Source organism: Komagataeibacter rhaeticus (assembly GCF_011611525.1).
Classification (GTDB): Bacteria; Pseudomonadota; Alphaproteobacteria; order Acetobacterales; family Acetobacteraceae; genus Komagataeibacter; species Komagataeibacter rhaeticus.
This window is the reverse complement of the sequence record NZ_CP050139.1, coordinates 3,211,160-3,268,830: the sequence shown is the minus strand read 5'-3', so window position 1 is coordinate 3,268,830 and position 57,671 is coordinate 3,211,160. Positions and strand designations below refer to the sequence as shown.

The following is a 57,671-nucleotide window of genomic DNA, read 5'->3' as shown; positions in this document are numbered from 1 at the left end:
GTCTGTCACCCGCTCCCTTCGTACGCTCGACAACTTCGAGCGTCGGGCTCCTGCCGATCAGGGCGCGAAGTTCCTGCCTGACATGACCGAGGTTCTTCGAGGGATCGAGATACTGGACAAGCTTGAAGACATCGCCCTTGCCGTCGCCCTTGGGGTCCCACCAGCCCTTGCCATCGTGATTGACAATAATGGCCTCACTATCACGGCGAAATTTCAGGTTACGTGCGGAACGCTGCGCGGTGGCCTGCCGATCCAGCCGGAACCCGGCTTTCTCCAGAACAACGGCGCAGTTTACAGCATTGCGAAGCTCATCAAGTTCTCTTTGCTGTGCTTCCGGGGAAGATGTGTAAGCCATGAGAGACACTCCTTCACGAACAGCATGGGTTGTGTTTCAGACCGCTCCGGTATTTACGGTGAGTATTTGAGATGATCGTGCGGAAACATCCGACAACCTCTGTATGGTTCGTCGAGATATTGCGTCCTGATATTCCGCGTTGAGGGTTTTTATTCTGCGTAACCTGCAAAAGAATACAGGATGCACGAATGGCTGCAGTTTACGCGCGGCAGAAAACGGCATGTGCCCGCGCCACTGCGCGCGCATTACCGGGACCATGGATGAGCGGGCACTCACGACGCCAGATACTCCCTGTGGAGTATCTGGCCTGCGCCCACATCATGCGACTGATAAAAAAATAAGGTTCACGAGCCCGTATAAAGGTCGATAGAGAAACAGGAGAGACACAGTTCATCCCCGATGTGGACGGACGACCGGCGTTCCGGTGTCGGCCGATAGACTTTCCCGATCGCCCATGCCATCAGGTCGGACAGGCCTCACAAGTATTCATGACGGGAACTGGCGCAGCAGAAACCGCACTTTCTTTTCCCTGAACAGGCACAATGCTCCGGGTCATTGACGACCCGGAACATCGCGCGGCCTAAAACGGGATTTCGTCATCCACTTCCTGCGCGTTGGAAGTTGCGGCAGGAACGGGGCGCTGTGCAGCGCTCCGCGAGGGACGCTCTTCATCAAAACGTCCATCGCCCGTGCTTCGACCATTGGCCAGCACCTTCAGGTTTCCATCAAACCGATCAATGATGATCTCGGTCACATAACGGTCCTGTCCCTGCTGATGGGTCCATTTGCGTGTCTCGAGATGGCCTTCGACATAGACCAGCGTTCCCTTCTGGCACCGACGTTCGATCACGGCCGAAAGGTGATCGTTGAAAGAGACGACACGGTGCCACTGGGTTTTTTCCCGGCGCTCGCCGCTCGCGCGATCGGTCCAGGTTTCACTTGTCGCCACGCCGAAGGATGCGATTTTGCCCTCCCCTTCCCTACGTGCGGCAAGCTCCGGATCCCGGCCCAGGTGACCGATGACGATGGCGCGATTGACTGACTGACTCATGGTCTTGTTCCTTTTTTCCTTCCTGGTCGTCTCCGGTTCCTGCCGGGTCTCTGACCTGGTGCGGTCGCGCGGAAGCGGCCTCAGGCGGCGGGCGCAACCCCTCGGGACGGCAGTGGTGCGGAAGCCGCGCATGCGGCTTCACGGTGCCGTCCCGACCGCAGGCCCGGGGGTTGCGCCCGACGACGGCCGCTTCAGACCGCAAAAACCAGGTCAGAAACCCGGCAGGGGCCGAGGTCATGCTTTTTCCCTCTGTATTTTTATTTCTGCTTTATTTTCTTATTTCGCTCATAATCGTGTCATTTATTCTTGTACAATTATGATAATCATCCTAGAATTTCCCTGTCGCTACATTGGGAGTTCATCATGGCCGTGATTACTGCGTCGGAAGGCCGCATCACCCTGAAGGCCGACTTTCATCCCGAACTGGCAATCCAGGCCCGACGTTACAGGGGACTGTTGATTTTCACTGAGAACTGACCCGGGTTTTTCATCAGGAATTGACCCAGATCTCGATGAAAATTTCCGCCCTACCCGGGTCAGTTCTCAGTGAAAATCAACACCACCGTCACCTGAATGGTTTTCAGGCCGGCCCTGACCGCGGCACGCCGGCGGCGATGCCCCGCAACGATCATCAGGCCGCCCGGGGTTTCGCGGACCAGAGGCGGGTGGATGATCCCGACGGCCTTGACGTTCAGCGCCAGCTGGCGCTCTTCCGCCTCGTTGGGCGCGGATTTCCGCGGGTTTTCGGGGTTATCGAGCAGGGTTTTCGGATCGACTTCGCGCAGTTCCATGGTTTTTACTCCGTGTTCTCAGGACGCCTTTCCTGATGCACTCCGGCGGCCAGCACCGGGCTGGCGGGGCAAGGGCGCCGCGCAGCGGCGGCACCGGACCCGCGCGCAGGCGGCGCAGACGCCGAGCACGGGGAGGCGCCACCCCTTGCGGCGCCTGGCCGGAGATGGCAGCCCTTCTCAGGCTGCCACCTCTTCTTCCTTCTCCCTGTCCTCGGTGTCGTCATGCGCCGGGTCTTCATCGGTCGCGGTCGCCGCCAGATCGTCTTCCAGCGCTTTCAGCTCAGCGCGCTTTTCATCAAGCATCGCCTGTTCCGCGAACGGCAGGCCCAGACGGGCGCGGTAGGATGGCAGGCGATGCTGCGCTTCCTCCCGCATCCGGATTGCGTCACGGAGCGCATCATCGATCCGAAGCAGCGCATGTTCGAGCCGCGAGGTCAGCCCAAGGCCCTTCGTGTCGTCCTCGACGGCGATTTCAATGCGGCCTGAGCGCGCTTCCACAAACAGCGTCACGTCGACCGCGCGCTTTTCGCCGCGCATACGACGGCCTTGCCCTGCTTCACACATGACGGCGAACCCACCGATGCGTCCGAGGTTCCAGATCCCTGCCTCACCGTTCTTCGCGGCCAGGCGGACCTGGGACAGGAGCCATGACCCGGCCTTCTCGCGCTCGCTGACGTCCCCCTTGTCCCGACGCAATACGAACGCATCCCCCTTCGTGGGCTGACGGCTGGCAATATCCGCCTCGATAAGCGGGATCTGGCGCTCCGCGCCCGCAATCTCACGCTCGGCCCGGTCGATGGCACGTTTTACGGCGAACTGGTCGTCATAATGGGCGGCCGCGAGTCTCTCGAGCCGCGCAAGATCGGCCTCCAGCCCGGCTTTGTGCATCAGCCGGGCATCGCCTGAGGCGAGCGCCTTGGCCATGGCGAACTGGTTTCCCCCTTCCCCGCCAATGTCCTCAATCCGGCGGATGGAACGGTCACCTGACATCGCAAGGCCAATAAAGCGCTGCTTGCGTTCGAGGAGCTGCCAGTTGGTCGCGTCAACGGAACCCTGCTGGGCGTAGGCGTAGAGTTCGATTTCCGCGTGCTGGTTGCCCTGCCGCTCGATGCGACCCTCGCGCTGGATGATGTCGGAGACCAGCCACGGCACGTCGAGATGGTGCAGGGCCTTGAGGCGCTGCTGGGCGTTGACGCCGGTGCCCATGGTCGCCGTCGAGCCGATCAGGATCCGCTTGCGGCCGGCATTGAGATCACCGAACAGCTTCTGCTTCGCCGCACTCTTCCTGTAGTGCTGCATGAACGCGATTTCCGCGCGCGGCACGCCCAGGCGGATCAGTTCATCGCGGATCCACGTGTAGGCGGAAAAACCGCGTGTCTCCATCGCGCTCTCTGTGCCCAGATCCGAAAAGATCATCTGCACCGCCCCCGGCAGGTCGTACGGCCGCCCGGTTTCAGGATCGCTGTAACGGCTTTCCGATGTCTCCTGCCATATCCGGAACACGTTCCCGATCATCAGGTTCAGCTTCGACGTGTCGTCATTCGCGGCGAGAGGGGCGACGAAGCGCAGGTCGATCGCGGCATGACGGGCATCCGTGATGACGGACAGGAGGATGTCATCGCCCTTCTGGGGACGCCCCTGGCGTGCTTCGATGGCGTTGATGCGGGCCGCCAGCGTCTTCTGGTAGGCCCTGAAGTTATCGTTTGTCGGCGCGACAATAATCTCGCGACGTCCGCCCCGGATTGCTGGCAGATTCACGTAATGGCGCAGGTCATCGTGCTGCACGACATCCGCGAAGTCGCGATACATCGCCATGAGGTCGGCGACGTTGACGAACTCGGTGAAGCGCGTGACCGGCTTGTAAAGCCCGCTTGGCTGCAGTTCCAGTTCGGTACGGGTCTCGCCGAAATTGGCTGCCCAGGCATCGAATTCATGCAGGTAGCGCTTCTGCAGCGCCTCAAGATCCATATAGCGGCTGACCGTCCACATTTCGGCGAGCGTATTGGTGATCGGGGAGCCGGACGCCATGATCAGCGGGCGTTCCGGATTTTTTGCCGCCAGGTAGCGTGTCTTCACGAAGAGATCCCAGGCCCGCTGCGAGCCGTACGGATCGACCCCCTTGAGGTCGGACTGGTTGGTTGCAAAACTCAGCTTCCGGAACTGCTGCGCTTCATCAACGAGGATCTGGTCGATGCCGATCTCGCCCAGATGCACGAGATCGTCCTTTCGAGCCGAAAGGCCTTCCAGCTTCGCCTGCATCTTCTCCTTCATGCTCTCGACCCGCTTGCGCGACAGGCGATCGGCCGCGTCGACGCTTTCCAGCACGTCCTCGTAAGACGCGATCTGCGCCTCGATCATCTGGCGTTCGAAATCCCCCTCCACCGGGATGAACCTGAATGCGTCATGCGTGATGATGATCGCGTCCCAGTTTCCGGTCGCGGCCCGGGCGAGGAACCGCTGGCGCTTTGCCTTCACGAAGTTCGTCTCGTCGGCGACGAGGATCCGTGCGGTCGGGTAGAGCATGAGGAATTCGCGGGCCATCTGGGCGAGGCAGTGACCGGGGACGGCGATCATCGCCTTGCTGACCAGGCCAAGCCGCTTCTGCTCCATGACGGCCGCAACCATCGAGAAGGTCTTTCCGGAGCCGACCGCGTGCGCGATATACGTGCCGCCCGCGGCGATGATCCGCCAGATGACCCGTTTCTGGTGGGGCCGCAGGCTGATCGTGGTGCTTGCGCCGGGCAGGCGCAGATGGGAGCCATCAAACGCGCGTGCCACGAGGTTGTTGTAGGTATCGTTATACAGCCTGACCAGCCTCTCGGCCCGATCGCCATCCTGCCAGACCCATGTCTCGAACGCACGCCTGATCGCCGCCAGTTTTTCCTTTGCGGCTTCCGTTTCCTGTGTGTTCAGTTCGCGGTGCTCATTGCCATCGCCATCACGCCAGACATCCCATATTTTTGGCGATGCCTGCGTCAGGGCATCTTCCAGCAGTTCGCCGGCATGTCGCCGTTCCGTTCCCCAGACTGACGTTGCCTCGGCCTTGCCCATGAATGCCCGTTTCTCCACGGTCCAGCAGGCGACCGCGGGCGCGTGATAGATGACCGTTTCGACCCCGAGCACCTCGGCGGTAAAGGCGATGATGTCTCTGACCGGCAACCACGGAGCGCCAAGGCGCGCGGTGATCTCCGACGGACGCAGATCGGCTGGCTGGACGGCTTCCAGCGCCGTGACGTTCCGGGCGTAGCGTCCATCCATCCGGGCTGCATCGCGTGCCCCTTCCAGCTTGGTCCGCACGGCGCCGGAGAGCATTTCATTGGCCGTGACCCAGACATCGCGACCGTCCACGCTCCGTACCGGATCGAGATAGACCGCATCCCCCAGTGCGGCCGCGACCTCAGCTTCGGACTGTCCCATGAGTTCCGCGATCCGCGGCATTTCCACGCCGCCTGTCTCATGCAGGCAGACGGCCAGGGCGTCATGGGCGGAATGGATCTCGGGTTCGACAGGCGCATGAATGACCCGCTCCGAGAAAATCGGTCCCATCCGGCCTTTCTGTGTCGCCTCGTCGTATTCCTCGATGGACGAGACCAGCCAGACATCGGGATCATCATAAAATGGCGTCAGGTTCGGTCGCCGCTGGGTTTCGGTTTCGGCCCCGGTTTCCGGATCGATCCTGACTGTCACGTTCATCAGATTGATCGGCCCGAACTGTCGGACAAAGCTGAAATAGGCACGCTTCAGATCACCCTGCAGGCGTCCATAGGGCAGGTTCTCCATCTGCGCCCGCAGAACCGCGCGTGCCGCATCCCGGACGGGTATCAGCGCGGTAATGACCCGGGCATGCTTCTGAAAGAGGCCGTCCTTCTGATCCCCTTTCCTGATGGCGACCGTGGCGGCCTGTCCGTCGCAGATCTGCTGCAGGACGCCTTTCGTGACGAAGTAGGAGCCTTCTTTCAGCTGGGCGCCATCGGCAGCCGTGCCGACCAGCACACCGGCTCCTGCCGGCCGGACAATGCGCTGGTCCAAGGGTTCCGGAAAGCGCACGTCCTGCCCGATCCGGCTCAGGGCCTCGGGCAACATTACATCGAGCCTGAAGCCGTCAGTCGCGTTGCACGTGTAGTCGGGACCGAACCGGGTGGTGGTCCAGCCGTGGCGACCGAGCACCTGCTCCGGATGGTCGAGGAAGTAGCGATTGACGAGGAGCGGACCGTTACCCTGGTCGCTATCCGCAAGGGGGTCGGTCTCCAGCCAGGTCTCATCGTCGACCATGTCGCCGATCATGCGCTTGCGGAACACCAGCACGTCCACCACCACGTCCGTGCCGGCATCATCGCGCATCGCCCCGGCCGGAAGCCGGACCGCCCCCACGAGGTCAGCCATCTCGGCGATGGTCCGGCGCGCGGTGCTGTCGGTCTTGTCCAGCGTATGGCGGGACGTCACGAAGACTGCAATGCCGCCGGGGCGGAGTGCTTCGATGGATCGGGCGATGAAAAAATCATGCAGGCTCAGGCCAAGCCGCCCCAGGCCTTCCGGGCCACGCACGGTGCGATTGGAAAAGGGTGGATTACCGATCGCAAGGTCATACCCGTCTGCGAGCTTCGCTGTCGTGAAATCTTCGCTGCGGATCCACTGGTTCGGATAGAGCCTGTGTGCGACCCTTGCTGTAATCGGATCATTCTCGATGCCGGTAAAGGCGATGCGTCCCTCGAGCCTTTCCGGTCGGGCCGCGATAAAGAGACCGGTCCCACAGCCGGGTTCAAGCACGGAACCGCCTCTGAAGCCCATCTGCAGCACTTTGTTCCAGAGTGCATGCACGATCAGTTCAGGGGTAAAATGCGCATATTGTGTCGCGCGCTTTAGCCCTGCCCTTTCAACGTCTGTTGTGGAGGCATGGATCGCCTCGCCAATCTCTTCCCAGCCTGGGCGGGGGCTATCGCTTCCGGATGGGAACAGGTTGTTCGCCAGTTCTCCTGCTCCAAATCCGACGAAGCGTGACAGGATGATCTGTTCGGGTGACGAAGCGTTTCGATCTGCTTCTTCGATCTCCTTGAGCAGCGCGATAGCCAGCGCATTGTCACGGGCCCGCTGTTTCCAGGTGTCAGCGAGGCCTCGGTCGGTCACCATATGAAAGTCGATCTTGGGAAGTGCCATCGCGACCGGTGTGACGGGCGAGACAGGGGATGTGCCGTCTTCGCCTTCAAGTTCGCCCCAGAAAAGGTCGTTCTGGGTATCTGCGAGAGCGGTTGATCCGAAGAGGTTGAGCTGAAACGACATGGCCGTGCTCCGTACAAACGCCGGCGCCCGGCGCTGCTTCTGCAGGCCGGGATGTTTCCGGGTCAGGTTTTCGGGATGTCAGGAACGGGCGTGCTAACCAGGTTGTGTCGCCTGATTACTCTTTCCTTCAGCTCTCATTGCAACCGGGTCGGGCAGTGCGGGGCAAGGGTGCCGCGTAGCGGCAGCACCGGACCCGCGCGCAGGCGACGCAGACGCCGAGCACGGGGAGGAGCTACCCCTTGCGGCGCGCTGGCCGATCTGGTGCAGTTTTGTCTTATTTAGACCTTTTTTTGGCCGTTCCTCTTCGGCAAACAACGGACAATCGGCTCAAAGCTCTGGCGCTCCCGACCATAGGTAATCTAACTGTGGCCCCGGACGATACGTCCTGCGCAAGCAACGCACCAAATCAACAGACAAAAGCGTTTTACGCGGTAAAATTTTTACGGCGTAAAAGATTTGGAACTCTTCTCTTGTCTTCAGAAAGCTGTCCTGTAAAAACTCCTTCTATACGGTGGCGGTCCGCGGAACTCCTGCATCGATAAGGTCCCAATGACAAAACATCCCTCTCCATCAAAACAATCCATCGTGATGCTATCATCGCCAAAGGGTGGTGTTGGAAAATCGTCGTTATCCCGGAATATACTTGTTTTAGCTGCTCAATCTGGCAGACAAGTATTAGGACTGGATATGGATAAACAGGCAACTCTAGCCACATGGGCGGAACGCAGGGAACGCGTCCGTGCGAGTATTCCGGCCGTGTCCCATATTCCTGTACATCGCGCGTCCCTTGATGACTGGCGGTCTACCCTGAAAATGGCGAGGCAATCCTCCGCCGATTTTATTGTCATCGACACGCCGCCCTCGATCGAAATCAACATGACAGCAATCTTGGGCTTGTGTGAAGATTCTGATTTTGTTCTGGTTCCATGCCAGCAAAGCCAAGACGATTTAGACAGCGTGATACCGTGGATGCGCCATTTGAAACAGAGCGGTGCGAAAGCAGCGTTCATCATTAATCGGGCGAATATTCGAACTCGTTCCTACGCGACTATCCGCTCCAAATTGCTAAATGTCGGACCCGTGTGTCCCGTAGAAATCGCCCAAGCAGAGGAAATATCACTCGCAAATGGTAAAGGGTTAGGCGTCATGGATCTAAGTCGGCCCAAAAACGCGGAAGCGTTTGGCGCACTCTGGTCATACTTGCGACAGGAGTTGGACCTGTGAGCAAAGCCAATTCGACGCGCGGCATCTCGCTGCGAGCCTTGCAGGGCCTTGATGCTGACGAAATACAGCCATCTGATGCGCGTCCTAGCGAGCTACATGAACTCACCACCGTATCTTCTGAAACCTTGGAGACAATTGCATCAGTATTTTCCGGAACGGACCTTGCGAAGGACGAGGGCCGCATCCGGATCATTCTTGATACCCAGCGCGCCGTAACATCTGCGTGGGAAAAGGCTGCGCGTTCCTTTCTGGAAATCGGCCGAGCATTAAATACGCTAGAAAATGCACTTTTTTCGAGAGAAGAAAAAAACCGTCTTAAAGCCAGTTTCGAACGCTTTTTCCCTTTCTCCGAACCGGTGGCCTCCCAGTTGCGTCGGATCGCAAGCATGGTGGATAGTGGCCGAATTAGCGAGACGTTACTACCGGGTTCATATAGTGCAGCGTATCAGCTGACTTTGCTGGGACCAGAGGAGCTTGAAGCGGCGCGCGAAAAGGGCCTAGTCGGACCCAGCGCGTCTCGTTCTGCAATCATAGCATTCCGAAAGTCAATCAAGCGGCCTGCATCTCATGTTGATTTTGCCGCGCTCGTAACAGAGGCGCGGCGCCTTAGATCCACCAGGCGCCAAATGCTGGAACAGCTTGTTGCCATCCGAAAGCGCTTACGTGAAATCGATGAACTTATCGGTGACGAGTAAAAGTTTCGAGAGAGCATTAGGAGGCCAACACCTGCATCTATTACGGGATCGGCAACGCGACCCTCTACACAAGACGATCGAAATACGGTGGGCTTGAGGAGCAGCAAGTAGGAAACTCGTGAGACGCCCGGCATTACGGCGTAGTGCTCTGACTAAGGCGGTGTCCAAACGGGATTACTCGCAACGGCGGGGACGGGCCCGTAGTCTCATCACCGTCGACCCAAGGACGTGGCGCTATGCGTCGTACCGTCCATGCGATACCGAGGTGCGCGGCCTACCGCGCCACCTTGCGTGAGCAACGATGCCAGTTTCCCTATCAGGGTCGGCACATCTTTCTGGAATGCGAAGGAGTAATCCTGATCCACAAGAAGCTGTTCCGGTTGTATCGCAAGGAAGGGTTGTCGGTCCATTAGTGTGGTGGCCAGAAATAGGAAATGGGCACCTACTCGCCGACGCCGGTGCCCGACGGTCCTAATTCGCTCTGGACAACGGATGTCGCTTCCGCGTGCTGACCGTTGAGGACGACTACACGCGAGAGTGCCTAGTACTAGTCACCTGAATCTGAAGTTCGGCTCATTGTCTTATGACAAAAGCGCTTCACCGAGGCGAGGATCTGGTCGGCTGATTTGACCCACCGATACGGCCGTGGGTTTTTGTTATGTGCATCGATAAAAGTTGTGATGTCGGCTTCGAGGTAAGCTCCCGGCGACTGACGCCTTGCTGAATACTTCTGGTCTGGTTCAGCTATGAAGCATGAGCGATTTAAGAGATAGGGACGCGGTACTACCTGCGAGTGTCGCAGGTAGTACCGCACAGAGGCTCCAAAGGAGCGGTAGAGAGACAGAAGAGCTGGACAGGCTGGTGGACGCCTCGCGGATCGAGATCGTTTCGGATCGCCGCCGCTGGCACGCCCCTGAATTTCGCGCGCGAGTGGTCATCGCGTCCTACGAGAGCCGACGCCCCATAAGGGAGGTGGCTGCACAGTATGGGATCCATCCCAGTCTGGTGTTTCGCTGGCGGCGAGAGGCTCGGGCCAAAGCGCAGGCCAAAGGCGGGACATCGTTCATACCTGTCATGGTGGCCCCGGTCCCCGAGCCGCCGCCATTGGAGCGTCGGAGAGAACAGGGAACGCTGTCCGGCCGAGCCGTCAGCCTGTGCTGGGGAATTTTCCGACAGCACATGTGGGGAATTTTGAAACAGCATTTACACAGGCCAGCGTCTCGAAGCAGCCGGCATCCATCCAACGACGAGATTGCTGATAAACCGCCGACCACGGCGGCAGATCGTTTGGCATCGCGCGCCAAGCAATCCCGTAGCGGATCACGTAGCGCAACCCGTTGAACAGGTCGCGCAAGTCATGGCGCCGCTGTTCCGCGTCTTCACGCATCAGGACCAGATACGGGACAACCAACGACCATTCTTCGTCTGATACGTCAGAGGGATACGGCTTGCGGGCTTGCGTCATTCAGCATTACTGAACCAATCGCGCACGAAAGTACATAACACCCTCTAGGTGCGTAATTGGCTGCTAACCTGCGTTTCTATAACAACAGAAAGCTTGAGTAATCTGCTATGCAAACGTCGAAATTGAGACTCTATACCACCACTTCGGCGGAAGACGAGGCGAAAGGCCTTTCGTTAAACGGTGCGGTAATCAAAAGACCAGATGGCGCTATAGCGAGGCACGTTAAACCCTTTGGTAATGTGGATATTATTTTAACCGACGATATACAGCATCTCGCACAAGCTTTGTATGTCTCAATCGGTAACTATTATCACTTGAGACATATTGTTGGCTCCGTTGCGCACGCAGTGAATTTTTTGCAGAAGAGTATTGAAGAGCGTTTGAAACAGGTAGAGCAGGTTATTGAGTCAGGGCTCGAACAGGTAGAGAAGAGAAATCTTTGTGATATCAAGTCAAAACTTAGTGCGATAATCGACATCTTAAGGGTGGTGGAAAATTTTACTCAACAGAAAGCACAAGAGATATTACTGTCTCAAATGAGCACCCTATTTATGTATATGAATTCCGTTGATAATCATTACGAAACTATATGGCAGAATTTACCTGATGATAGCACGAAGCATATTGATATTCTTCGTCAAGTATTTTTGTTTTCGACGATTAAAGCGAGATTGTATTTTCTACTTGGAAACCCGAGCCAAGCAATTTCGGTGCTTAAAAAAAGTTCAGAGAATATAACCTCTCAGGCGACACAACTGCTTCAAAGATGGACGGTGGACGTCAAGCTGACATTGCCTGATAAAAATTCAGCAGACCGCCTTTTTCAGGCTATGTTTGAAATCGATGGCATCTCTCCGTTTGACCGCCTGTATCAATCCAACCATGCGATGCCCCAAATTCCACCGACAATGGAAATTATAAAACTCCCTGTTACCGAATGCACTCAATGTGAACCAAAAAATTCAATAACACCACAAAAATAAACTTCATTTAATTAGAGGAGATATATTTAGTTTTATACTGGATTTGACAAAACTAAGTATTTTATATTGAACGATAGCGGTTATTTAATTGAAAATAATAATAAATCATGGTCCAGCCTAAGTCCATCTGATTTTCAGCTTATGCAGACAGGTCAGATCCCACCGATTTCCTCAATGATGGTAGAAAATATCCATTACTTAGCGGAAGTAGTGAATGACACGAAAGCCGCTGCAGCCGAAGCCGAATTGACCCAGCATATTGAGGCGGTCTCTTCTGTTTCTATCTCATCGCTCGCACACGGGCCTCAAGCAGAACCGGACACGATGTTATTGCTTATGGCCGAGGAGAATGCATTATTATTACCACAGTGCGAAGAGAATTGAGGTGCTTAATGCGTTTCACCTATGACGTAATTTATTCGTTAGAAAAATTCTAACACGGTTGCGGGTTGAGTATAAAAAAAGCCATCGTTTAATGGACATTTGAAATTTATTTCCAGACTGTCCGCTCTGTGGAAATCAAACCGCTATGTCACGTGTTTGGTATGAAGGCGACTGCCGTCTGTCTGCTTGTACAGTCTATCTGTATACGCCGGACTCGTTCTTTGATCTTTTCACGCGGCTTCGTGCGGAGAAACTGATCCCCTGAGATAGAACGTCAGTCCGCCGGACCCTTGGCCGCGGCTGTAATCAGATGGTGCGTGGTTCCGAATTCCATAGCGGAACGAGGGTATCGATAAATGTCCGGACAGCGGCGGCACAGGTGCTGTGCCGCTCGTGACGGGCATATAGTCCGTACTGGACAGCCAGCGGAGCGGGAAGGCCATCGGCAGTAGAAAGACACCGCATCGACGGAGGTCGGAGACATTCCGGCCCGAGAAGGGCAACACCAAGGTTATTCTCGATGGCGGCCTGAATGGCGGCACTGCTCTGGCTGGTAAAAGTGATGCGGTAGTTCTGTTGCCGTTCTGTCAGCGCATCCAGCATGCGCTTCCGCCATAGACAGGGTTCGGCATACGTGATCAGCGGAACCGTACTGTCGGGGAGCAATATGAAATCGATGCCGACGACCCACTGAAGTTCGACAGCCCAGGTCTGGAGCGGCTCATCGGACACGGCCGCCGTTGTGGTGATTGCAAGATCGACGGCGGCATCGGTCCAGAGTTGAGCAATCGCAGGACTATGATTGACGGTCACATCAAGCTGGATATCGGGAAAGCCCCGGTGAAAACGCCCCAACGCGTCGGGTAACGCGCGGACGGCGATTTCTTCGGCCAGGCCGATGTGCAGCACGCCCTGCTGGTTTGTGTGGCCGAGCCTGCCGGCAGCTTCGTCACTCAGCGCGAGGATGCGCTTTGCGTAACCCAGGAGGACCTCGCCTTCGGCTGTCGGGATGACGCCGCGTCCGGTCCTGTGAAACAGTCGTTGCCCGATCATCTCTTCCAGACGGCGCATCTGGGTGCTGACCGCCGACTGCGCACGACCGGCCTGTTCAGCGGTGCGGCTCAGACTGCCCAGTTGGCAGGCCATGACATAGGTACGAAGCAGGTCGAGATCCAGAGCGCCTGGTATCATGGAATGTGAACTCTGATATCAGTGGTATCTGACTTATCAGATAAGGGAGCGCGCGCCATGTTTCCAGTCACAGGGTAAAGACAGGATGGAAATCATGATGGATACAGAAAAACGATCTGATCATTACGATGCCTGGATCTGGAACGGACCCGGAGAGCCAGACCGGTTGCAGCGTGTGAAAAAACAGGTTGAACCGGTAGCCGCTGGTGAGATCATCGTCGCCAATACCATGGCAGCTTTCAATCCCGTGGACTGGAAAATCATCCGGCATGGGCACCCTGCCTGGAAGTCCGGTCATGTTCCCGGCGTGGATGGCGTAGGGCGGATTGTCGCGGTCGGGACTGACGTCACACTGCCTGTCGGACTGCGTGTGGCCTATCATCAAGGGCTGGGAAGGGATGGAAGTTTCGCACAGCGCACCGTGCTGAAGACGGCAAGCGTCCTGCCGGTGCCGGATGGACTGAGTGATGCGCAGGCTGTCAGTGTGCCCTGTCCCGGCCTTACGGCATGGCAGGCGATCGGGAAGGTGCCCCCATTACCGGATCGCGATGTCCTTGTGACGGGCGCAGGAGGATCGGTGTCGCTTATTCTCGCGCAACTGGCCGTCAGACGGGGCTGGCGCGTCTGGGTGACGGCAGGGCCTGCTCACCATGACCATCTGCTGGGACTGGGGATATGCGGCGCCTTCGACTACCGTGACGACACATGGCGCACAAAACTGGCTGCGGCACTTGGTCCACGGCGTCTGTTTGCGGCGTTCGATACCACCAGCGGGAGTTATACCCGTACGCTGGCTGACCTGATTGGTTATAATGGCCATCTGGTCTGTATCCAGGACCGGATCGAAACCGCACCGCTTCCGGCGTTCACGACAGCAGTGTCCCTTCATGAAGTCGCACTCAACGCCATTCATGATTACGGAACAGCGACAGACTGGCGCGACTGGCGCAGCGCGGGAACGGAGTTGCTGGAAGCCGTCCGGATCGGCGCTCTGGATTTTCAGCCCACGACCGTGACCTCCTTTGAGGATCTGCCGCGTAACCTGTCATCTTTCATGCAGGGGAAGCTAAAAGGGAAAATTCTGGTGAACATCTCCGGTGATCAGGGCTGATCCCACGGGGAGATCGGCTGAAATGTTCTGACCAGCGCATCCACGCTTGCCCGTATCCGGGGGGAGAGCGTTCGGGATTTCGGCCACAGGACATGGATATCCATATCCTGCGGCGCGCTGGAAATGGGAATGGCCCTGAGCCTTCCGACCTGCAGATCTGTCGCAACCAGCCATGTTGCAAGCCAGGCAAGGCCGCTTCCCGCTAACGCCGCGTCGCGGAGACCGTCGCCATGACTGATGATGTGACGGGGGCGGGGTGTAACCGCCTGCGTCAGGCCAGTGCCGGTATCCGTCAGATGCCAGGGCAGCAACTGGCCGTTACGGGCAAACAGAAGGCAGTCGTGCCGGGCAAGATCGTCAATGGTCTCGGGGGTTCCCCTGCGATCAAGATAGTCAGGCGATGCACACAGAACGGATTGCTGCGTGACCAGCCTGCGACCGCTCAGCGTGGCGCTGTTGCCGGGATGCCCCAGTCGGACGGCCATATCGATACCTTCTTCAACGAGATCGACATGGCGATCCGTGAAAGACAGATCGAGATCAAGTTCAGGATGCTGCTGCGCCAGTCTCAGGAGGACTGGCTGCACCCATACAGGGCAGCAACTGCCGGATCGCGTCCAGTTTCAGGCCCGCTTCGGTGAGCATCTGGATGCGCCGGACTGCGGTCTCATCGCTTTCCGAATAGTCCCGGTAGCCGGATTCCTGCCGATCGGGCGCAAGCAGGCCTTCCTGCTCGTAATAGCGCAGCATCCGGATACTCACACCCGTGCGACGGGCCAGCTCGCCGATCTTCATCATTTTCTCCTTGACCCTGACAGCACTGTCAGACCTTAGCGTGCCTGTCGCATCACCGCACGGAGAATATGCACATGCGACTTTACCGACTGAAACATACCGAAAATGGCGTCTGTCCCGTTCTGGATGAAGCGCCGGATCCTTCGCCTGTTCCGGGCGAGGTTCTGGTGAAAATACAGGCTGCCAGCGTGAATTATCGGGATCTGCTTCTTCTGGGGGATCCGGCCATGACGGAAGGCGTCCTGCAGGACTATGTCAGCGTCCCGGCCCGGTCGCTCATCGCAAAGCCTGAGTATCTCTCCTTTGCGGAGGCTGCGACATTACCGTGTGCTCGGCCTACACGGTGCAGGGGACACCGCTCGCATTAATCGGAGCCTATATCCTCGCCGGTGAACTCAGCAAGCAGCCAGCGCACGCGGTGGCGTTTGAGTCCTATGAAAGGCTGATGCGGCCCTTTGTTGCAAGCGGCCGAACGGTGCGTCCCGGTTTCATTCGCCTCGTCCATCCAAAGTCGCGTCTCGGGATCGGGGTGCTGCGGACGGTTGGGAAAACCCTGTCGAGTGCATTCGCACAGTCCATCTTTCGGCGCTTTGGCGGTAGCGACGACAAGCCTCCGAAAGGGGATCTTATCCTCCCAAAATACGAGGCGAAATCATGAATGCCCACCCTGACGATCAGAACAACCGCGATCAAGCGAACAACGGATATGCTGACTGGTAAGGCGCGCGCGAGCCCTGGCCGTAGGGCAACCGCGCTTCAAAACGATATCGCTTTGATAATTAAAGATATAGCTGGCCGATTTGGGCGGTGTTTGGCGGAGCAAGTGGGATTCGAACACTTAACACTGAATCAATCGGTTGGCGTTTAACTGCTTCATGAACAAATGTCGACTTCCGGAAATTTTCATGGGTTATGCTCTTTCACGCTTTGGCCGGAAATCGACCGGATCGCGGGCCGAAAAACTGCGCATCGGGGCGCTTCGGGGATGCAAAAGACCACGTGATTCTCTGCCCGTTTTCGTGTTCGTCGGATGCGGGAAAACTGACTCCTGAACAGCGTTCCATGTGGCGGTAGGCGTGCAAAATCCATGTAGGAAGGGTGTTGTTTTTCACTCTCGAAAGTGCGTTCATTGTGTGTCTGTTCTGTCTGTCAATCTGCACGGGTTTTGCTTTCCGGGTGCATGAACACTCGTGTCTTTGCACGTTCAATACGTGACGATTACCGCTTGGTCGGCGTGCTTCCGATGTGCGAGGTTGGGCACGTGGAAACGATGGTTCTGCGTTCTACTTCCTGCGCCGTGAGCTATATGAAGGTGCCCGGTTCCGCTGTCTTATCTGGCTCCGGGCGAGCGCAGCGCGGGAGCGCCGTAGGCCGTCCATTGGACGCCGGAGCACTGGCTGAATGCGCCCCATAAAGGGAGAACACAGGACACGCGGCGGCGTAGGCGACGCCTTCTATTCGCGATGCGGAGTATCGCGTTGTCCCGGCAAAAAAGGATTGCGTGTAAGTGGGGGTGTCCAGCTTGCGAAGGGCATCGAATCTGGAAAGCCTAGGCCGAGAAGAGGAAGAATGAGGAAGGCAAGATAAAGGCATCCGGCACTCCTGACGTCGCGGGCCGGATTTTTTTCTGTCTGCACATGGGGTTGGGAGGTTTTCGAGCGGCACTGTGGAAAAGAGGCCCGCGTGCCGTGATCGTCCAGAAATGGAGGAAAAGTGCGTCCTCCGTTGGCACCATGCATCCTGATGCAATGGTTTTTCTGGCGAGGGGGATATGACCGTGCTAATATGACCACTGTAGTCACGGGAGGCTTCGATGCAGGAAATCCAGATCAGGGACGCCAAGGCCAATCTGTCAGCGGTGATCGATCACGCCACGCAGGGAGAACCGTCGATCATTACGCGCCACGGCAAGCCTACGGCGGTCGTACTGTCTTATGAGGAATACCGCCGGTTGAGCGCCGTGCCCTCGTTCGGGCGGCTGCTGATGTCCCTTCCCGATGAGATTGAGACAGAGCGGGGCGGCGAGGGGCTACGGGACGTGGCGTTCTGACGTGTATCTGCTCGATACGAACGTCATTTCAGAGTCCGCCCCGTCGAAAAAGGTCGTCAGCCCTGAACTGCGCCACTGGATGGATGCGAACAGCGATCGTCTGTTCCTTAGCGTGATTACCGTCGCGGAGATCGTTGCCGGGATCGAGAAGGTAAAACGCGCAGGGCACGAGGCGAAAGCCGGGCGACTGGAGGAATGGCTGGCGACGCTCGTGCATCTCTACGCACGGCGGATATTGCCGGTCGATCTGCCTGTGTCGCAGGCGCTGGGAATACTGACCGATCAGGTCCGGGCGCGTGGACATGATCCACAAATGGGCGACCTGACAATCGCCGCGACGGCTCGCGTTCATGGCCTGACCGTCCTGACCCGGAACGTGTGGCACTTCCAGTTGTCTGGACTCGTGGTGGTCAATCCCTTTGAAGAACTGCCGGGCGACTCTCTCCCGTAAACGTGATCGGACCGTCTTTTCTTCGTTTGTTTTCTTTTTAAACGTCACGGCTACGCTGCGTATACTTCTAATACTACGCACGGTTTTTCTGTATGTTGCAGGAGTTCTTGCGTTAAAGTGGCCGTGGCGTTGAGGTTTGTCCTTTCCAGCGAGGAAAGGGCGCAACCATGACGCAGACGGAACCTGGCGGCATCGTCCCAGTCAACGATAACGGGCCGATCGATCCTGCCGCGAAAGCGCGCTTCGATGAACTGGTGTTCGCCGTGGCGAGCGCGCTGGGCCGTCAGATCGCTCGCGAAGAGTTCGAGCAACGGCTGAATAGGAGTGCAAACGATAATAACATTTTGTAAAATAAAACAAAAAAATTTTGAGACTTAGTATTGAAATACAATCACATACAATAATATCGTCGTATAAAGATATGTGTAAAATTTATTTTTATGGATGTAATTGAGTAAATGGCAGATACTGGAAGATTTAAGAGCCTGAATCAGAAAGCGGTTTGATTGATTTTTCGCAGAACTCTGCGGATATGGGCAATCATCAACCACGCGTGGGATGAAGAGATTGTTGCCTCGACATCCTTCGTGAGGCGACGGCAGCGTCCGAGCCATGCAAAGCTGCGCTCCACGATCCAGCGTTTGGGCAGGACGACGAAGCCTTCGGCCCGATCGCTACGCTTGACGATCTCGATCGTCCATCGGCCGAGTTCAGCCAGCGCACCACGCAACTTCTCGCCGGCATACCCGCCGTCATGACCCGGCGCAAATCCGTACGTCGTGGTCTCCCCAGTCGTTTCTTCTCGGGCATCAAAGGCGCAATCAGCGCCCACTCCGCATCGCGAAGGTCGCTTGCATACTCCAGGTCGTCCCGGCGATACTGCGCGCGGGTGATTTCAGTCCAGGCCATCTTGATCTCATCAGGTTATCGCAAACCCATGAATCATAATCCACTGAAATCACTCAACTCATTTTCGGTCAGACACTGAGTATTCCGCACACCAGGAACGAGACATCGATGTCGGTATTTGTTTCCTGCCCGACATAATTATCCTGGAATTCGTGCCGGACAATCTTATGTGTCCTGCGATGTTCCCTTACGATGCGTCCGACATGATCATGAATGGCAAGATTGAATTTATCCAGTTCGGCGCCATGCAGGTTGAACAGGGCGGCCCGCTCGTTCTTCCCGGAATCCTGGAAAACCTTGTATGCCTTGCGGCCAAGGACGCCAATGGCAACCCGCATGTCGTCCTGCGTCATCTTCCGCCGGAACATACGTTCAAACCTGCCTTCATGTTCCTTGATCATTCCTGAAAAATACGTGATATTTTCAGATGAATCCCCATGATTTTCATGTTCAAGATTGTGCCTGACAATCCGGTCGCTGCTAAAAACATGATTGAAAAAGAAAACTTCCTGAGAATCAAATGCCATTTTATCCAATCCTTTGATTGACATCATAGAGGAACAAAAACTGCATTATGATTCTGAAATCACCCGGACGGTGCGCGCCTGATATTCATGAAGCTTATATGTACAAAATACTTCATATTGTCAAGGTCACAGTCATGTATCTTGCTGATATGTTTCAGTCCGAAAACCTATCAATCCATTAAACCGCACTGAAATCAGGGTATTACCTATCCATCCGGAACCAGATCAGGATATTTCCTTATCCATCATGATGAAAAAAGATAAAATTCATGAAATTTTAATATATTGCAGGGAAACCATTTACTTTGATAAAGATTTTATTAAATATGATCATTCAGACAATGCGCGGCTCCGCAACCATCATGCAGACGAACAGGGTGCGACATGGACGAAACAAAACTGATTGAAATCACGGGGGATATCATTCGTGAATATATCAAGATCAATCAGGTGGCCCCACATGAACTGCCGGGGCTGATCCAGTCGGTCAGGGCGTCCCTGTGCGGGCCGATGACCATGCCGCCACGTACCGACATGCCGCCCGCCGCGCAGGTGCCCCCTCCGGCTGCCGGACAGGGAAGGGTGGAAGCCACTACGGTCACGGAACCCGGGCCTGTTCCCGCAGTGCCGGTTGAACGCTCGGTATTCCCTGAATACATCGTGTGCCTGGAAGATGGCAGGCACATGCGCGTCCTCAAGCGCTACATCCAGCGGATGTTCGGCATGACGGAAGATGACTACCGCAAGAAATGGAACCTGCCGGAAGATTATCCGATGGTTGCGCCTGCGTACAGCCTCCATCGCCGGTTCATTGCAAAGATGAAGGGGCTGGGCAAAAGCTATCGAAAAGCAGGCACGCCCGCGGAACAGAAGGCACAGCAAGAACGGGAGCACGCCTACAGGCAGCGGTTCCTGAAAATGGATGGTTCTGGTGAAATCGATTACGAGCGCTGGGAAAGGGAAGAACTGGGAAAGGATGGCAGCATTCTTGAACGGATGAAGTACCGCGCCCATTCGCCGGAATACCTGGATACAAGGGACGAGGAGCGGGAACAGGCCGAACAGGAATCCCTTGCGACACCTGCCGACCTGTTCGCGCAGGAACAGATGCTGAATGACCCCGCATATCTTGCCTTCATGGAAGAAAAAGGGCTGGAGCCGCGCGATTATTACGAGAACTATGACGAACTGAATGAAATGCTGGAATATGATGTCATCACGGTAAAGGAATTTGAAAACCGCCTGCAGCCAAAAGCCGAATTCCTGACACAGGCCATCCCTGAAGATGTTGCCCGGCCCGCTGCCCGGACTGCGGATGCAGCGCCTGTACCGGCAGCGCCCACCAGCACTTCCGCCCGCAGGGCGTCCATCAGCAAGCGCATGGCAAAAAAGACCGGGAACCGGAGCCGTTCGTTATCGGACTGAACGACGCCTGATGATGCATGGACAGGCTCCATTGACTGAATCCGGCGTGGAGATGCCGGAGGGCGGCATCCCGCACCGAAGGTGCCAGATCGCCCCTGAATTTATCTTGTAAGGCCATGCGGTGGTGACAAAGCATAAAACACCTTACGATATGATGCGAAGTAGATGGCATATGCCACCGCGCAGTCCATCAGGAAGACACAGCAGGGATTCTCATGGAAAAGCAGATTCACTCAATTCTGGAACAGGTGAACGGAGTACTTCCCCTTATACTGGGATATGCAGGCCAGTTCTTGCTGGCCCTGATCGTTCTTTTTGTAGGCTGGAAACTGGTCAATGCCGTAACGCGGGCCATGGGCCGGATGATGGAGGCCAGCCATATAGAGCCAACCCTGCGCGGATTCCTGCTGAGTGTGGTCGGACTGTTCCTCAAGGCGCTGCTGCTGATCAGCGTGGCCTCCATGGTCGGCATCGCGACAACGTCGTTCGTGGCGGTCCTGGGCGCTGCGGGTCTGGCGGTCGGCATGGCGTTGCAGGGCAGTCTGGCCAACTTTGCCGGCGGCGTGCTGATCCTGCTGTTCCGTCCGTTCAAGGTAGGGGATACCATTACCGCAGGCGGCAGTTCGGGAACCGTGACATCGATCGAGATGTTCCGCACCGTACTGCTGGATGCCAATAACGAGATCATTTACGTCCCTAATGGAACATTATCGAACAATATCGTGATCAACAGTTCGGAGTCAGACCGGCTTGCCGGCTCGGTCAGCCTGCTGATCGATTACAACGATGATCTGGACAGGGCACGCGCACTGCTGCTTGACCTTACGAAAGATGACGCACTGGTACTCAAGGACCCTGCGGCGTCCGTTTCCTTCCTGCCAAGGCCCGCCAATATTCAGGTTACGCTGGGATTCTGGTGCGCGCCCGGCAATGTGTCCGCGCTGGTTGCGAAATATTCCGAATCTTCAATCAAGGTGCTCCAGAAGGAAGGCTATCGTCTCGGGGTCACGGCACGGAGCGCCGCCTGACGGGAACCAGGCACCGGATAAGGGTGGATCAGGTCTGTCCTTTCCCCTGCCTGTCATCCATACGCACCAGGGCACGATCCGGCAGCGGGCGTTGCAGTTGCAGCGCCGCATCCGGGGGTGCCTGCATCCACAGATCCAGTTCATCCGGCCGGGTCAGGATGACCGGCATGGCCTGCGGATGGATGGTCCCGACTTCCCGGTTGGCCGTTGTGGTCAGGAAGCCGAACAGGTCATCCGTCGTCTCTCCATCCGCCAGCTTCCGCACGGATGTCCACCGGCACCAGATGCCGGCAAAAAAGGCCAGCGGTTCTCCGTCCTTGCGGGCAAACCAGACGGGCCGGGATTTTCCATCGGGCAGACGTTCCGGTTCGGAAAAGGCCGTGAGGGGCACCAGGCAGCGATGCGCCACGCCTTCCCAGCGCGCCCACCATGCTGAGGCGGGATTGCGGATATTGGTAACGCCCCGATCCACCCTGTGCCCCTTCAGATAGCCCGGCGGGGTCGGCATGCCCCAGCGTGCCATGACCAGTTCCCGCCCATCCGGTGCATTCCGCACGATGGGCGCCATGGTATTGGGCCAGATATCGGGCAGGGGCGCGAGATTGCCGGTACGGTCAATCATGACCCCGGCGGCTTCCCTGATCTCCTGCTGGCTGCTGGTCATTGCATAGAGGTTGCACATGCCGCCTTCCTTTCACAGAACCAGATATGGGGCCGGGGCCGGGCATAATCCAGCGGACGGCATCACGCCGCCTGGCGCCTTTCCGCTACCTCGCCGCAATCCGGACGGGGACCAATATGGCGGACAGGAGCACCCTGCCGCCGGCTGCCTTGCAAGCGGCACGTCGCTCTGTCAAGAACACGGGCACACTGCCCATCGCAGGACGGTTCATGCTCCATGCCGGAGGGCAGGGCTCCGGACCTGATACGATCATTCGCCACGAAGCCTTTCTGCCAGACAGTCGAATGCCGGCTGGTAGATCAGGGCCGGCATGCGCGCCCGCATTGCCAGGGCGTGCTCCGGCTCGGCCTCGAAGCGTCCCTGCCAGCGGATGAACGTCCGATTGCCATCCGTCACGGGAAACAGCCTGATGGCCGAACGGTAATTCCAGATTGGCAGGCGTGATTCAATGATCGAAAATGCCACCGTATGATCCGTATCGGACAGGGCAAGAAGCTGTTCGCGGATCAGGCCGGCATCGTCCATCTCAAGGCATCGGATGGCACCGACCCGATCCCCTGGATCATCACCTTCGATCCGGCAGCTTTTTACCCCTGGCAGCCACTTTCCGATGGACCCGAAATCCCGGATGAAGGCCCATACGGATGCAACCGGCACATCAAGAATGCTGCTGGCCATGACATCCATCATCGTATTTTCCCCATCGCCGCAGGAATTGATCAAAGCGACTGGCCGCCAGTCACCTCGATCCGCTGACCATTCACCCAGTGCATGTTTTCGGACAGAAGTGCCGCAACGGCAGCGCCAATATCATCCGGCAACCCGACCCGCCCCAGCGGCGTGATCTCTGCCAGGCTTGTGTTGACCGCAACGTTATCGCGCACCAGCCCGCCGCCAAAATCAGACGCAACGGCGCCGGGCGCCACGGCATTGACGGTAATACGCCGTTCGCCCAGTTCCTTGGCCATATAGAGTGAAATCACTTCGGTCGCCCCTTTCATGGCTGAATAGGGACCGTGATCAGGCAGGTAAAAACGTGTCGCCGCCGAGGTGACATTGAGAATATGCCCCCCATCACAGATCAGTGGCAGCAGGGCCACGGTCAGCAGATACGGCCCCTTGAAATGTATGGTGTACTGGTTGTCGAGTTGTTCGGGGGTTGCCGCATCAAAACGGGTGTGAATGATGTTCCCTGCATTCTGCACAACATATTTCAGGACGGACCCGGCAGGCCCGTCATCCAGAAGCATGCCGACCTGCGCCGTAAAGTCTGCAAACGAGGCATGGTCTGAAATATCCAGTTGCAGCATGCGCAGTTTTGCCCGGCCGGTGCCAAGCGCTGCCTCGGCGGCCTTCGCCTCGGCGGCATTGGCATGATATGTGCCGATCACATCAACGCCCGCCGCAATCAGGTATTTTGCGATACTGTAACCGATCCCGCGATTGGCGCCGGTAACAAGGGCTGCGTATTTCTGGTTCATGGCCGGTTTCCCCTGCGGGCATTTGTCAGGAACAGGCAGGCGGGATACGCCGGCCAGATTTAAAGAACGTTCGATACATAAATAGGCCCGCGCAATCCGTCAATGAATTACAGACCGACCGATACATATAACCTGACAGGATTTCCGCCGCTACCGGTGTCAGGACAGCCTGTCAGCCGCGGAAAACAGCCCCGGCTTCACCGCAAGGCCGTCCCACACCTGCATGAGCGTCGTAACGGCTGCATCCAGTGTCGCCGCCCCGTCACCATCCCTGGCCTCACAGGCCATTCCATGCAGAAAGGCCGTGAACAGGACAGGCAGGGTTTCGGTAGTGGGCAACGCAGCCAGTTCCCCACATGCCACGGCCCGCTCCACACAGGCCCTGATGCCCCTGCGGCTGCGCTCGCGCTCCGTAGCCAGAAGGGCCTGCACGGACAGGTTTTCAGGAGAGCAGTTGCACCCACCCAGTACAATCAGGCAGCCGGAGGGATGTGAACGGTCTGTCTGCATGCGGGCGGAGCGTCGCAATGTCTGTTCGATGGCATCGCGCGGGGCAAGCGTTTCATCCCATAGCGGCGCCGTGACCTGACCATAGGTTTCCAGATAACGCTGCACGACTTCGCGGAACAGGGCTTCCTTGGACCCGAACGCGGCATAGAAGCTGGCAGGGGAGATATTCCCCATGCGGGCCTTGAGCTGGTTCAGCGATGTCGGCTCATAACCCTGCGCCCAGAACAGCGTCAGCGCGGCCTCCAGCGCCTTGTCCCGATCAAACTCTCGGGGTCGTCCTGTCCGGGCCATATATGTGTCTCCGTCCATGTGAGGAAGCTTCCATACTAATCAGTCCGGAAGTGGATTGCCAGCATGACGCGCTGAAACCGCCCTTAATGGTCCACGCCACCCCGATGGGGCGCAACCTTGATAAACAGGCCCCGTACCGTTCGGTCCGGAAATATGTTGCCGTATGTTCCGCATCCATATATCTGTACTGGTCGATCCATTTATGTGAGTTTCAGATGACCGAAAGCCCATGCCCGCCGTCGGACGACCGCCTGCCGGTTGCCGGCCTTCTGGCGCTTGCGATGACAGGTTTCCTGTGCATCATGACGGAAACGCTGCCGGCCGGCCTTCTGCCGGAAATCAGCGCGGGGCTGCATGTGCCTGCCGCCTATGCGGGACAGATGGTAACCGCCTATGCCGTAGGCTCCCTCAGTGCCGCCATCCCGCTCACACTGGCCACCCAGCGGTGGCGGCGGCGTGCCGTGCTGCTTCTGGCGATCACCGGCTTTCTGGCCTTCAATTCCGTCACGGCGCTTTCACCAGACTACTGGCTGACACTCGCGGCCCGTTACTGCGCAGGGGCGGCAGCCGGTCTGGCCTGGGCATTGCTGGCGGGATATGCGCGGCGGATGGTAACGCCTGCGCAGCAGGGGCGTGCACTGGCCATTGCCATGGTGGGTACGCCCATTGCGCTATCGCTTGGGGTGCCGGCCGCTACCTGGCTGGGGGCCACGGTGGGATGGCGGCTGGCCTTTGACGTAATGTCAGCCTTTACCGTTGTGCTGGTTGGCTGGGTGCTGGCTGCGGTTCCCGATTTTCCGGGAACGGCCCTTACACGGCGCGTGCCATTGCGCCATGTTCTGGCAACACCGGGGGTTCAACCCGTTCTGGGTGTCGTCATAGCCTGGATGCTCGCGCACAATATTCTCTATACATATATCGTCCCATTCCTTGCGCCATCGGGGCTGACCGGACAGGCGGATCGCGTGCTGCTGGTTTTTGGCGTCGCCGCACTGGGGGGCATCGGGCTGACCGGCCGGCTGGTGGACCATGCGCTGCGCCGTTCCGTACTGCTCAGTCTGGCCGTCTTTGCGGCGGTCTGCGGCGTTTTCACAATCGGTGCGGCATATCCTGCCGTTATCTGGGCAGGGGTAACCGTGTGGGGCCTGACATTCGGGGGGGCTGCCACGCTGCTGCAGACGGCCCTGGCGGATGCGGCAGGAGAGGGGGCCGATGCGGCACTTTCAATGAATGTGGTGGCCTGGAACAGCGCCATCGCCGGCGGCGGTTTTCTGGGTGGGATACTGCTGGATACGGGCGGTGCCGCGGCGTTCCCCTGGGCCATGCTGGTCATCCTGGCAGGTGGCTTCACCATGGCATGGCAGGCCCGCGCGCATGGATTTCGCGCGGGTCATCGCCTTCATCATGGACATACGGAAGCCCGGTAAGTTTACACGCGGCAGTCCCACCGGAGCATCCGTGTCATCCCCGCCGGGCAGGAACTGGGTATGCCCACGGCACTCCTGCAAAAAACAGGCCCTTCAGTTCAGATCACGGGGGCCGGTGCCGCAGGCATTAAGCAGGACTTCCGGCCGGAAGGGGGCGTGTTCCGGCCAGATGCCGCAGGCATCGGCAACCGCATTGGCAAGGGCAGGGGCAAGGGAGGACATGCCGACCTCGCCAATCCCACGCGAGCGGGCGGGATCGTCAGGGGACAGTTTTTCAAACGCGAAGATCCGGACACGCCCGGGTATATCGCGGATGGTCGGCAGCATATAGCTGTCAAAATTCTGCGTCATGACATGACCGGAAACAAAGGGCGTATTTTCCATCAGGCTGAAGCCGGTAGCCTGAAGAAGTGCCCCCTCCATCTGCCCCATATAACCGGGTGGGCTGAGAACCGGCCCCGCCGCGGAATGAAGTTCGGTATCCGTGACACGGACCTGGCCATCGGCAAGGGATATCTCGACACGGGCGACGACTGCCCCGCCACAGAAGAGGAAACGGGCATTGTCCCGGCTCCATGATGCTGATGGAATGGCGGTATCGAAGGTCGCTTCGGGCAGGGAATCCCGGCATGCGGCGGCAAGGTCCGCCAGCGAGAGCACGGGCGCGCTGTTGCCGGTCGTGTTGTAAATACCCCCGCGCCCGACACGAAGCGTATCGGGGGGCAGATTGAGCACGGATGCCGCGGCAGAAACCAGCAGGCCATGGAAAGTCCCGGCAGCCCCTTCCAGCCCCAGAACGGCGGCAATGGAGCCACGGGAAGCGGATGTGGAGCCGGCATCCAGCCCGATGGCGGTATCGCCGGCGCGGGGGACGACATCTTCCGGTGCGCAGCCAAGGGCTTCGGCCGTGACAGAACACAGCACGGCGACAATGCCCTGCCCCATTTCAACCAGGTCGGCCGCAGCTTCGATCTTCCCCTCTGGCGTAAGCCGCAGACGCGCCGCAGCAGGGTCGGGTAGAAGCGAGCCCAGGCCATTGCCCTGATAGATCAGGGCCATGCCGACACCTGCCGTAACCCCGCATTCGGGCTGATGGCCACGTGGTGTCGCCCACAGGGGGCTGGCGGATGCCGCCCTGAGCATTTCGGCAACGTTTTCCGACGGGGCAACCACATGGCCGAAAGCGCCCGGATCCCCCGGCTGACGCAGGTTGCGCGCACGGATCGTGACAGGATCAAGCCCCAGTTTCGCCGCCAGCCGGTCAATCTGGGATTCGAGGGCAAAGTTGATCTGGTTGGCGCCAAAACCGCGAAAGGCACCGGTTGTGCCGTTATTGGTATAGGCAAGGCGCCCATCCGCGCGCAGGTTGGGAATGCGGTAAGGGCCGCCCGCATGCTCGATGGCCGTATCAAGCACGGCCGGGGAAAGGGAGGCATAGGCACCACTATCCGCGACCAGACTGACATCATGGGCAATGATATGACCTGCGGCATCACATCCCGTCCGCATGCGAATGACGAAGGGCGCGCTCTTCTGGCCAGCCATGACGGACTCCCGGCGCTCCAGGCGGATGCTGACCGGAAGGCCGGATTTTATTGCCAGAAGACACAGCACAGGCTGGACCGTCAGGTCATCCTTGCCGCCAAAGGAACCACCGGTAGGACCGGAAAAGACGCGGATGCGCGCAGGATCTCGGTCAAGGATACGCGCAAGCTGCAACCGGTCGCGCAGGCCGTATTGTGAACCGACGTGAACTTCCAGTTCTCCGTCCGCCCCCTGTCTGGCCCATCCGCCTTCTGTTTCCATATAGGCATGCATCTGGCGGGGTGTGGTATACTCGGCCTCGACAATCGCGGCGCAGCGGGCCCAGACCGGGTCCGGATCACCATGGGCAAGAGTCGCGCGGGCACATAGGTTTCCGTTTGCATGAAGAGCAAGGGCCTGTGGCGTCAGGGCGTATTGCGGGTCGGTAACGGCAGGCAGTTCTTCCAGCACGACATGGATCTTTTCCAGCGCGGCCTCGGCCTGTGCCGGGGTATCCGCGGCGACGGCGGCAATGGCCTCGCCCACATGGCGGACCCTGTCATGCGCAAGGGCCGGTTGATCCTGCATGACAATGCCATAGGCGTTTTCGCCCCTGATATCGCGGGCAGTCACGACGGCGTGGACGCCGGGCATTGCCTCGGCTTCGGAAATATCAACAGAAACAATGCGGGCATGGGGAATGGTTGCGCGCAGGATACGACCGGACAGCATGGGCGTGCCGTCATCGGTGTACCGACGATCGGTGTGATAATGCAGGTCCCCCCGAATTTTCGCAGGCATGTCCGGGCGTTGATGGCGCGGGTCAGCACTGGCGCCACGTGTCAGTTCCCTTTCCTCGGGAAGGGGAAAAAGCGTCGACGGAATATGCCTGGCTACATCCGCGTGGAAGGGAAGCGCACGGCTCCCGCCAAGGATGGTGGCAAGGGTATTGGCTGCAACGCAGGCCCGCCACGCCGATGAGCGTTTCAGGTCACCGACGGTACGGATTTCACGAAACACCTGCTGGCGGAAATGCCGCCAGTTGACCGTGCCCGTTTTCTGTTGCGCAAGCCATGCTTCGCTATGCGGCAGCCGCGCGGCTGGCGTGGGGCCCCCGCCAACGGCCAGCCGGGGATTTTTGAAAACGCGGCCGGAGCCGCGTTCCACACAGGCGGATACCGTAATGGCGGAAGGTGAAAAAGCCTGACGCAGCCCTGTTTTCCTGAACCCGCCGGAAGCGGTTCTGGCATGCGGCGGCAGGACTATCCCCACGATGATCCCGAAAGGCGCCGCAAGCCAGCGCGCGAGCGGCAGGCCGTGGCTGCCATGTCCGTCCCGGATCAGGACACTGGCATCCAGGACAAGGAGCGCGGGAAGGACGCACCCGGTTTTTCCCCCCACCTGTCCGCCAATTGTCGCAAGGCGACGGATGGAGGGAGCCGCGACGCCCGCCGCGGCTTCACGCAGGATATCTGGCAGGATGGTGGCATTTTCTATGGTGGCCAGAGATACGCCAGCGCCAATCCACCGTTCCGATACCGTTCTGAACACGGCCTCCGTTATCCGGGAAAGATCAATGAGGATTTCGGGGCGGGGAAGGCCCGAAGCCCGCTCGACCTCGAGTGCGGTTCCCCCTGCCAGCAGGCGGGCCCCCGGCCGAGTCATGGCTCCGGCGGCTTCAGGGAGGGAGGTGGGGCGCAGTACGACGGGCTTCATGCCGGGCCTGCCGTCCCGGCCCGGTCTTCGGGCACGGTGATACGGTAGACGCAACGGCGGTCACCACAGATGATATGCTCGGTGCGCCTTATGGTCGCGGCGCCAAGAACGGACTGAAAGACACCCAGTTCCGCCGCGCAGATGTCCACGCAGCTTCCCGCCGCGGCGCAGATGGGACAGTGGTTTTCAATCAGGTCGAATGATCCGTCCCGATTGCGATGCCAGTCAGCCATATAGCCTTCCTGACTGCGCAGTTCGGCAAGGCGGCCGATACGGACGGCGGGTGTCGTCGCTTCGGCAAGCGCGTTGGTGTAGCGCTGCCTGTCTTCGGCTTCACGCAGGGCGATAAGACGCGAGAGCGCATTTTCACCAAATGTCTGCCTGATGGCATGGACCATACGCATGCTGAAATCGGCATGGGTATCGGGGAAACGGGCGTGGGCCAGCGGGGTAAGGGACCAGATATGCCGGGGACGCCCGGGATGCGACGTGGCCCGCGCTTCCAGCGCGACCAGACCGTCTGCGGCCAGACGGTTGAGCTGCCGGCGCGCGTTTTCGGCGGACGTGCCAAGAAGACGGCCCAGTTCAGCGGTGGAACGGGCGCCCTGATGTTTCAGCAGGGAGAGAAGCGGGTGCATTCCGGGTCGACCTTGGTGGCGTATTATTCCTGATGCCGCGCATGGGGCATGCATCCTTGACATATCTTCGTTTTGATAATTAAACAACATCGGTATTGGAATATTATTCCGGCTGATGGTTTCGGTATCTCTTCTGAAATGGCAAGCGGAATCCCGGTCATCGAGGGAGATGTGGCGGATGCGTGACGGAGCGACGGGAGTGGCGTCTTCTGTATGGGTATGCGGGATTGATGATGTGCCATCGCCGCTTCGTCTGTTCATCTACGCGCTCCAGCATGTAATGGTGCTGTATGCCGGGGCGGTTGCCGTTCCCCTGATTCTTGCGACGGCACTGCATTTTTCCGCAGCGGACACATCGATACTGGTCTGTGCCAGTCTGGCGACGTCCGGGATCGCAACCCTGATACAGGTGCTGGGGCTGCCCCATATCGGCTCCCGCCTGCCGGCCATTCAGGCAACATCTTTCGTATGCCTGCCGCCCCTGCTGACCATCAGTCAGAATTACGGCCTTCCGGCAGCATTCGGTGCGGCAATCGCTGCCGGCCTGATTACCCTTGTGGCAGCGCCCGTGGCCGGATGGGCGCTACGTGCGTTCACACCGATCGTAATCAGCATGGTGGTGTTGTCGATCGGCCTTTCACTGATCCCGGTATCCGTGAACTGGAGCATTGCCGGCGGAGACGGGATGGGAACCGGGTCATCCACCGCCGTTGCGGTCGGCACCGCTGCCCTGATCCTGCTCTTTCAGCGTTTCCTGCCGGGATACCTGCGTTCGGCAGCGATACTGGCCGGGATTGCTGTCATGACCCTTCTGCTGGGCCTGTCGGGTCATGCTGACTGGACACCACTGTACCATGCCGCATGGGTGGGGTGGATCCAGCCATTCCATTTCGGATTGCCGCGTTTCCATCTGGCGCCGGTTCTGGTCATGGTGCTGACGATGTCGGTCACCCTTGTCGAGACGACGGGAAACTGCCTGATCCTGACAAAAGCGCTGGATCTTCCCAATTCGCACGGGCGGCTTGTCAATGCCTTCAGGGCGGATGGGCTGTCGACGATGATCGGCGGCATATTCTGCGGGGCGCCCTATACAACATTTTCACAGAATACCGGACTGATCCTGCTATCCGGTGTGGCCAGCCGATTTGTCGTGGCGGCCGCGGGCGTGCTGCTGATCGTGCTGGGGGCCTGCCCGAAGCTGGGTGCGCTGATCTCCTGTGTGCCGTTGCCGGTTCTGGGGGGCGCTTCATTTTTCATGTTCGGGATGATCAGCGTCGCAGGAATCCAGCAGATCCAGACGGTTGATCTGCGGCGGGACGGGAATGCGATTACGTTGGCAGTCGGGCTGGGCGTCAGTCTCCTGCCCGTAATCCGGCCGGATCTGTTTGCGACGCTGCCCCCGTCGGTGCAGCTTTTTGCAACAAACGGCACAGTCCTGTGCGGCGTGACATGCCTGGTTGTACAGTCCGTGTTCCGGGGCGGAGACAGGATATGAAGCCGGTCGACACAATCCCGGGGGCACGATGACAATCCGGGTAAACGGTGTTCCCGTGCCAGACGCGCGTGATCCGGACATGTCACTTGTGGATTTTCTACGTGAGCAGTGCAACGCCACGTCATGCCGTCCCGCCTGCAGGGTCGGACGATGCGGGGGCTGCATGGTCGTACTGAATGGAGAAGCGGTGAACGCCTGCCTGATCCGCATGTGGCGCCTTGAAGGCAGACATGCGGAGATCGTGACGCTGGAGGGGATCAGCCATTACCCGGAAGGCCGGATACTTCAGGAAGAGATGATTACACATACCGCGTTTCAGTGCGGATATTGCGCGCCCGGATTTATGATGGCGGTATTACCGTTTCTTCTCGGTGACAATCCCCAGATCAGTGATATTCCCCATGTGCTGACGGGAAATATCTGTCGGTGCACCGGATACCGCTCCATTGTCCATGCGGTGGAACGGACGGTATTCCGCCTGGAAAAATCCAGAATGGCCGATGGCGGCAGAAATGAAAATTGATAAAACGGGCTGCAGGCCCGCCACAGGCTTATTACGCCCTAGGCGAGCGGATATGGACCACATGGCGACTGGACAACTCTCTGCCGCCTTATGGCCGCGATCCTGGCCGCAACACGGGGACAGGCCCATTTGAACAGGCCCGACGCGATAATTACCGCAATACCCGCAAAGGTCCATTCATCCAGCGGTTCGTGAAAGACATAGAAACTGAAGGCCACGGCCCACAGCATCTGGCTGTACTGCGGCAGGGCAATCGCGCTGGCCGTAGCCCGGGTCGCGGCCATCATCATAAGCAGCTGCCCCAGCGCGGCAAGGAAACCGTAGCCGAACAGGAACATCCAGACTGTGGCCCCCTGCGGCCAGCCTGCATGGGCCACCATCAGGATGCCGTTACCCACCAGCGGACCGCACAGGCTGGAACCGAACATGGACAGGCGCGGCGTGTTGCGCCCCGACATCCGGTAGGCAATGACCCCCACGGCATTGGCAACCGCCGAGATCAGCGCACACAGATGCCCGAAATGGAGCGCGCGCAGGCCGGGCCGCAGCACGATCAGCACGCCGATAAAACCCACGATGACCGACAGCCACCCCAGCGTGGAAACCTTTTCACGCAGCAGCACGACCGACAGGATGGTCACGAACAGCGGCATGAGGAAAATGAGCGAAAAGGCCTCCGGCATGGGCAGGAGCATGAAGGCCTCGACACTTGCCGCCGTGGCGGCAAAGGTCGCGGCCGCCCGCACCAGCCACATGACGGGCTGCCGGATCACGAACAGGTCACGGTAGGATTCGTTCTTCCCCCGGATGAAGGGAATGAGCAGCAGGCCGAAGACACCGCCAGAAAACGCCACCTCAAACGGGTCGATCTGTCCCGCCAGCAGCTTGGAATAGGCGTCACTGATCGAAAACGAGGCGTATGCCGCAAATGCCAGCATCATGCCCGCCGGAAGACCGGTATTCTTCATCCGCTACTGCTCACGAAAAAATTGTTCAGGCGCAGATATGGATGCCGGGGTGGAAAGACCAGCGCTTGTCGGTAAATCCAGTCATGCGTTTTTAGCGCCGGATTTTATATGACGCGCCCGTTTTTTTCGGGTAGCAGATTGCGCCCGAAAATCAGGGCCTGCCCCTGTAACGGGTGGTAGATCGTAAAGAGGTTTTTGGTGAAGCTTTTGATCGAAAAAGCTTCGAAAGATGCTGCCCTGTTCAAAAGGCGGCACCCAAAATCCTTTCTTTCATTTACCTATGCCGTGGCATCCAGTTCCAGGATGGTGCGGGCATTGGCTTCGGTGGTAGCCAGCGTGGTAATGGTGCCGGTGCGCAGGGCGGCCAGGATGGCGACGATTTTCGTGCTTTCCGATGCAATGGCGATGACATTGGGAATACGCCGCAACTCATCCAGCGAAAGCCCGATGACACGGCCCTGCATGGGCACGTCGGCCGCCTTGCCCGCGATGGTGATGAAGTCATAGCCCATCATGTCGCCAATCGCGCCCGCCAGTTTCGAGGCCGCGACCTCGGCTGGCGAAAACCAGCCCATGCGCACCATGTTGCTGTCCTCGTTGACATCGCCAATGCCGATCAGGGCGATATCGGCCCGACGTGCCCGGTTGAGCGTATGCTGCACCACATCATTGGCCATGAGCGCGCGACGCATCTGCGCATCGGCCACAAGGGCGGGGGCATACAGTGTCTCGCTCTCGCCACCAAAGCGCGCGGCCAGGCGACGGCAGATATGATCCGAACTCATATGCTCGCCCGCACGCATCGACCCGCCGATGGCCGAGACAAAGGTAATGGTCCGGGTCACGGGCGCGCCGATATGGCTGGCGATGGCCGCGATGTTGCGGCCCATGCCCACGGCGATGATCATCTCGTCCTGAAGGATGCTGTCAAGATGCATGGCAACGATGGCCGCCACGCTGTCACGCTGGGCGTCCTGATCGCGCTGGTCCACCGCCGTCAGCAGCCGGGCAATGCCAAAGCGGTGCTGGAACTCTTTTTCCAGTGCGGCGGCAGCGGCGGGGCGGGCGCGTACCCGGATATCGACGATCCCTTCCTCCCGCGCACGCTTGAGCAGCTTGCTGATGGTGGGACGCGACATGGAAAACCGCCTGGACAGTTCTTCCTGTGTGACCTGTTCAAGGTAATAGAGGGCCGCGATCTCAGTTACCTGATCCAGTGTGACTTCCGTGCGCCCGCCGGCTTTGGCATCGGGCGCGGGGTGCCCGGCATCGCGCGATCCCGCGCGCTGCCGGGGGCGTTCGGACGATGCCGTGCGGGGTGCTTTGCGAGGCGTGTCAGACAGGGAGGCGCTCCTCGTAATAGGCGATACGACTGATCTTTTCAGCCGATGGACCACCGGAAAACTGCGATGACAGGTACGCTTTCACAATCGTTTTTGCAAGTTCGGGACCGATCACGCGCGACCCGAGTGTAATGATCTGGGCGTTGTTGCTCTTCATCGCCCGCTCGGCGGAATAGGTGTCGTGTGTCTGGGCCGCGCGGATGCCATGGACCTTGTTGGCGCTGATGGCAACGCCGATTCCCGTCCCGCACAGCAGGATGCCGCGTTCGTGTTTTCCGGCCTTGATGGCTTCGGCCACGGTCACGGCAATATCGGGATAGAGTACCGGCGCGCCGTCATAGGTGCCGTAATCGGTCACGGTGTGGCCTTCCGCCTCCAGGAAGTCACGGATTGTTTCCTTCAGGGTGAATGCTGCTTCATCGCAGCCAATGGCGATGTCCATCATGTTTATCCTTTTATGCCGTTAGCCGGGAGCGAAAGCCGCCCGGGGAGGGTCCTGCCGTCAGGTCTTTTTATTGTGCGCTGCACAAACGATAACTAGTCAGCACAAAAGACAATTATAATAACCTTTGTAAACCGGATATATCTGCCATTATCACGTTATAGTGATGTGAAAGCGCCGGAAATATGTGCGTTAAGGGGGTCAGAGCATATGTGAGATGCTGCTGTTCTACGATTCCGCGTAAACATGTGTTCCGGACAAGTTACAAAAGTTCCGGGAGCTGGACTAAAAACAACAAGGCGGCCCAATGTCGCACGAGGAAAGACGGGAAAATTCCATGAATACCATCGACATTCACCTGCGCGCCGCGCGCCCGCTGGACCGTATCTTCAACGATCCCGACCAGATCGTCGAAGATGGAATCCGTGGCTACCTGCTGGCGCATCCCGATATCCTGACGGGCACGAAAAACCCGCGGGTCCTGCGCCGTGCGCATAAAGGTGCCACACGCAAGGTTGGCGTGATTACCGGCGGCGGCTCCGGCCACGAACCGGCGTTCCTGGGATATGTGGGCAAGGGCATGCTGGATGCGGTCGCCGTGGGGGAGATTTTTTCCTCCCCCACGGCGGCCAGCTTCCTTGACGCCATGCGTGAAGCGGATAACGGCGCGGGGGTCGCCTGCCTGTTCGGCAATTACGCGGGCGATACCATGAATGTCCGCCTGGCCGTGGATGACGCAACGCGTGAGGGGATTGCCGTGGGCACGGTGGTCGCCAATGACGACGTGGCCTCCGCCCCGAAGGATGACGCGGCCCGCAGGCGGGGTGTCGCGGGGGAGATCCTGATGTGGAAGGCCGCCGGCGCCCGTGCGGAGGAAGGGGCTTCGCTGGAAGAGGTGCTGGCTACCGCCCGCAAGGCGATCGACAACACGCGCTCGATCGGCGTCGGCCTTTCCCCGTGCACCATTGTCGCCAATGGCCACCCCAATTTCATGATCGAGGCCGGGACGATGGAAGTCGGCATCGGCCATCATGGGGAACCGGGGGTGGCGATCAGCAGGCTGGGATCATCGCGTGACATCGCGCGGATGATGTGTGACCACATCCTGCCCGACCTGCCATTCGGGGCGGGGGATGAGGTAACGGTGCTGGTGTCCGGCCTTGGCGCCACGCCGGTCATCGAACTTTACGTGCTGTTTGCCGATATTGCCGACATCATGCATGAACGCGGCATCACCATCCGCCACAACTTCGTCGGCAACCTGTTTACCTCGCTGGACATGAAGGGGGTGACGCTGACGGTGATGAAGCTGGATGCGGAATTGGACCGGCTGATGTCCCACCCGGCCCATGCCATCGGCCTGACGCGGGTGGGCAGTGCCCCCGAAAGCCCGGTCACGGCGGCCCCGGCGGCCACGGCGCATGATCAGGGCGCGCACGGGGCACTGGCTGAGACGGAACGCTACATCCCGACATCGGGTATCGCGCTTGAAAGCACGCGCGCGGTCGTGCCCGCGCTGGTCAGCGCGATTGTCGGCGCGCGCGACTGGCTGAGCGAGATTGACGGCAAGATTGGTGACGGCGACCACGGCATCAACATGGCCAAGGGCTTTGCCCGCTGCGGGCAGGCGCTGGGCGATGCGCCACCCACGATGGAAGGCGGGCTGCGCGCACTTTCGGACTCGCTCATGGCCGGCATTGGCGGCTCGATGGGGCCGCTGTACGGGCGTTTTTTCGAAGGGCTGGCAAAGCCGCTGGCAGGCGTGAGCCACATCGACGCCCACCTGTTCGGCCTGATGCTGGACGGGGCGGAAGCGGGCATCCGTTCGCTGGGCAATGCCGATGTGGGTGACAAGACACTGATGGACACGCTCGTGCCCGCCGTCAGGGCCTATCACGCGGCGGAAGGGCAGGGACTGAAGGCAGCACTTGCCGCCATGTCGGTGGCGGCCGAGCAGGGGCGCGATTCAACCCGCGACCTTGTGGCACGCATCGGCAGGGCCAGCAGGCTGGGTGAACGCTCACGCGGCGTACTGGATGCGGGGGCCACGTCATGCTGCCTGATCCTGCAGACCATGGCGGCCAGCCTGTCCGCCATTGCCGAAGCCTGAATGCCCATACGGGCGTAATCATTACCTCCCCATGGCTGCACCCTGCGGCCATGGGGCACCATCCCCGCACCAAAATAACAAGAATAACATCTTCTGCGGAACGTGCGCGCCCAGGCTGCGCCATCCGCGCTGCTGGAGGGTAAGATAATGGCCCAGACAGTCCTGCTTGACCCCACGCGGGTCGGCGATGAAATCCCGCATGAGGAAAGACCGCGCTCCGCCCTGGGCCGGTTTCTTTCCCGCATCGGCATACCGCCGGCACTGGCCTGGGGGTTTGCCGGGGTCCTGATCTTCATGACGGGGGACGGGGTGGAGAGTGGCTATCTCTCGCCCTACCTTGTCAGCATGGGGTTTACCGAACATGATGTGGCCCTGCTGTTTACCATCTACGGGCTGAGTGCCGCGATTGCGGCATGGCTGTCCGGCGCACTGTCCGACCTGTGGGGTGCCAGGCGGGTCATGCTGACCGGGCTTGCGATCTGGGGGCTGCTGCAGGTCGGCTTCCTGCTTGTGGCACTGCCCGCACGCTCCCTGCCGCTCATGCTGCTGTTCTACGGCATAAGGGGATTTGGTTATCCGCTTTTTGCGTTCGGCTTTCTTGTCTGGGTGGTGACAACAGTCAATCCGGGCAGGCTGGGGTCCGCCGTGGGGTGGTTCTGGTTCTGCTTTACCGGCGGCATGCCCACGCTGGGGTCAGTATTTGCCGGTTACACCATTCCCCATATCGGCCCGATCGCAACATTGTGGCTGGCACTTGGCCTTGTCATGCTGGGTGGCGCCATGGCGCTGGGCGGCATCCGTGAAAAACATGGCAATGTCCATGCCGCCACTGCCGACAAGCATCCGTTGAAAACCCTGTTCGCATCGCTGTCGATTGCGTGGGAACGGCCCAAGGTTGGTCTTGGCTGTATTGTCCGCGCCATTGATACCTCGGCTGAATTCGGTTTTCTGGTCTGCCTGCCGCTGTATTTCATGCACGACCTGCATTTCAGCCTGGGGCAGTGGCTGCTGGTATTGCAGGCCATCTTCATCTCCAACGTGATCTGGAATCTTCTGTTCGGCATACTGAGCGACTGGCTGAGCTGGCGCGGCACGGTCATGCTGGGCGGCGGCGTGGGGTCGGCCATCAGCACGCTGCTGCTGTACTGGTGCCCCACCCATTTCGGGCCGGGACACATGCTGCCCACACTTTTTGCAGGCGCGCTGTATGGCATGACCTTGGCCGCCTACGTGCCGCTTTCGGCCCTGATGCCCTATCTGGCACCTGACGACAAACCGGCCGCGATGTCGCTGCTCAACCTTGGCGCCGGGGCCAGTGTATGGATCGGGCCGGCTATTGTTTACCTCTTTGAACCACGCTTTGGCATCTTCGGTGTCATGGTCACCTATGCGGGCATCTACCTGCTTAGTGCCTGCCTTGCGTGGTTCCTGACCCTGGACCCGGCGTTGCAGGCGGAACTGGACCGTTCCCGGCGCGCCGTGGCCAGAAGTAAATAAACCCACAAATAAAAACATAGACGGAAATAATAAAATGAAACCGTTCAGTGAACTGCTCAGCCTTGCGGGTCGTACTGCCGTCGTGACCGGCGGCGCATCGGGCATTGGCCTGGCGATTGCCCAGCGGCTTGCGGGGCAGGGGGCCGTGGTGTGCCTGGTTGACCGTAACGAGAAGGTGGCCGAGATCGCGGTCGGCCTGGGCAGCCAGCATTGCGGCGTGCATACGGATGTCACGGATGAGGCTGCGATCGCCACCGCGTGCAGCACCATCCTGTCCCAGCTTGGGCATGTCGATATTCTGGTCAACAATGCGGGGATTGCCCTGATTGCCTCAGCCGCTGAACTGGAAACGTCGGCGTGGGACCTGACCATGGCGATCAACCTGCGCGCGCCCTTCCTGTTTGCCCGCGCGCTTGGCCCGGCCATGTGTAAAAAGGGTTTCGGGCGGATCGTGAACATTGCCTCACAGGCAGCACTTGTGGCTCTGGACAAGCATGCCGCCTATGGCGCCAGCAAGGCCGGTATTCTGGGCCTGACCAAGGTGCTGGCGTTTGAATGGGGGCCATCGGGGGTGACGGTCAATGCGATCTCGCCCACCGTGGTCGAGACGGAACTGGGCAAGCAGGTCTGGTCCGGGCCGGTGGGCGATGCCTTCCGCGCGCAGGTGCCAACCGGCCGCTTTGCCCAGCCCGATGAGATCGCCTGCGCCGTCGCCTATCTGGTCAGCAATGCCGCTGCCATGGTCAATGGTGAAAACCTGGTGGTGGATGGCGGCTATACGATCCGCTGAACAGTAAAAAAGTTTTTGGTGAAGCTTTTTTCAAAAAGCTTCGAAGCACGCCGCCTTTTTCGATCAAAAGGCGGCACCCAAAAACTTTCATCATTTTTCTCAACAATACTTAAAAACGCAGGAAAACCGCACGACATGCGCCACATAGTCCCCGCTGCCCCCGATGGGGGCGGCCACGCCAGCGCCAGTATCGACCAGCTCTGCATCAACACCATCCGCACCCTGTCCATGGATGGCGTGCAGAAGGCGAATTCCGGTCATCCCGGCACCGCGATGGCGCTCGCACCCTGTGCCTATGCCCTGTGGCGCAATGTCATGAATTACGACCCGGCCAACCCGCTCTGGCCCAATCGGGACCGGTTCGTGCTGTCCATCGGGCATGCGTCGATGCTGCTTTATTCGCTCATCTATCTAGCGGGCGTGCGCGATGTGCGGGCAGGCAGGGTGACGGATGCGCCAGCGCTGACGCTGGGTGATCTGGAGCAGTTCCGCCAGCTTGGCTCCAGAACACCGGGCCACCCGGAATACCGCCACACCACGGGCGTGGAAACCACAACCGGGCCGCTGGGGCAGGGATGCGGCAATTCGGTGGGTATGGCCATGGCCGAGAAATGGCTGGCTGCGCGTTACAACCGCCCCGGCTTCGACCTGTTCGATTACCACATCTACACGCTGTGCGGTGATGGCGACATGATGGAAGGCGTGGCCAGCGAGGCCGCGTCCGTCGCAGGCCATCTCAAGCTGGGCAACCTGACATGGATTTATGACAGCAACCGCATTTCCATCGAAGGCTCGACCGATATCGCCTTTACCGAAAACGTGCGCAGGCGTTTCGAGGGTTATGGCTGGCACGTGCTGGAACTGATGGACGCCAACGACACGGGCGATCTTGAACGCCTGCTGGCGGATGCGAAGGCCGAAACCACGCGGCCCACGCTGATCATCGCCCATTCCATCATCGGCTGGGGCGCACCGCACAAGGCTGGCACGGCGGCGGCCCATGGTGAGCCGCTGGGTGCGGAAGAAATCCGCGAGACCAAGAAATTCTATGGCTGGCCGGAAGACAGGAGCTTCTACGTGCCCGATGGCGTACTGGCGCATTTCCAATCCGGGCTGGGCGCGCGCGGGGCTGCGGCCAGCGCGCGGTGGCTGGCGCTGTTTGCGGCGTACCTTCAGGCCCATCCCGACCTTGGGGCGGAAGTCACGGCCATCATAAACGGCACGCTGCCGGTCGGGTGGGATCGTGGCATCCCGACCTTTGACGCGGATGCGAAGGGCATTGCCTCCCGCGCCAGTTCGGGCAGGGTGCTCAATGCGGTCGCACAGCATTATCCATGGATGATCGGCGGCTCGGCCGACCTGTCACCATCGACCAAAACCCACCTGACATTTGATGGTGCGGGCGATTTCCAGCCCCCGCAATGGGGTGGCACCTATGGCGGGCGCAACGTGCATTTTGGTGTGCGCGAACATGCCATGGGGTCGATCTGCAACGGGATCGCACTGGCGGGCATCCGTCCGTTCTGCTCCGGCTTCCTGATCTTTTCCGATTACATGAAGCCGCCGATCCGCATGTCGGCGCTGATGAACCTGCCGGTCGTGTATATTTTTACCCATGATTCCATCAGTGTGGGCGAGGACGGTCCCACCCATCAGCCCATCGAGCAGTTGGCCCAGCTCCGCGCCACCCCCGGCGTGACCCTGATCCGCCCCGCCGATGCGAACGAAGTGGCGGAAGCCTGGCGGGTGATCATCCCCATGACCGACCGCCCCGCCGTGCTGGTGCTCAGCCGCCAGAACCTGCCAACACTGGACCGCGGCGTTTACGCCCCCGCCACGGGGCTGGCGAAAGGGGCCTATATCCTGGCCGAATGTGGCGGAAAGCCAGACCTGATCCTGATGGCGACGGGCAGCGAGGTCTCCCTTGTGGTGGCTGCGTATGAAATCCTGAAAAAGGAGGGCATCAGGGTGCGTGTCGTCTCCATGCCGTCATGGGACCTGTTCGAGGCCCAGCCCGAAGCCTACCGCAACAGCGTGCTGCCGCCCGATGTCACCGCCCGTGTGGCGGTGGAACAGGCATCCGGCATGGGGTGGGCGCAATATATCGGCCTGACGGGCGAAGCGGTGGTGATGCATGGCTTTGGCGCCTCCGCCCCGGCGGAAGCGTTGCAGGAAAAATTCGGTTTTACCGTGGACGCCGTCCTTGCCGCGGCCCGGCGGCAGATCGCACGCGCCTGAACATATGAAGAGCCGGAAATACAGATCATGAATGAATCCCACAGCATTTCCCTGACCAATCCATTATGCGAACTGGCCCGCTTTGGCCAGTCGCCATGGCTGGACTTTATCCAGCGTTCCTTTACCGAAAATGGCAGCCTGAAACGGCTGGTAGATCAGGACGGGCTGAAGGGCGTCACCTCCAATCCGGCCATCTTTCACAAGGCCATAGGGCAGGGGGATGAATATGACACCCGCATCGGCCAGGTACTGGCCGAACGGAAAGTCGATGCGGCAGCTTTATATGAAATCCTGGCGGTGGAAGACATACAGGCCGCAGCCAAAGTGCTGTATCCGGTCTATGAAACCAGCCGGGGCATTGACGGGTATGTCAGCCTTGAGGTCTCGCCCCATCTGGCCCATGATGCCATCGGTACACTGGCCGAGGCGCGGCATTTGTGGAAACGGGTCGATATGCCCAACCTCATGATCAAGATCCCCGGCACGCAGGAAGGCGTGGAGGCCGTGCGGACCGCGATCGCGGATGGCATGAATGTCAACGTGACCCTGCTGTTTTCGCTTGGGGCATACAAGAAGGTGCTGGATGCCTACATGGCCGGGCTGGAAGCGCGGCATACGCAGGGTCTGCCGGTATCGGGCATTGCATCGGTCGCCTCCTTTTTCGTAAGCCGCATTGACGCCCGCATCGATGCGGCAATCGACGAACGGATAGCGGGAGCGGACCCGGAAGCAAAGACGCTGGAAACCCTGCGGGGAAAAGTCGCCATTGCCAATGCCAGGATGGCCTATCAATACTGGCAGGGGGTTACACGGGGCGCGCGGTGGCGAAAGCTGGCGGCCCTTGGCGCGCAGCCCCAGCGGCTGCTCTGGGCCTCGACCGGCACGAAGGACCCGGCTTACAGCGATGTATTGTATGTCGATGCACTGATCGGGCCGGAGACGGTCAATACCATCCCGCCTGCCACATTCGCCGCGTTCCGCGACCACGGGACGGCTGCCCCGACACTGACACAGGACATTCCGGATGCGATACAGGTCCTGCACGAGGCCGACCGGCTGGGGCTTGATCTGGCTGGGGTGACGGATGCCCTTTTACATGAAGGGCTGGACGCTTTTGCGGAGGCATTCCGTTCCCTGCGTGACAGTATGGCAACAAAAATAACCAGCCTGTCTCCCGTCATGATGTAATCCAGGCAGGAAACCACAATCCTTTTTTGATCGGGGGACTTTCACCGCAACCCTTGGCACATGCGCATTCCGGCTAAGCCTGCCCATCAACCCCTCCTTCCCCAGGCCGGATTATGGCCTACGTCCCTGCCTGAAAATCGGGAGTGACTTCTGACACTCGGCTGTCAGGTTACGAGAGGCCGCTGGCACAGGTCATTGCATTGATTGTATGGTGCATGATTGAATGATTGGTCGCCGAATATATGGAACCTGACCGTCATGACCGAGTACCCCTACCTGGACCATTGGAAAGAGGAGATCGGTCGCAATCCGAATGCGATTTACCTTACGCTCGCTGATGCCCTGGCGCTTTCGATCCGCAAGGGTGACCTGAGGGAAGGGGACAGGCTGCCTCCACAGCGTGCCATTGCGCGCCATATCGGGACCAATCTGACAACCGTGACCCGTGCGTTCACGGAAGCCCACCGTCGCGGCCTGATTGACGCAACCGTTGGCCGGGGCACGTTCGTGCGTGTCGGCGCGGGCGAGAGTCACTGGCGCCATACCGGCCCGGCCGTGGTTGACCTGACCATGAACCTGCCGCCGATCCCGCAGGACCCGCCGCTGCAGCGCATCATCCAGAACGATATCGCGGCCATCCTGAAGCAGCAGGACCTGAACAGCCTGATGTCCTACCGGGTCACGGGCGGCACGCTGGAGGAGCGCCAGCTTGGCGCGAAATGGATCGCCCCCATCATCGGCCAGCGGCGCACGGACGAAATTCTTGTCTCACCCGGTGCGCAGAGCGCACTGGCAGCCATTGTCAGCACCCATACCCAGCCGGGCGATGTGATTGTCACCGACCGCATCGCCTATCCGGGTATTCGAACTATTGCCGCACAGTTCGACCTTATTCTGGTCGGTGTGGACAGTGACAGGGAAGGCATGATGCCCGACCAGCTCGACCGGGTCTGTGCGGAACATCACCCCCGGCTGCTTTACTGCATCCCGACCATTCACAACCCCACCACAGCCACCATGTCACTGCAGCGGCGCAAGGATATTCTTGCGGTAGCCCAGCGCCATCACCTGCATATTGCCGAGGACGACCCCTACAGCCTGCTGATGGACACTCCGCTACCGGCGCTGGCAGCACTCGACCACAGTCGTGTCAGCTATGTGGCCACCCTTGCCAAGACACTCAGCCCCGGCCTGCGCACGGCCTATGTCGCCCTGCCCAACGCGGACATGACCCGACGGGTGACGGCGGCCATTCGGGCCATTGCGCTCACCAATGCCGGTCTGCTCAGCGCGCTCACGGCGCGGTGGATGCAGACAGGGCAGGCCCATACAATATTGCACGCCATTCAGAAAGAACTGCGCCTGCGCCAGTCCATAGCCCGCAAGGTGCTGGGGGAAGGGCATTGCATGAATCCCGACGGGCCGCATGTGTGGCTGAAACTGCCGGACTGGTGGGGCAGTGCGGATTTTGTGGCGTATGCCCGCAGGCGGGGGCTGGCGCTGGTGCCCAGCACCGTTTTCACCATCAGTGGCGAGCCGCCGCAGCGTGCTCGGATCGCACTCGGCAGCGCGCCGGATGCCGCAAGTCTTGAGGAATCCCTGCATGGGGTGCTGTCGGTCCTGCAACACAAACGCTCACCCGGCTTCGCCGATATTGTGTGACCTGCGCGCAGTGTCTGGAATCGATGGGAACATCTGATTACGGGGCGCGCCATGCGGGCGGATGGAAAAACAAAAGGGCACGTTATTCACGACTGCGTGATTATGGAATCATTTAAAAACAGATACTTATAATCATATCTCACAATTGTATGGTTGGAGAATAATTTTTGTATGCCTCTGTCTCGGCAAGAAGACGTTGTATGATTTAATTTGAGCCATTTGTACCCTTATCATAAGACATACAATATTTTGGCTCTCCGCCATCCCGTGCCACGTTTGCCTAGGCAACGCGGTCAGTCCCGGCTCCCCGCCGGAGACCGCAGCACACGGGAGAGATACCATGCCGAAAGTCGAACACGCTCCGTACAAAGACGGCGACTGTTTCGTCAATTATGAAAATAAGGTCTTTGAAGACGTCAAAGCCCAGCCCGGCGAAAAAGCCCTCATCACCTTCCACACCGTCGCCAATGAAGGCTCGGTCGGGTTCGTCAACCTGCTGCAGGCCACCCGTCTGATCCGCAAGGGCTTCGAGACGTCGGTGCTGCTGTATGGCCCGGGTGTCACCCTTGGCGTGCAGCGCGGCTTTCCCCGTCTGGGCGACGAAGCCTTTCCGGGGCACATGAACTGCAACAGGCAGATCGCGAAAATCCTTGAAGAGGGCGGCAAGGTCTATGCCTGCCGCTTCGCGCTTCAGGCCCTCTATGGCTACGGCGAGCAGAACCTGATCCCCGGCATCACGCCGATCAACCCGCAGGACGTGCTCGACATCATCCTGCTGGCCCGTCGCGACAACGCCTTCATCCTCAATACCTGGACCCTCTGAAGGCCGAAGGGAGGACCGTACGCCATGTCCCGTATCGTTCGCGCCGCAGCCATCCAGATCAGTCCCGTCCTGGGTGACGATGGTCTGGGCACGGCCCGGAAAGTCTGCCAGGCCATCCGCGAGGCCGCCGAAAAAGGTGTGAAGCTTGCGGTCTTTCCCGAAACCTTTGTGCCCTATTACCCCTATTTCTCGTTCATCCAGCCGGCTTTCCGTTTCGGTGGGGAGCATCTGGAACTCTACGAGCGCGCCGTCGTCATTCCCGGTCCGGTCACCGACATGGTGGCCGAGGCCGCGCGCCAGACCGGCATGGTCGTGGTGCTGGGCGTGAACGAGCGTGATTTCGGCACGCTCTACAACACCCAGATCATCTTTGATGCGACAGGTGAAATCCTGCTCAAACGCCGCAAGATCACGCCCACCTACCATGAACGCATGGTCTGGGGGCAGGGCGATGGCGCAGGACTGAAAGTGGTGGAAAGTGCCGCCGGACGCATCGGGGCGCTGGCCTGCTGGGAGCATTACAATCCGCTCGCCCGCTACGCGCTGATGACCCAGCACGAGGAAATCCACTGTGCCCAGTTCCCCGGCTCGCTGGTAGGGCAGATCTTTGCCGACCAGATGGAAGTCACTATCCGGCATCACGCACTGGAATCCGGCTGCTTTGTGGTGAACGCCACGGGGTGGCTGACGGAAGAACAGATCACGGAGATAGCCCGCGATCCGGCGCTGGAAGGGCCGCTGCGGGGTGGGTGCTTCACGGCCATCGTCTCGCCTGAAGGGAAACTGCTCGGCACACCGCTGACGGAAGGCGAGGGGATGGTGATTTCCGATCTCGATTTCGCCCTGATCACGAAGCGCAAGCGGATGATGGATTCCGTAGGGCATTACGCACGGCCCGAACTGCTCAGCCTGCTTCAGGACCGGCGGCCCGCGCGCACCGTTCATTACGTTGGGGACGCCAATCCGGTTCCCACATCTACAGATGAGGCTGCGTCATGACCGTCCCAATGCTCGGCACGCTTTCCAGTCGCAAGCTTGTCACTGACCTGCAATCCTTCGGGCTTCAGATCGGGGAGCAGACCGGCGGCATCGCCCGCAAGGGAGGCGCCGGTCCTTCGGATCACAAGACGATTACCATTGCAGGCCAGACCGTCATGGTCCCGGTCTATACATCAGGCGCGCAGCATTCACCATTTCAGGCCAGCCCGCCGGACCAGCACGGGGCCAGCACGCTGCTACGCGATGGGCAGACACTGGGCACGATCCATTTTCCGGCCGCCCCGCGCTTTTACGGACTGAGCACGGCGGACGGCATTCCCTATTGGAAGATCGCCCTGCTGCATGGCCGTGACACGCTGGCGACCACGGTGCAACAGACCTGCATCCGCTATGCCGACCGGCGCACGTCCTGCCAGTTCTGCGCCATCGGCCAGTCGCTGGAGGCCGATCGCACCATTGCCTACAAGACCCCAGCACAACTGGCCGAGGTCGCCAAGGCCGCCGTGGAACTGGACGGCGTGCGCGACATGGTGCTGACCACCGGCACGCCCAACGTGGTGGACCGGGGTGCAGCCGTGCTGGCGGACTCAGCCCGTGCCATCCGGGCGGCCGTGGACCTGCCGCTTCAGGTCCAGTGCGAGCCGCCGCGCGATCACGACTGGTTCCAGCGCCTGCGCGACGCCGGGGCCGACAGCCTGGGTATGCATCTCGAGGCCGCAACACAGGCGGTGCGCGAGAAGATCATGCCCGGCAAGGCCACGGTCAGCGTGGATCGCTATATGGACGCTTTCGCCAGCGCCGTGCCGATCTTCGGGCGCGGACAGGTCAATACCTACATTCTGGCCGGTCTTGGCGACAGCGCCGCAGATATTCTGGCGCTGGCCGAACGGCTGATTGCGCTCGGGGTCTATCCCTTCGTGGTGCCGTTCGTGCCTATTTCCGGAACACCACTGGAAAATCATGCGCCGCCTTCGGCCGATTTCATGAAGTCCGTGCTCGCACCACTCGGGCGGATGCTGCGCGAGGCGAACATGAAATCCACCGACATCCGCGCCGGATGTGGCCGGTGTGGCGCCTGTTCCTCGCTTTCGGCGTACGAATAATGACAGCGATCCTCGAAGGCGTAGACGACCGCCCGTTCATCCCTACGGAATATGTCGTGCGGCTGGCCCGCACGCCGTGGGAACGGGCTGGCTATCATGCGCTGCGCCGCGACGTGTTCTGTACCGAACAGCAGGTCTTTGCGGATGATGACCGGGACGCAATCGATGCGGTTGCCATTCCCATCATCGCGGCGTGCTGCATGGCGGGCATGCCGGACCGGGTGGTGGGCGCCGTGCGCATCCATGAAGCCGAACCCGGCGTCTGGCGCGGCTCCCGTCTGGCCGTCCATGAAGACCATCGCAAACTGGGACGGATCGGCGCGGAACTCATCCGCATGGCGGTCAGCACGGCGCACGGGCTTGGGGCCACGCGGTTCCTGGCCCAGGTACAGGAACAGAACGTGCTGTTCTTCCGCCGCCTGCACTGGAAAAGCCTTGGAGCCATGACCTTGCATGGGCTGCCGCATCACGACATGCAGGCCGACCTCTCACGCTATCCGGCGCATGGCCAGGATCAGACATGGCTGCTGCGTCCGCAACCCCAAGCTCGGCAGGTAGCGTGATGGCGCACGAACTCGCCACACTCCTGCACACGCTCCGGAACGGTCGCGCCCTGGCAGGTAAACAGGACATCGCCGAAACTGCGGCAATTCTGAAGCCTGCAAATCCCGACGCCATCCGCCTTGGCGATGACTGCGCCGCGATCCCGGATGGCGATGGCTATCTCCTGCTGGCCAGCGAGGGCTTTCAGGACAGCTTTGTCCGTTCAATGCCATGGTTTTCCGGGTATTGCGGCGTGATGGTCAATGTCAGCGACATCGCAGCCATGGGCGGTCGCCCCGTGGCGGTAGTGGACGCGCTGTGGAGCGATACGTCCGAAGCAGCCACCTCCATCCTGACTGGCCTGCGTGATGGCGCGGACACCTACGGCGTACCTGTCGTGGGGGGCCATACCAACAGGCGCAGCACCCATAATTCGCTGTCAGTCGCGATCCTTGGCCGTGCCCGTCACCTGCTGACCAGTTTCGATGCCCGACCGGGCGAGGTTCTGATCGCCGCCATTGATCTGCGCGGTCGCTGGCATGACCCGCATCCGTTCTGGGATGCCAGTTCAGCACTGTGCGGCACCGAGGGAGCGGCCCGGCTGCGTGGGGACATCGAACTTCTGCCCACGATTGCGGAAGACGGCCTGAGCCGTGCCGCCAAGGATATCAGTATGGCGGGACTGTTGGGCACTGCCCTCATGCTGGCCGAATGTTCGGGTATCGGCATGACCATCACGCTCGATGACATTCCACGGCCTGAGGGTGCTCCGATGGAGCGCTGGCTGTCAGCCTTCCCCAGCTATGGCTACCTGCTCACGGCGCGCCGCGAAGATGCCGAAGCGATCATGGCCCGGTTTCGTGGACGGGGCATTGCGGCTTCTATCATCGGTCAGTGTGACAGCACGCAGCGGCTGGATGTCACATGGGCAGACGAGACAGAAACCTTCTGGGATCTCGCCCGGATGCCTCTCATGGGGTATGCACCATGACCCTCTCCATCGGCATCCTGACCCATTCGACCAATCCGCGTGGCGGCGTGGTGCATGGCATGGCGCTGGCCGAAGCCTTGTGCGATGCAGGCCACGACGTCACGCTGATCGCCCCGGACGTGACCGGAGCCGGTTTCTTCCGCACGCCCCGCTGCGCCACAAACTGCATCCCGGCCGCGCCTGAGACCGACCTGCCAACGCTGGTGGAACGCCGCATTGGCGAGATCAGGGACGCCCTGCGCGGTCAGCATTTTGACGTGCTGCACGCGCAGGACCCGATCAGCGCCAATGCACTGGCCGAACTGGTGGAAGAGGGACGGATACCGGGCTTTGCCCGCACGGTCCACCATCTTGACCATTTTACACACCCGGTCCTTGCCGCGCGGCAGGAACGGGGGATCAGGGCGGCGGCCGAACTGTTTACCGTCAGCACAATGTGGGAAGATGTCCTGCGCAACGACCATGGCCGCGAAGCCCCGGTCGTGGGCAACGGGGTTGATCCCGTGCGCTTTTCGCCCGTGCCGGACGTGCAGGATGCCACGCTGCGGGCGCGGCATCACCTGCCTGCCGACCGTCGCCTGATCCTGTCCGTAGGCGGGATCGAGCGGCGCAAGAATACGCTGCACCTGCTGGAAGCGTTTGTGGCCCTGCGCCGCGAACGGCCGGATGTGCATCTGGTCGTGGCGGGCGGGGCCTCGCTGCTGGACCATTCTGCCTACCGCACCCGGTTCATGGCGCGTCTGCGCGAAAGCGGTGCGGCCGATCATGTCACCATCACCGGGCCGGTTGCGGATGAGGACATGCCAGCCTTCTACCGGCAGGCGGACGTGCTGGCCTATCCGTCTATAACCGAAGGGTTCGGCCTGTGCCCGCTGGAGGCGCTCACCTGCGGTACACCGGTCATCGTGCCGGACATCGCACCTTTTACCGGACATCTTTCGCGGGCGGATGCGCTGTGGTGCCAACTGGCGCAGCCTGACACCCTGTTGCTGGCCCTGCGTGACGCACTGGGTGCCAAAAGCTGCGCGCGTTTTCGCGCCAGCGGCCCCGCAACCGCCCGCCGTTTCGACTGGGGCCGCGTCGCCAGCCGTCACCTCCCCGCATATCGGCGTCTGGCGGCCCTGCGGCACGCAGGTGCCCCTGTTTCTGGAGCTTTGTCATGCCCGAAATGACCTTTCGCGTACGCTGGCCCGATGGGAAGGAGACCGACTGTTACTCCCCGTCGCTGGTCATAAGGGACCACTTCACGCCCGGTCAGGATTATCCGGTCCGGGAGTTTCTTGAAAAGGCCAACACCGCCCTGACGGACGCCAGCGAGCGGGTTCGCGCCCGCTACGGCTTTCCATGCAGCCGCGCCCTTGGCCAGCTTCAGGCCATAAGGCAGGCCAGTGCGCCTTTTCTGAACCAGTCCGACGCGCAGGTGCGTGTCCTGTCTTTCAGTTATTGAGACGAAAAGAACGACCATGACACAGAACGAGAAAAGCATCCCCGTCATCATCGTGGGCGGCGGACAGGCCGGGCTCTCCATGAGCTGGTACCTGTGCCGCGAACAGGTGGAGCACATCGTCTTTGAGGCAAAGACGGCCTGCCATTCGTGGGATGACGAACGCTGGGACAATTTCTGCCTGGTCACACCGAACTGGCAGTGCGAACTCCCCGGTCATCCCTACAAGGGGCGCGACCCGCACGGCTTCATGGTGAAGCAGGAAATTATTGACTACGTGAAGGGCTTCGTAGCCTCATTCAATCCGCCCCTGCGTGAGCATACAGCCGTTACCTCCATCACGCGCCATGAAGGTGGTGGCTATCGCGTGGTAGCAGGTGGTGAGACGTGGCACGCGAAGCATGTTGTCATCGCATCAGGCGCGTATCAGGACGCGGTGATCCCCGGCTATGCCAGCGCGATCGATCCCGCCATCCATCAGGTTCATTCACAGGATTACCGCAATGCGGCCCAGTTGCCTGAAGGGGCTGTGCTGGTCGTGGGCAGCGGTCAGTCCGGCGCGCAGATTGTCGAGGACCTGTTCCTTGAAAAACGCAAGGTCCATCTCTGTGTCGGTTCTGCCCCGCGTGTCTCGCGTTTCTACCGTGGCCGTGACGTTGTGGACTGGCTTGCGGACATGCACTTCTATGACCTGACGGTGGATAATCATCCTCTTCGTGACGGTGCACGCGACAAGACCAATCATTACGTCACGGGCCGAAATGGCGGGCATGACCTTGATCTGCGCAAGTTCGCGAAGGAAGGCGTGGGCCTGCACGGCACGCTGGAGACAATCCGCGATGAAGTGGCGCACTTCGCGCCAGATCTTGCGGAAAACCTTGATGATGCGGACAAGACCAATGCCGACATCAAGAAATCCATTGACGCCTACATCGCCCGTGAAGGAATCACGGCCCCGACCGAAGCCTCTTATGTGCCTGTCTGGGAGCCCGATGGCAGTAACACCCCGCTCGACCTGAAGGCTGCCGGGATCACTTCGATCCTCTGGTGTATCGGCTTCCGCCCGAACTATCGCTGGATCGACGTGCCGGTCTTCAACGGGGCAGGCAAGCCGGTCTGGCATCGGGGCGTGACCGATGCGCCGGGCTTCTACTTCCTCGGCCTGCCATGGCTGCACACCTGGGGGTCGGGACGGTTTTCCGGTGTCTCGCGCGATGCCGCGTGGCTGGCCAGCCAGATCACCGGCAAAGATGTGCCTGTAGCCTGAACGGAGTAAGCGCCATGCTTCCATGGACAACATACGAGGCGATGTACGATGCGGCACGGAACCAGCCAAAACAGTTCTGGCTGAAGGCGGCGCAACGCATCACATGGAAGCAGGCACCTGTGACCGCATGCAGGACGCGGGCGGATGGCTGGCATGACTGGTTTCCCGACGCCACGCTCAACACCTGCCATAACGCTGTCGACCGGCATGTAGCGGATGGACGCGGCGGGCAGGCGGCGCTGATCTGGCATTCCTGCGCCACGAAGGAACGTCAGGTGATATCCTACAGGGAGTTGCAGGGCAGGGTAGCCGGATTTGCCGGTGGCCTGCGCTCGCTCGGAGTGGAGAAGGGCGACCGTGTCCTGATCGCCATGCCGACCATGATCGAGACCGCCATCGCCATGCTGGCCTGTGCACGGATCGGTGCCGTACATGTCGTGGTCTTTGCTGGTTACGCCGGGCCTGAACTGGCGCGACGGATCAATGACGTGGCGCCGAAGATCATCATCATCGCCAGTTGCAGCTTTCAGGGGCAGACGCCCATTCCATCCGCACCTCCCCTGCATGAGGCGCTGGCCAGGGCGACGCACAGGCCACGGGCCTGCGTGATCGTACAGCGTGCGGCCTGTCCGGCATCGCCCGTGCCGGTGCGGGATCATGATTTCCATGCGCTGGAACAATCGGCCCCGGCCGGTCCAGTCATGCTCCGGGCTGAAGATCCGCTCTATATCCTCCATACATCGGGCACGACGGGCAAGGCAAAGGGCATCGTGCGTGATAATGGTGGCCACGCTGTAGCCCTCGCCCTGTCCATGGAACTGATCTATGGCTGCAAACCCGGTGATACCTTCTTCACCACATCCGACCTTGGTTGGGTTGTCGGCCATTCCTACGGGGTCTACGCGCCCCTGATCAGCGGCTGCACCAGCGTGATCGTGGAAGGTGGCGCATCGGCTTCCGCCATCCGCGCGCTTTGCCATGAGCATGACGTGAAATGCCTGTTCACCACACCAACACAGATGCGCCTCATGCGGCAGGAAAGCCGTCATCTGTCAGGGGCGATCCTGCCCGCGCTGGCCCGAATCTTCGTGGCCGGGGAGTATGCGGACCCAACATTGCTGGACTGGGCGCGGTCGTATTTTCACAAACCTGTAGTCAATCACTGGTGGCAGACCGAAACCGGGTGGAGCATCACCGCGCATTTCTTTGGTCTGCCCGAGCGTGAACCGGTCGCGCTCATGAACGATGTCGGGCGGCCTGCGCCGGGATTTTGCCCGGAAATCGTGCCCTCCATGCCGGGTGAACAGTGCGGCGAGATTGTCCTCTCCCTGCCGTTGCCGCCCGGCTGTCTGGCAGGAATGTGGAAAGAGGGGGCGATCCATGTTCCCACAGCTTATCTGGACGAGACTGGCCAGTATTATCGCACCTTTGACGAAGGCATGATCGAGGCCAACCACGCCGTGCACATGCTCGGGCGTTCCGATGATGTCATCAAGGTCGCAGGACGGCGGATTTCGGGCGTGCAGATCGAAAAGATCATCGCCACCCATCCATCAGTCCATGCCTGTGCCGTGGTTGCCGTGCCCGACGCACTGCGCGGGCAGCGGCCCGTAGCATATGTGGTACCTGACCCCACAGTGGAACGCACGCTTTCTGCCGGGGAAATCATCGCACGGGTCAGCGAAGTCCTCGGCCGCTGGATCGGCCTGAAAGAAGTCCGCTTCGTTGCATGCCTTCCCACAACCGTATCTGGAAAAATCACGCGGCAACGCCTGCTGGTCTCCTGATGCCATCGGCATCGTGCCGGGTTACGCCTGCGGAAAAAAGAGCGCGCCATACCAGACCGGATCCGTAACGATCTTGCACCGGTCAGGAATGAAGTCGACATGCAGTGCGGAACACCTTGACAGACGGGAAGACAGGCCGTTTTCCGATCCGGCCCGTCAGTAGGGAAAACGGCCGTCTGGCGGATCGGCCACGCGTGCCGATACCTGTAGATAAAGGCGAACCTCAGGGCTTTTGGCCTACGAATATCCGGTTTTTCTGGATTTCCCTTTCCGCCCCGAAAATCCGGATCTTCAGGCGCAGGGGTGCATTCTCACGGGCCTGATTATCCTGATGCCGGTTCACTCGAACGGTCATCCACCATCCATTTACCCGGCGTGGATTTGCCAATACCAAGGTTCACAGTAATACGGGGGGCGTAACAGTCCCAGTCCACTGCTCAATGCCATCCTTACCACCTCGCATATGAAAGCTTCCGTAGGTTTCATCGTCACGTCAGTCTCCCGATAGGGGCATGCAACGACTGGATGGCCAGCAAGAACCGCATCAAGTCCATGGCCAGTCGGACATAATATATTGGTCACATCATCATTAATAATTATTTAATATGACTAAACCTGTGACAGCATTTCATTGAAATGTACATCGGGTATCCTGACAGGTGTGGAAAAGGCGCTGGCATGCGACATGTCCCGCGTAAATGGCCAGCGGAACTCATCGCTCAGACTGTCGATCTGCTCCTTGACGTGATTGACCAGCAACGAATTGACAGGCTTATTGGGTGATGTAGCAAGTGAAATGGTACGAAACAGGTAGGGTGCGACAATAAGGCGGGCACTGAATTGTCCTGCCATGATTTCCCGCCGCAGGCATGAAGCGGGCAGGATGGTTGCACCAATATTGCTGGAAACCAGTTGCAGCAGCGATGTATAGGAATCACAGTCAAGCTGCACATTGAGCTTGATGTCGTGTTTGGCTGTCCAGCCCTCTACAATCTGGCGCAGGCCGTGACGTTTGCTGGGAAGGATAAGGGGAATATCCTGCAGCGCCCGCGCCTGGATGCTGTCATATCCACATTCCGCGCGCCCCTGTCCGCCAGCGGTGCCTTCGATCAGGCACAGATTCTGTGACAGCAGGGATTCCATATTGGGACTGGCCGAAACCTGGGTGTCATACAGCAGGGCAATATCCAGCATTCCGGAATTGAGCCATTGCAAAAGATCGCCATTATACGCATCGATAAAACGGAATTTGAGGTTTTCGTACGCGACCTGCAACGACCGGGTCAGGGGCAGGGCCAGGGTACTGCTAACGCTGGCGGGCATGCCAATAACCGCGGATGTCACGCACCCGCCCGAATAGGCATGTACCTTGTCATGCGCTTCATGGATCTTGCGGATAATATCGGTACCCAGCTGCTTCAGGCAGCGTCCGGCATCGGTCATGACAACGCCACGTCCGTTACGGTAAAGCAACTTTACATGCAGCAGCGTTTCCAGGTCCCGGATATGGCGGCTGAGTGCCGGCTGGGGCCTGCCCAGTATGGCTGAAGCCCGGGAAAAAGAACCGCATTCAGCTACAGATATGAAATATTCCAGATCTTTTATATTCATGTCTCGACCCCTGAATACTGACACGCCATTCTCGAAGGAAGTCAAACGAGGACTCTGGGATTGCTGACCGTCGGACGGTTTATTATTTCGTATGAGCCATAATTTCAGGAGAATCGAACGAAAGTCAAACATATTTCAAAATTAAGAACCATATTTTTTATGTTCTTATAAATAGAATATATGGGCATGCCTGATACAGGAGGGCATGACAGCCATGACAAAGTCATTATTTATAAAAAACAAAGTATTATATGCCGGATGGGAAGGATACATCCCGGCGGGAGGTCAGCCTGGTGTTACGGCCCGGATGGCGGCAGTGCCGGCAGGCATGGCTGCCATATCGCCCAGTGTTGCCGGGCGTGCGGGCAGGCGCTGGTTCAGGTATCCCACATCCGCAGGGTCGCGGTCCCGGGTCTGTGCAATCAGGTCGCTCACCGTCAGGCCGCACAGGCGCCCTTGGCAGGGTCCCATCCCGCAGCGCAGAAAGGCCTTGGCCTGGTTGGGGCCAATGCATCCTTCATGGGCGGCGCTGCGTACCTGCCCTGCGGTGACACCTTCGCACCGGCAGATGACCGTCTCATCCGCGGGCTGCCGAAAGTGGCTGGCAGGACGGAACATGCAGTCCACGAACATGCGCCCCCTGCGCGCCAACGCAATCCGTGCCCGCATACTGACAGAGTGCAACCAATTCAGCAGGTTGCGTCTGCTCCGGCCACGGGCGGCTACAATGGCCTGTCCGGCCATACGGCCACCCAGGGCGGCCAGTCTGCTGCCACCGATGCCCGCGCCATCTCCCACGCAGACAATCCCATCGGGGTAATCCGCCGTACCCGCGGGGGCGGGGCGGAAGCTGGCCTGTGCGCGATCCCATACATGTGGCACGCCCAGCGCCATGGCCAGATTGGGGTTGGGCACCACGCCATGGTGCAGCAGAAGGGTTCTGGCCGGCAGTACTTTGTCCTGGCCGTTCTTGCCAGACCACCGGACCTGTTCCAGGCATGCCGTGCCTTCCGCGCGTATGGACATGACGCCACGATGGACCGGCACACGATGCATGACAGCTGACGCCAGCAGGCGCAGCCCGTACCATGCATCTCCCGAAAGCAGAAAAAAGGGAAGGGCTGCCAGACCTTTCCACCATTGCCGGTCCGCAGCCGTGATCAGGATGGCCGCTATATCCTGCCCCGCGCGGCGGTACTGTGCGGCCAGCAGCCATATCAGCGGGCCGCGTCCGGCAATGACCATGGGGGCGGGCGGAACCACCCCGCTTGCCTTCAGCATGGTCTGAGCAGCGCCAACCGTCATGACGCCGGGCAGGGTCCAGCCGGGAATGGGGAAGGGGCGCTCCATGGCGCCCCCCGCCAGTACCACGCACCGCGCGGCAAAGCGCCGGGGCTGACCATCCACCCGTGCCATGACCACATGATCGGGCGTAATGCCCCATACAATGGCGCGCGGGATGATATGCGCGCCGCTTGCATACGCACGCCGGATCATCCGGGTTCCCTTGCGCCAGTAGTCTTTTCCCAGAACCTGACCCTGCGGAAAGGGGCTGTGGCTCGCGGCGCGGTAGATCTGCCCGCCCGGATGCATGTTTTCATCCAGAACCAGCGTCAGCAGCCCGGCACCCGCCGTTACGGCTGCAACGCCCAGTCCGGCGGGGCCCGCCCCAATAATGATGACATCATGGACCGTATCGTCCGGCAGGCCGGATGATGTCATGATCCATGCCCATTGAGGTCCGTCTCGATACACATGCCTGTCCTGACCGGCAGCAGGCAGGCCTGATGCATGCTGCGGCCATCAACCCGGACCAGACATTCATGACACGCGCCCATAAGGCAGTATGGCACGCGCACACGCCCCGTGGGGGGGAGCGAGCCGCAGGCCGGATAACCTGCCAGCATCATCGCCACCGCCACGCTATCGCCCAGACGGGCTTCCAGCACGCGACCATCAAGCGTGAACGTGATACGCGGCCCGGCGGGAGCCACAATACGGCGGAAACGGGAACGGTCTGTCATGATCGGGATGCCGCGGTGAGGGTGAAGCGACTGGCGGAAAATGCTTGCATGATGGGGGGAATGATACCCGTATGGATCGCGTCACACACAAGGCCCGTATGGTTGGGGGCCAGTGTCACGCCTGAATGGCACGATGCCACGAATGCACCCGGCCAGAGGGTGGAATGGTCATAGACAGGCATCCCGTCTGGGCTTTTGACCCGGAAACATGACCACGAACGCACGACCGAGGCCGCCTGCAGGCAAGGAAAGGAGCGGATGGCGCGATCGGCCATCACGGCATCGATTTCCAGGTCGACCGGCTGCCGTGTCATGACCGTATCCTGGCTGTTCCCGATCAGGACACTGCCATTATCCGTCTGGCGCAGGGCATTCGTGGGATAGTCCAGAAATGGCGGCAGCCTTTGCGTGACCATGATCTGCCCACGTTGCGGAGTGATGGGCGCATGCAGCCCCACCATGGGGGCAAGCCGCGTGTTATCCAGACCCGCGGCCAGCACGACGCGCTCACATTCCCTGTACCCATGGGGTGTATCCAGTATGAAAGTCCCTGTTTTGGTAGGGGTTATGGTGCGAACGGGACTTGCCGGCACATAATGCCCGCCCGAGCGACCGAAGGCCCTGTGCAGGGCGTGAAACAGGGCCAGTGCATTGAGATGCCCGTCGAGTGGCGAAAACAGCGCGCCCACGACATCCGGCCCGATTGCGGGCAGCAGCGCACGGGTCTGGCTGTGGTCGAGCATTTCATGGGGAAAGTCGCTGCCCTGATCGCAAGCGATGCGCGCGCTACGGGTCGCAAGGTGATCCATTTCGGCACCGGACAGGGCCAGGGTCAGGCCGCC

The 57,671-nt window shown here is 59.8% G+C and carries 48 protein-coding genes and 5 pseudogenes (2 of these 53 running past the window's edge); 29 read left to right on the top strand and 24 right to left on the bottom strand.

Going from position 1 to position 57,671, the window contains the following annotated elements; all coding sequences use genetic code 11:
- The 4 genes and pseudogenes from GWK63_RS15005 to GWK63_RS14990 all read right to left on the bottom strand — a co-directional run.
- Nucleotides 1-355 carry the beginning of a DUF3991 and TOPRIM domain-containing protein gene (locus tag GWK63_RS15005; protein WP_112210221.1) on the bottom strand. Its footprint begins 845 nt before the window's first position, so 355 of the gene's 1,200 nt are visible here — the first part of the coding sequence; it begins with the start codon at nucleotides 353-355; the stop codon falls past the left edge of the window.
- Nucleotides 356-935: 580 nt separating this feature from the next.
- Nucleotides 936-1,406: a single-stranded DNA-binding protein gene (gene ssb, locus GWK63_RS15000; RefSeq protein WP_112210219.1), complete on the bottom strand. Its 471-nt coding sequence runs from the start codon at nucleotides 1,404-1,406 to the stop codon at nucleotides 936-938.
- 560 nt (nucleotides 1,407-1,966) lie between these two features.
- Nucleotides 1,967-2,197, bottom strand: a pseudogene (locus tag GWK63_RS14995) (ParB N-terminal domain-containing protein); the annotation flags it as partial.
- A 177-nt stretch (nucleotides 2,198-2,374) separates the two neighbouring features.
- Nucleotides 2,375-7,474, bottom strand: coding sequence for a lactate dehydrogenase (locus GWK63_RS14990; protein ID WP_007400689.1), 5,100 nt, complete (start codon nucleotides 7,472-7,474; stop codon nucleotides 2,375-2,377).
- Nucleotides 7,475-8,023: 549 nt separating this feature from the next.
- On the opposite strand from GWK63_RS14990, the gene GWK63_RS14985 reads away from it, so the two are divergent.
- Nucleotides 8,024-8,698, top strand: coding sequence for a ParA family protein (locus GWK63_RS14985; RefSeq protein WP_223846561.1), 675 nt, complete (start codon nucleotides 8,024-8,026; stop codon nucleotides 8,696-8,698).
- Nucleotides 8,695-9,393, top strand: a complete 699-nt coding sequence (locus GWK63_RS14980) for a hypothetical protein (protein ID WP_007400691.1) — start codon at nucleotides 8,695-8,697, stop codon at nucleotides 9,391-9,393. The genes GWK63_RS14985 and GWK63_RS14980 overlap by 4 nt, the downstream gene beginning before the upstream one ends.
- Nucleotides 9,394-9,940: 547 nt before the next feature.
- Here GWK63_RS14980 and GWK63_RS14975 read toward each other — a convergent pair.
- Nucleotides 9,941-10,087: pseudogene (locus GWK63_RS14975) on the bottom strand (IS630 family transposase); the annotation flags it as partial.
- Between the two features lie 59 nt (nucleotides 10,088-10,146).
- Here GWK63_RS14975 and GWK63_RS17295 point away from each other — a divergent pair.
- Nucleotides 10,147-10,386, top strand: a pseudogene (locus GWK63_RS17295) (hypothetical protein); the annotation flags it as partial.
- 217 nt (nucleotides 10,387-10,603) lie between these two features.
- Here the strand turns inward: GWK63_RS17295 and GWK63_RS14965 are convergent.
- Nucleotides 10,604-10,858: pseudogene (locus tag GWK63_RS14965) on the bottom strand (transposase); the annotation flags it as partial.
- 122 nt (nucleotides 10,859-10,980) lie between these two features.
- On the opposite strand from GWK63_RS14965, the gene GWK63_RS14960 reads away from it, so the two are divergent.
- Together GWK63_RS14960 and GWK63_RS14955 are read left to right on the top strand one after the other, a co-directional pair.
- Nucleotides 10,981-11,841: a hypothetical protein gene (locus tag GWK63_RS14960; protein ID WP_139064298.1), complete on the top strand. Its 861-nt coding sequence runs from the start codon at nucleotides 10,981-10,983 to the stop codon at nucleotides 11,839-11,841.
- 66 nt (nucleotides 11,842-11,907) lie between these two features.
- Entirely contained in the window at nucleotides 11,908-12,225 is a 318-nt protein-coding gene (locus tag GWK63_RS14955) for a hypothetical protein (protein WP_139064299.1), read from the top strand.
- Nucleotides 12,226-12,531: 306 nt separating this feature from the next.
- Here GWK63_RS14955 and GWK63_RS14950 read toward each other — a convergent pair whose 3' ends face one another.
- Nucleotides 12,532-13,416, bottom strand: coding sequence for a LysR substrate-binding domain-containing protein (locus tag GWK63_RS14950; protein WP_007398858.1), 885 nt, complete (start codon nucleotides 13,414-13,416; stop codon nucleotides 12,532-12,534).
- A gap of 94 nt (nucleotides 13,417-13,510) precedes the next feature.
- Here GWK63_RS14950 and GWK63_RS14945 point away from each other — a divergent pair, with 94 nt between their 5' ends.
- A complete protein-coding gene (locus GWK63_RS14945) occupies nucleotides 13,511-14,527 on the top strand; it encodes a zinc-binding dehydrogenase (protein WP_223846560.1) in 1,017 nt (338 codons plus the stop codon).
- Here the strand turns inward: GWK63_RS14945 and GWK63_RS14940 are convergent.
- Together GWK63_RS14940 and GWK63_RS14935 are read right to left on the bottom strand one after the other, a co-directional pair.
- Nucleotides 14,518-15,114, bottom strand: a complete 597-nt coding sequence (locus GWK63_RS14940) for a LysR substrate-binding domain-containing protein (RefSeq protein ID WP_007398861.1) — start codon at nucleotides 15,112-15,114, stop codon at nucleotides 14,518-14,520. The two genes, GWK63_RS14945 and GWK63_RS14940, sit on opposite strands and share 10 nt — an antisense overlap.
- A complete protein-coding gene (locus GWK63_RS14935; protein ID WP_007398862.1) occupies nucleotides 15,074-15,325 on the bottom strand; it encodes a MerR family transcriptional regulator in 252 nt (83 codons plus the stop codon). Before GWK63_RS14935 ends, GWK63_RS14940 begins: the two co-directional genes overlap by 41 nt.
- A 1,810-nt stretch (nucleotides 15,326-17,135) precedes the next feature.
- Between GWK63_RS14935 and GWK63_RS14930 the strand changes: the two genes are divergently transcribed.
- From GWK63_RS14930 to GWK63_RS14920, 3 genes are all read left to right on the top strand, one after another.
- Nucleotides 17,136-17,372 carry a type II toxin-antitoxin system Phd/YefM family antitoxin gene (locus tag GWK63_RS14930; protein ID WP_007398869.1) on the top strand — a complete coding sequence of 79 codons (237 nt, stop codon included), beginning with the start codon at nucleotides 17,136-17,138 and terminating at the stop codon, nucleotides 17,370-17,372.
- Nucleotide 17,373: 1 nt separating this feature from the next.
- The gene (locus GWK63_RS14925; protein WP_007398870.1) at nucleotides 17,374-17,823 is read left to right on the top strand and encodes a type II toxin-antitoxin system VapC family toxin; all 450 of its coding nucleotides are present in this window, start codon (nucleotides 17,374-17,376) and stop codon (nucleotides 17,821-17,823) included.
- Nucleotides 17,824-17,990: 167 nt separating this feature from the next.
- Nucleotides 17,991-18,173 carry a hypothetical protein gene (locus tag GWK63_RS14920; RefSeq protein WP_007398871.1) on the top strand — a complete coding sequence of 61 codons (183 nt, stop codon included), beginning with the start codon at nucleotides 17,991-17,993 and terminating at the stop codon, nucleotides 18,171-18,173.
- A gap of 140 nt (nucleotides 18,174-18,313) precedes the next feature.
- On the opposite strand, the pseudogene GWK63_RS17545 reads toward GWK63_RS14920, so the two are convergent.
- Both GWK63_RS17545 and GWK63_RS14910 read right to left on the bottom strand, forming a co-directional pair.
- Nucleotides 18,314-18,577: pseudogene (locus tag GWK63_RS17545) on the bottom strand (transposase); the annotation flags it as partial.
- Between the two features lie 223 nt (nucleotides 18,578-18,800).
- A complete protein-coding gene (locus GWK63_RS14910) occupies nucleotides 18,801-19,286 on the bottom strand; it encodes a hypothetical protein (protein WP_139064292.1) in 486 nt (161 codons plus the stop codon).
- Nucleotides 19,287-19,643: 357 nt separating this feature from the next.
- On the opposite strand from GWK63_RS14910, the gene GWK63_RS14905 reads away from it, so the two are divergent.
- Complete coding sequence (locus GWK63_RS14905) at nucleotides 19,644-20,684, top strand: MucR family transcriptional regulator (protein ID WP_007398705.1); 1,041 nt, start codon at nucleotides 19,644-19,646, stop codon at nucleotides 20,682-20,684.
- A gap of 209 nt (nucleotides 20,685-20,893) precedes the next feature.
- Complete coding sequence (locus GWK63_RS14900) at nucleotides 20,894-21,712, top strand: mechanosensitive ion channel family protein (RefSeq protein WP_172459685.1); 819 nt, start codon at nucleotides 20,894-20,896, stop codon at nucleotides 21,710-21,712.
- A gap of 28 nt (nucleotides 21,713-21,740) precedes the next feature.
- Here GWK63_RS14900 and GWK63_RS14895 read toward each other — a convergent pair whose 3' ends face one another.
- The 4 genes from GWK63_RS14895 to GWK63_RS14880 form a co-directional block, all read right to left on the bottom strand.
- On the bottom strand, nucleotides 21,741-22,394 hold the full coding sequence (locus GWK63_RS14895; RefSeq protein ID WP_007398708.1) for an SOS response-associated peptidase: 654 nt from the start codon (nucleotides 22,392-22,394) through the stop codon (nucleotides 21,741-21,743).
- 249 nt (nucleotides 22,395-22,643) lie between these two features.
- Nucleotides 22,644-23,084, bottom strand: coding sequence for an SRPBCC family protein (locus GWK63_RS14890; RefSeq protein ID WP_039999130.1), 441 nt, complete (start codon nucleotides 23,082-23,084; stop codon nucleotides 22,644-22,646).
- A 29-nt stretch (nucleotides 23,085-23,113) separates the two neighbouring features.
- Entirely contained in the window at nucleotides 23,114-23,875 is a 762-nt protein-coding gene (locus GWK63_RS14885; protein ID WP_007398711.1) for an SDR family NAD(P)-dependent oxidoreductase, read from the bottom strand.
- 159 nt (nucleotides 23,876-24,034) lie between these two features.
- The gene (locus tag GWK63_RS14880) at nucleotides 24,035-24,676 is read right to left on the bottom strand and encodes a TetR/AcrR family transcriptional regulator (protein WP_039999057.1); all 642 of its coding nucleotides are present in this window, start codon (nucleotides 24,674-24,676) and stop codon (nucleotides 24,035-24,037) included.
- A 215-nt stretch (nucleotides 24,677-24,891) separates the two neighbouring features.
- On the opposite strand from GWK63_RS14880, the gene GWK63_RS14875 reads away from it, so the two are divergent.
- Nucleotides 24,892-26,103 (top strand): MFS transporter, encoded by a 1,212-nt coding sequence (locus GWK63_RS14875; RefSeq protein WP_039999132.1) that lies wholly within the window; start codon nucleotides 24,892-24,894, stop codon nucleotides 26,101-26,103.
- Nucleotides 26,104-26,196: 93 nt separating this feature from the next.
- Here the strand turns inward: GWK63_RS14875 and GWK63_RS14870 are convergent, their stop codons facing one another.
- Both GWK63_RS14870 and GWK63_RS14865 read right to left on the bottom strand, forming a co-directional pair.
- Entirely contained in the window at nucleotides 26,197-29,343 is a 3,147-nt protein-coding gene (locus GWK63_RS14870) for a molybdopterin cofactor-binding domain-containing protein (RefSeq protein WP_007398714.1), read from the bottom strand.
- Nucleotides 29,340-29,981, bottom strand: a complete 642-nt coding sequence (locus GWK63_RS14865; RefSeq protein ID WP_007398715.1) for a helix-turn-helix transcriptional regulator — start codon at nucleotides 29,979-29,981, stop codon at nucleotides 29,340-29,342. Before GWK63_RS14865 ends, GWK63_RS14870 begins: the two co-directional genes overlap by 4 nt.
- Before the next feature lie 178 nt (nucleotides 29,982-30,159).
- On the opposite strand from GWK63_RS14865, the gene GWK63_RS14860 reads away from it, so the two are divergent.
- A complete protein-coding gene (locus tag GWK63_RS14860; RefSeq protein ID WP_050800704.1) occupies nucleotides 30,160-31,476 on the top strand; it encodes a uracil-xanthine permease family protein in 1,317 nt (438 codons plus the stop codon).
- Nucleotides 31,477-31,639: 163 nt separating this feature from the next.
- Entirely contained in the window at nucleotides 31,640-31,999 is a 360-nt protein-coding gene (locus tag GWK63_RS14855) for a (2Fe-2S)-binding protein (RefSeq protein WP_007398717.1), read from the top strand.
- A gap of 38 nt (nucleotides 32,000-32,037) precedes the next feature.
- Here GWK63_RS14855 and GWK63_RS14850 read toward each other — a convergent pair whose 3' ends face one another.
- The 3 genes from GWK63_RS14850 to rpiB form a co-directional block, all read right to left on the bottom strand.
- Nucleotides 32,038-32,967, bottom strand: coding sequence for a DMT family transporter (locus GWK63_RS14850; RefSeq protein ID WP_007398718.1), 930 nt, complete (start codon nucleotides 32,965-32,967; stop codon nucleotides 32,038-32,040).
- 278 nt (nucleotides 32,968-33,245) lie between these two features.
- The gene (locus tag GWK63_RS14845) at nucleotides 33,246-34,106 is read right to left on the bottom strand and encodes a sugar-binding transcriptional regulator (RefSeq protein ID WP_007398720.1); all 861 of its coding nucleotides are present in this window, start codon (nucleotides 34,104-34,106) and stop codon (nucleotides 33,246-33,248) included.
- Between the two features lie 196 nt (nucleotides 34,107-34,302).
- The gene (gene rpiB, locus GWK63_RS14840) at nucleotides 34,303-34,755 is read right to left on the bottom strand and encodes a ribose 5-phosphate isomerase B (RefSeq protein ID WP_007398722.1); all 453 of its coding nucleotides are present in this window, start codon (nucleotides 34,753-34,755) and stop codon (nucleotides 34,303-34,305) included.
- Between the two features lie 334 nt (nucleotides 34,756-35,089).
- Between rpiB and dhaL the strand changes: the two genes are divergently transcribed.
- The 15 genes from dhaL to GWK63_RS14765 all read left to right on the top strand — a co-directional run bounded on the left by dhaL (nucleotide 35,090) and on the right by GWK63_RS14765 (nucleotide 53,194).
- Nucleotides 35,090-36,862, top strand: coding sequence for a dihydroxyacetone kinase subunit DhaL (gene dhaL / locus GWK63_RS14835; RefSeq protein ID WP_050800706.1), 1,773 nt, complete (start codon nucleotides 35,090-35,092; stop codon nucleotides 36,860-36,862).
- A gap of 147 nt (nucleotides 36,863-37,009) precedes the next feature.
- Nucleotides 37,010-38,359: an MFS transporter gene (locus GWK63_RS14830; protein WP_172459684.1), complete on the top strand. Its 1,350-nt coding sequence runs from the start codon at nucleotides 37,010-37,012 to the stop codon at nucleotides 38,357-38,359.
- A 34-nt stretch (nucleotides 38,360-38,393) separates the two neighbouring features.
- Nucleotides 38,394-39,149, top strand: a complete 756-nt coding sequence (locus GWK63_RS14825) for a GolD/DthD family dehydrogenase (RefSeq protein WP_039999059.1) — start codon at nucleotides 38,394-38,396, stop codon at nucleotides 39,147-39,149.
- A 135-nt stretch (nucleotides 39,150-39,284) separates the two neighbouring features.
- On the top strand, nucleotides 39,285-41,387 hold the full coding sequence (gene tkt / locus GWK63_RS14820; protein ID WP_007398727.1) for a transketolase: 2,103 nt from the start codon (nucleotides 39,285-39,287) through the stop codon (nucleotides 41,385-41,387).
- Between the two features lie 27 nt (nucleotides 41,388-41,414).
- Nucleotides 41,415-42,575 carry a transaldolase gene (tal, locus tag GWK63_RS14815; protein ID WP_007398728.1) on the top strand — a complete coding sequence of 387 codons (1,161 nt, stop codon included), beginning with the start codon at nucleotides 41,415-41,417 and terminating at the stop codon, nucleotides 42,573-42,575.
- A gap of 258 nt (nucleotides 42,576-42,833) precedes the next feature.
- The gene (locus GWK63_RS14810; RefSeq protein WP_039999060.1) at nucleotides 42,834-44,237 is read left to right on the top strand and encodes an aminotransferase-like domain-containing protein; all 1,404 of its coding nucleotides are present in this window, start codon (nucleotides 42,834-42,836) and stop codon (nucleotides 44,235-44,237) included.
- A gap of 340 nt (nucleotides 44,238-44,577) precedes the next feature.
- Nucleotides 44,578-45,060 carry an MSMEG_0572/Sll0783 family nitrogen starvation response protein gene (locus tag GWK63_RS14805; protein WP_007398731.1) on the top strand — a complete coding sequence of 161 codons (483 nt, stop codon included), beginning with the start codon at nucleotides 44,578-44,580 and terminating at the stop codon, nucleotides 45,058-45,060.
- A gap of 24 nt (nucleotides 45,061-45,084) precedes the next feature.
- A complete protein-coding gene (locus GWK63_RS14800; RefSeq protein WP_007398732.1) occupies nucleotides 45,085-46,059 on the top strand; it encodes a Nit6803 family nitrilase in 975 nt (324 codons plus the stop codon).
- A complete protein-coding gene (locus tag GWK63_RS14795; protein WP_039999061.1) occupies nucleotides 46,056-47,162 on the top strand; it encodes an MSMEG_0568 family radical SAM protein in 1,107 nt (368 codons plus the stop codon). Before GWK63_RS14800 ends, GWK63_RS14795 begins: the two co-directional genes overlap by 4 nt.
- Nucleotides 47,162-47,725, top strand: coding sequence for an MSMEG_0567/Sll0786 family nitrogen starvation N-acetyltransferase (locus GWK63_RS14790; RefSeq protein ID WP_039999063.1), 564 nt, complete (start codon nucleotides 47,162-47,164; stop codon nucleotides 47,723-47,725). The genes GWK63_RS14795 and GWK63_RS14790 overlap by 1 nt, the downstream gene beginning before the upstream one ends.
- Nucleotides 47,722-48,696: a sll0787 family AIR synthase-like protein gene (locus tag GWK63_RS14785; RefSeq protein WP_172459680.1), complete on the top strand. Its 975-nt coding sequence runs from the start codon at nucleotides 47,722-47,724 to the stop codon at nucleotides 48,694-48,696. The genes GWK63_RS14790 and GWK63_RS14785 overlap by 4 nt, the downstream gene beginning before the upstream one ends.
- Nucleotides 48,693-49,868, top strand: a complete 1,176-nt coding sequence (locus GWK63_RS14780) for an MSMEG_0565 family glycosyltransferase (RefSeq protein WP_007398736.1) — start codon at nucleotides 48,693-48,695, stop codon at nucleotides 49,866-49,868. Before GWK63_RS14785 ends, GWK63_RS14780 begins: the two co-directional genes overlap by 4 nt.
- Complete coding sequence (locus GWK63_RS14775; protein WP_039999065.1) at nucleotides 49,856-50,143, top strand: MSMEG_0570 family nitrogen starvation response protein; 288 nt, start codon at nucleotides 49,856-49,858, stop codon at nucleotides 50,141-50,143. The genes GWK63_RS14780 and GWK63_RS14775 overlap by 13 nt, the downstream gene beginning before the upstream one ends.
- Nucleotides 50,144-50,159: 16 nt before the next feature.
- Nucleotides 50,160-51,407 (top strand): MSMEG_0569 family flavin-dependent oxidoreductase, encoded by a 1,248-nt coding sequence (locus tag GWK63_RS14770; RefSeq protein ID WP_039999066.1) that lies wholly within the window; start codon nucleotides 50,160-50,162, stop codon nucleotides 51,405-51,407.
- A gap of 14 nt (nucleotides 51,408-51,421) precedes the next feature.
- The gene (locus tag GWK63_RS14765; RefSeq protein ID WP_039999068.1) at nucleotides 51,422-53,194 is read left to right on the top strand and encodes an AMP-binding protein; all 1,773 of its coding nucleotides are present in this window, start codon (nucleotides 51,422-51,424) and stop codon (nucleotides 53,192-53,194) included.
- A 609-nt stretch (nucleotides 53,195-53,803) separates the two neighbouring features.
- Here the strand turns inward: GWK63_RS14765 and GWK63_RS14760 are convergent.
- The 4 genes from GWK63_RS14760 to GWK63_RS14745 all read right to left on the bottom strand — a co-directional run.
- Nucleotides 53,804-54,805: a LysR family transcriptional regulator gene (locus GWK63_RS14760; protein WP_007398743.1), complete on the bottom strand. Its 1,002-nt coding sequence runs from the start codon at nucleotides 54,803-54,805 to the stop codon at nucleotides 53,804-53,806.
- Nucleotides 54,806-55,090: 285 nt separating this feature from the next.
- On the bottom strand, nucleotides 55,091-56,527 hold the full coding sequence (locus GWK63_RS14755; protein ID WP_007398744.1) for an NAD(P)/FAD-dependent oxidoreductase: 1,437 nt from the start codon (nucleotides 56,525-56,527) through the stop codon (nucleotides 55,091-55,093).
- Nucleotides 56,524-56,829 (bottom strand): (2Fe-2S)-binding protein, encoded by a 306-nt coding sequence (locus tag GWK63_RS14750; protein ID WP_007398745.1) that lies wholly within the window; start codon nucleotides 56,827-56,829, stop codon nucleotides 56,524-56,526. Before GWK63_RS14750 ends, GWK63_RS14755 begins: the two co-directional genes overlap by 4 nt.
- Nucleotides 56,826-57,671: the 3' portion of an NAD(P)/FAD-dependent oxidoreductase gene (locus GWK63_RS14745; protein ID WP_039999070.1), read on the bottom strand. It continues 288 nt past the right edge of the window; the window shows 846 of its 1,134 coding nt (coding positions 289-1,134); its start codon lies beyond the right edge, outside the window; the stop codon is at nucleotides 56,826-56,828. The genes GWK63_RS14750 and GWK63_RS14745 overlap by 4 nt, the downstream gene beginning before the upstream one ends.

Excerpts from the sequence above, each read along its gene's own strand:
- tkt (WP_007398727.1), top strand. The coding sequence starts at position 39,285 with ATGCGCCACATAGTCCCCGCTGCCCCCGATGGGGGCGGCCACGCCAGC.
- GWK63_RS14905 (WP_007398705.1), top strand. The coding sequence starts at position 19,644 with ATGGACGAAACAAAACTGATTGAAATCACGGGGGATATCATTCGTGAA.
- GWK63_RS14845 (WP_007398720.1), bottom strand. The coding sequence starts at position 34,106 with ATGTCGCGTCCCACCATCAGCAAGCTGCTCAAGCGTGCGCGGGAGGAA.
- GWK63_RS14765 (WP_039999068.1), top strand. The coding sequence starts at position 51,422 with ATGCTTCCATGGACAACATACGAGGCGATGTACGATGCGGCACGGAAC.
- GWK63_RS14750 (WP_007398745.1), bottom strand. The coding sequence starts at position 56,829 with ATGACAGACCGTTCCCGTTTCCGCCGTATTGTGGCTCCCGCCGGGCCG.
- GWK63_RS14795 (WP_039999061.1), top strand. The coding sequence starts at position 46,056 with ATGACCGTCCCAATGCTCGGCACGCTTTCCAGTCGCAAGCTTGTCACT.
- dhaL (WP_050800706.1), top strand. The coding sequence starts at position 35,090 with ATGAATACCATCGACATTCACCTGCGCGCCGCGCGCCCGCTGGACCGT.
- GWK63_RS14950 (WP_007398858.1), bottom strand. The coding sequence starts at position 13,416 with ATGATACCAGGCGCTCTGGATCTCGACCTGCTTCGTACCTATGTCATG.
- ssb (WP_112210219.1), bottom strand. The coding sequence starts at position 1,406 with ATGAGTCAGTCAGTCAATCGCGCCATCGTCATCGGTCACCTGGGCCGG.
- GWK63_RS14800 (WP_007398732.1), top strand. The coding sequence starts at position 45,085 with ATGTCCCGTATCGTTCGCGCCGCAGCCATCCAGATCAGTCCCGTCCTG.
- GWK63_RS14880 (WP_039999057.1), bottom strand. The coding sequence starts at position 24,676 with ATGGCCCGGACAGGACGACCCCGAGAGTTTGATCGGGACAAGGCGCTG.
- GWK63_RS14755 (WP_007398744.1), bottom strand. The coding sequence starts at position 56,527 with ATGACATCATCCGGCCTGCCGGACGATACGGTCCATGATGTCATCATT.
- GWK63_RS14870 (WP_007398714.1), bottom strand. The coding sequence starts at position 29,343 with ATGAAGCCCGTCGTACTGCGCCCCACCTCCCTCCCTGAAGCCGCCGGA.
- GWK63_RS14985 (WP_223846561.1), top strand. The coding sequence starts at position 8,024 with ATGACAAAACATCCCTCTCCATCAAAACAATCCATCGTGATGCTATCA.
- GWK63_RS14885 (WP_007398711.1), bottom strand. The coding sequence starts at position 23,875 with ATGAACCAGAAATACGCAGCCCTTGTTACCGGCGCCAATCGCGGGATC.
- GWK63_RS14830 (WP_172459684.1), top strand. The coding sequence starts at position 37,010 with ATGGCCCAGACAGTCCTGCTTGACCCCACGCGGGTCGGCGATGAAATC.
- GWK63_RS14780 (WP_007398736.1), top strand. The coding sequence starts at position 48,693 with ATGACCCTCTCCATCGGCATCCTGACCCATTCGACCAATCCGCGTGGC.
- GWK63_RS14790 (WP_039999063.1), top strand. The coding sequence starts at position 47,162 with ATGACAGCGATCCTCGAAGGCGTAGACGACCGCCCGTTCATCCCTACG.
- GWK63_RS14910 (WP_139064292.1), bottom strand. The coding sequence starts at position 19,286 with ATGATGTCAATCAAAGGATTGGATAAAATGGCATTTGATTCTCAGGAA.
- GWK63_RS14850 (WP_007398718.1), bottom strand. The coding sequence starts at position 32,967 with ATGAAGAATACCGGTCTTCCGGCGGGCATGATGCTGGCATTTGCGGCA.
- GWK63_RS14775 (WP_039999065.1), top strand. The coding sequence starts at position 49,856 with ATGCCCGAAATGACCTTTCGCGTACGCTGGCCCGATGGGAAGGAGACC.
- GWK63_RS14855 (WP_007398717.1), top strand. The coding sequence starts at position 31,640 with ATGGTCGTACTGAATGGAGAAGCGGTGAACGCCTGCCTGATCCGCATG.
- tal (WP_007398728.1), top strand. The coding sequence starts at position 41,415 with ATGAATGAATCCCACAGCATTTCCCTGACCAATCCATTATGCGAACTG.
- GWK63_RS14805 (WP_007398731.1), top strand. The coding sequence starts at position 44,578 with ATGCCGAAAGTCGAACACGCTCCGTACAAAGACGGCGACTGTTTCGTC.
- GWK63_RS14875 (WP_039999132.1), top strand. The coding sequence starts at position 24,892 with ATGACCGAAAGCCCATGCCCGCCGTCGGACGACCGCCTGCCGGTTGCC.
- GWK63_RS14945 (WP_223846560.1), top strand. The coding sequence starts at position 13,511 with ATGATGGATACAGAAAAACGATCTGATCATTACGATGCCTGGATCTGG.
- GWK63_RS14935 (WP_007398862.1), bottom strand. The coding sequence starts at position 15,325 with ATGATGAAGATCGGCGAGCTGGCCCGTCGCACGGGTGTGAGTATCCGG.
- GWK63_RS14760 (WP_007398743.1), bottom strand. The coding sequence starts at position 54,805 with ATGAATATAAAAGATCTGGAATATTTCATATCTGTAGCTGAATGCGGT.
- GWK63_RS14770 (WP_039999066.1), top strand. The coding sequence starts at position 50,160 with ATGACACAGAACGAGAAAAGCATCCCCGTCATCATCGTGGGCGGCGGA.
- GWK63_RS14895 (WP_007398708.1), bottom strand. The coding sequence starts at position 22,394 with ATGTGCAACCTCTATGCAATGACCAGCAGCCAGCAGGAGATCAGGGAA.
- GWK63_RS14930 (WP_007398869.1), top strand. The coding sequence starts at position 17,136 with ATGCAGGAAATCCAGATCAGGGACGCCAAGGCCAATCTGTCAGCGGTG.
- GWK63_RS14860 (WP_050800704.1), top strand. The coding sequence starts at position 30,160 with ATGCGTGACGGAGCGACGGGAGTGGCGTCTTCTGTATGGGTATGCGGG.
- GWK63_RS14990 (WP_007400689.1), bottom strand. The coding sequence starts at position 7,474 with ATGTCGTTTCAGCTCAACCTCTTCGGATCAACCGCTCTCGCAGATACC.
- GWK63_RS14890 (WP_039999130.1), bottom strand. The coding sequence starts at position 23,084 with ATGATGGATGTCATGGCCAGCAGCATTCTTGATGTGCCGGTTGCATCC.
- GWK63_RS14825 (WP_039999059.1), top strand. The coding sequence starts at position 38,394 with ATGAAACCGTTCAGTGAACTGCTCAGCCTTGCGGGTCGTACTGCCGTC.
- rpiB (WP_007398722.1), bottom strand. The coding sequence starts at position 34,755 with ATGATGGACATCGCCATTGGCTGCGATGAAGCAGCATTCACCCTGAAG.
- GWK63_RS14865 (WP_007398715.1), bottom strand. The coding sequence starts at position 29,981 with ATGCACCCGCTTCTCTCCCTGCTGAAACATCAGGGCGCCCGTTCCACC.
- GWK63_RS14810 (WP_039999060.1), top strand. The coding sequence starts at position 42,834 with ATGACCGAGTACCCCTACCTGGACCATTGGAAAGAGGAGATCGGTCGC.
- GWK63_RS14920 (WP_007398871.1), top strand. The coding sequence starts at position 17,991 with ATGACGCAGACGGAACCTGGCGGCATCGTCCCAGTCAACGATAACGGG.